The sequence below is a fragment of the Microbacterium algihabitans genome (assembly GCF_032464975.1).
In the GTDB taxonomy this organism is placed as follows: Bacteria; Actinomycetota; Actinomycetes; order Actinomycetales; family Microbacteriaceae; genus Microbacterium; species Microbacterium algihabitans.
In genome coordinates this window covers 228311-285404 of sequence record NZ_JAWDIU010000005.1, presented here as the reverse complement: position 1 = coordinate 285404, position 57094 = coordinate 228311, and the positions used below count along the sequence as shown (strand labels likewise).

Annotated in this window: 49 protein-coding genes and 4 tRNA genes (1 of these 53 only partly in view); 32 read left to right on the top strand and 21 right to left on the bottom strand. The window is 69.8% G+C overall.

The genetic code is table 11. From position 1 onward, the window contains the following. Nucleotides 1-1099, bottom strand: the 5' portion of a protein-coding gene (locus RWH43_RS14510; protein WP_316001806.1) for a long-chain-fatty-acid--CoA ligase. 596 nt of this gene lie to the left of the window's left edge; only the first 1099 of its 1695 coding nucleotides appear in the window; its start codon is at nt 1097-1099; its stop codon lies beyond the left edge, outside the window. Nucleotides 1100-1228: 129 nt separating this feature from the next. Here RWH43_RS14510 and RWH43_RS14505 point away from each other — a divergent pair, with 129 nt between their 5' ends. Continuing rightward, nucleotides 1229-1540 carry a DUF2277 domain-containing protein gene (locus RWH43_RS14505; RefSeq protein ID WP_316001805.1) on the top strand — a complete coding sequence of 104 codons (312 nt, stop codon included), beginning with the start codon at nt 1229-1231 and terminating at the stop codon, nt 1538-1540. A gap of 68 nt (nt 1541-1608) precedes the next feature. Here RWH43_RS14505 and phoA read toward each other — a convergent pair whose 3' ends face one another. Continuing rightward, nucleotides 1609-3534, bottom strand: a complete 1926-nt coding sequence (phoA, locus tag RWH43_RS14500; RefSeq protein WP_316001804.1) for an alkaline phosphatase — start codon at nt 3532-3534, stop codon at nt 1609-1611. 161 nt (nt 3535-3695) lie between these two features. Between phoA and RWH43_RS14495 the strand changes: the two genes are divergently transcribed. Together RWH43_RS14495 and RWH43_RS14490 are read left to right on the top strand one after the other, a co-directional pair. After that, nucleotides 3696-4091 carry a hypothetical protein gene (locus tag RWH43_RS14495; protein ID WP_154096619.1) on the top strand — a complete coding sequence of 132 codons (396 nt, stop codon included), beginning with the start codon at nt 3696-3698 and terminating at the stop codon, nt 4089-4091. An 82-nt stretch (nt 4092-4173) separates the two neighbouring features. Beyond that, nucleotides 4174-5139: a hypothetical protein gene (locus RWH43_RS14490; RefSeq protein ID WP_316001803.1), complete on the top strand. Its 966-nt coding sequence runs from the start codon at nt 4174-4176 to the stop codon at nt 5137-5139. Nucleotides 5140-5323: 184 nt separating this feature from the next. Here RWH43_RS14490 and glnA read toward each other — a convergent pair whose 3' ends face one another. Further along, the gene (gene glnA / locus RWH43_RS14485; RefSeq protein WP_144833586.1) at nt 5324-6748 is read right to left on the bottom strand and encodes a type I glutamate--ammonia ligase; all 1425 of its coding nucleotides are present in this window, start codon (nt 6746-6748) and stop codon (nt 5324-5326) included. A gap of 133 nt (nt 6749-6881) precedes the next feature. On the opposite strand from glnA, the gene RWH43_RS14480 reads away from it, so the two are divergent. Continuing rightward, a complete protein-coding gene (locus tag RWH43_RS14480) occupies nt 6882-7310 on the top strand; it encodes an RDD family protein (RefSeq protein WP_260979750.1) in 429 nt (142 codons plus the stop codon). Nucleotides 7311-7355: 45 nt separating this feature from the next. Here the strand turns inward: RWH43_RS14480 and RWH43_RS14475 are convergent, their stop codons facing one another. Further along, nucleotides 7356-8066, bottom strand: a complete 711-nt coding sequence (locus RWH43_RS14475; protein WP_144833585.1) for a DUF4191 domain-containing protein — start codon at nt 8064-8066, stop codon at nt 7356-7358. A gap of 118 nt (nt 8067-8184) precedes the next feature. Between RWH43_RS14475 and RWH43_RS14470 the strand changes: the two genes are divergently transcribed. Beyond that, nucleotides 8185-9204 carry a hypothetical protein gene (locus tag RWH43_RS14470; protein WP_144833583.1) on the top strand — a complete coding sequence of 340 codons (1020 nt, stop codon included), beginning with the start codon at nt 8185-8187 and terminating at the stop codon, nt 9202-9204. A gap of 17 nt (nt 9205-9221) precedes the next feature. Here the strand turns inward: RWH43_RS14470 and sucB are convergent, their stop codons facing one another. From sucB to RWH43_RS14455, 3 genes are read right to left on the bottom strand one after another with little or no spacing between them, the layout of a single operon-like run. Beyond that, nucleotides 9222-10970, bottom strand: coding sequence for a 2-oxoglutarate dehydrogenase, E2 component, dihydrolipoamide succinyltransferase (gene sucB / locus RWH43_RS14465; protein WP_144833580.1), 1749 nt, complete (start codon nt 10968-10970; stop codon nt 9222-9224). A gap of 54 nt (nt 10971-11024) precedes the next feature. Continuing rightward, entirely contained in the window at nt 11025-12398 is a 1374-nt protein-coding gene (gene lpdA, locus RWH43_RS14460) for a dihydrolipoyl dehydrogenase (protein WP_144833578.1), read from the bottom strand. Next, complete coding sequence (locus tag RWH43_RS14455; RefSeq protein WP_144833576.1) at nt 12395-13861, bottom strand: leucyl aminopeptidase; 1467 nt, start codon at nt 13859-13861, stop codon at nt 12395-12397. The genes lpdA and RWH43_RS14455 overlap by 4 nt, the downstream gene beginning before the upstream one ends. Before the next feature lie 85 nt (nt 13862-13946). Here RWH43_RS14455 and RWH43_RS14450 point away from each other — a divergent pair, with 85 nt between their 5' ends. The 3 genes from RWH43_RS14450 to RWH43_RS14440 all read left to right on the top strand — a co-directional run bounded on the left by RWH43_RS14450 (nt 13947) and on the right by RWH43_RS14440 (nt 17210). Continuing rightward, on the top strand, nt 13947-14873 hold the full coding sequence (locus RWH43_RS14450) for a proteasome assembly chaperone family protein (RefSeq protein WP_144833574.1): 927 nt from the start codon (nt 13947-13949) through the stop codon (nt 14871-14873). Nucleotides 14874-15180: 307 nt separating this feature from the next. Then, nucleotides 15181-16515, top strand: coding sequence for an RNA polymerase sigma factor (locus RWH43_RS14445; RefSeq protein ID WP_316001802.1), 1335 nt, complete (start codon nt 15181-15183; stop codon nt 16513-16515). After that, nucleotides 16512-17210: a coenzyme F420-0:L-glutamate ligase gene (locus RWH43_RS14440; RefSeq protein ID WP_144833570.1), complete on the top strand. Its 699-nt coding sequence runs from the start codon at nt 16512-16514 to the stop codon at nt 17208-17210. The genes RWH43_RS14445 and RWH43_RS14440 overlap by 4 nt, the downstream gene beginning before the upstream one ends. A gap of 820 nt (nt 17211-18030) precedes the next feature. Here RWH43_RS14440 and RWH43_RS14435 read toward each other — a convergent pair. Continuing rightward, entirely contained in the window at nt 18031-19053 is a 1023-nt protein-coding gene (locus RWH43_RS14435; RefSeq protein ID WP_316001801.1) for a sugar-transfer associated ATP-grasp domain-containing protein, read from the bottom strand. A gap of 44 nt (nt 19054-19097) precedes the next feature. Between RWH43_RS14435 and RWH43_RS14430 the strand changes: the two genes are divergently transcribed. Both RWH43_RS14430 and RWH43_RS14425 read left to right on the top strand, forming a co-directional pair. After that, a complete protein-coding gene (locus tag RWH43_RS14430) occupies nt 19098-19748 on the top strand; it encodes an alanine racemase C-terminal domain-containing protein (protein WP_316001800.1) in 651 nt (216 codons plus the stop codon). Further along, nucleotides 19745-20788, top strand: coding sequence for an alanine racemase (locus tag RWH43_RS14425; RefSeq protein WP_316001799.1), 1044 nt, complete (start codon nt 19745-19747; stop codon nt 20786-20788). The genes RWH43_RS14430 and RWH43_RS14425 overlap by 4 nt, the downstream gene beginning before the upstream one ends. Before the next feature lie 62 nt (nt 20789-20850). Here the strand turns inward: RWH43_RS14425 and RWH43_RS14420 are convergent, their stop codons facing one another. Beyond that, nucleotides 20851-21072: a DUF7455 domain-containing protein gene (locus RWH43_RS14420; protein ID WP_144833563.1), complete on the bottom strand. Its 222-nt coding sequence runs from the start codon at nt 21070-21072 to the stop codon at nt 20851-20853. A 162-nt stretch (nt 21073-21234) separates the two neighbouring features. Between RWH43_RS14420 and RWH43_RS14415 the strand changes: the two genes are divergently transcribed. After that, nucleotides 21235-23307, top strand: coding sequence for a DNA gyrase/topoisomerase IV subunit B (locus RWH43_RS14415; protein WP_316001814.1), 2073 nt, complete (start codon nt 21235-21237; stop codon nt 23305-23307). 368 nt (nt 23308-23675) lie between these two features. Here RWH43_RS14415 and RWH43_RS14410 read toward each other — a convergent pair whose 3' ends face one another. After that, complete coding sequence (locus RWH43_RS14410) at nt 23676-26144, bottom strand: DNA gyrase/topoisomerase IV subunit A (RefSeq protein WP_144833562.1); 2469 nt, start codon at nt 26142-26144, stop codon at nt 23676-23678. Nucleotides 26145-26215: 71 nt separating this feature from the next. Here RWH43_RS14410 and RWH43_RS14405 point away from each other — a divergent pair, with 71 nt between their 5' ends. Continuing rightward, nucleotides 26216-27343: an alkaline phosphatase family protein gene (locus RWH43_RS14405; RefSeq protein ID WP_316001798.1), complete on the top strand. Its 1128-nt coding sequence runs from the start codon at nt 26216-26218 to the stop codon at nt 27341-27343. Between the two features lie 116 nt (nt 27344-27459). Here the strand turns inward: RWH43_RS14405 and sepH are convergent, their stop codons facing one another. Continuing rightward, nucleotides 27460-28485, bottom strand: coding sequence for a septation protein SepH (gene sepH / locus RWH43_RS14400; protein ID WP_316001797.1), 1026 nt, complete (start codon nt 28483-28485; stop codon nt 27460-27462). A 222-nt stretch (nt 28486-28707) separates the two neighbouring features. Here sepH and RWH43_RS14395 point away from each other — a divergent pair, with 222 nt between their 5' ends. Further along, complete coding sequence (locus RWH43_RS14395; RefSeq protein ID WP_056231545.1) at nt 28708-29001, top strand: DUF4193 domain-containing protein; 294 nt, start codon at nt 28708-28710, stop codon at nt 28999-29001. Here the strand turns inward: RWH43_RS14395 and RWH43_RS14390 are convergent. Continuing rightward, nucleotides 28976-29467 carry a DUF3093 domain-containing protein gene (locus RWH43_RS14390; RefSeq protein WP_144833557.1) on the bottom strand — a complete coding sequence of 164 codons (492 nt, stop codon included), beginning with the start codon at nt 29465-29467 and terminating at the stop codon, nt 28976-28978. The genes RWH43_RS14395 and RWH43_RS14390 overlap by 26 nt on opposite strands. A 12-nt stretch (nt 29468-29479) precedes the next feature. Between RWH43_RS14390 and dut the strand changes: the two genes are divergently transcribed. The 5 genes from dut to dxs all read left to right on the top strand — a co-directional run bounded on the left by dut (nt 29480) and on the right by dxs (nt 36424). Continuing rightward, the gene (dut, locus tag RWH43_RS14385; protein WP_186325527.1) at nt 29480-29935 is read left to right on the top strand and encodes a dUTP diphosphatase; all 456 of its coding nucleotides are present in this window, start codon (nt 29480-29482) and stop codon (nt 29933-29935) included. Continuing rightward, nucleotides 29932-30564: a DUF3710 domain-containing protein gene (locus tag RWH43_RS14380; RefSeq protein ID WP_144833555.1), complete on the top strand. Its 633-nt coding sequence runs from the start codon at nt 29932-29934 to the stop codon at nt 30562-30564. Before dut ends, RWH43_RS14380 begins: the two co-directional genes overlap by 4 nt. Next, nucleotides 30561-31316 carry a DUF3159 domain-containing protein gene (locus RWH43_RS14375; protein ID WP_230704647.1) on the top strand — a complete coding sequence of 252 codons (756 nt, stop codon included), beginning with the start codon at nt 30561-30563 and terminating at the stop codon, nt 31314-31316. The genes RWH43_RS14380 and RWH43_RS14375 overlap by 4 nt, the downstream gene beginning before the upstream one ends. A gap of 134 nt (nt 31317-31450) precedes the next feature. Continuing rightward, nucleotides 31451-34309 carry an aconitate hydratase AcnA gene (acnA, locus tag RWH43_RS14370; protein WP_316001796.1) on the top strand — a complete coding sequence of 953 codons (2859 nt, stop codon included), beginning with the start codon at nt 31451-31453 and terminating at the stop codon, nt 34307-34309. Nucleotides 34310-34474: 165 nt separating this feature from the next. Further along, entirely contained in the window at nt 34475-36424 is a 1950-nt protein-coding gene (gene dxs / locus RWH43_RS14365; RefSeq protein ID WP_154096631.1) for a 1-deoxy-D-xylulose-5-phosphate synthase, read from the top strand. 333 nt (nt 36425-36757) lie between these two features. Here the strand turns inward: dxs and RWH43_RS14360 are convergent, their stop codons facing one another. The 4 genes from RWH43_RS14360 to RWH43_RS14345 all read right to left on the bottom strand — a co-directional run bounded on the left by RWH43_RS14360 (nt 36758) and on the right by RWH43_RS14345 (nt 41952). Further along, a complete protein-coding gene (locus tag RWH43_RS14360) occupies nt 36758-38896 on the bottom strand; it encodes a 3-hydroxyacyl-CoA dehydrogenase NAD-binding domain-containing protein (protein WP_316001795.1) in 2139 nt (712 codons plus the stop codon). Further along, nucleotides 38893-40101, bottom strand: a complete 1209-nt coding sequence (locus RWH43_RS14355; RefSeq protein ID WP_144785045.1) for a thiolase family protein — start codon at nt 40099-40101, stop codon at nt 38893-38895. The genes RWH43_RS14360 and RWH43_RS14355 overlap by 4 nt, the downstream gene beginning before the upstream one ends. Nucleotides 40102-40172: 71 nt before the next feature. Next, nucleotides 40173-41369 carry a ribonuclease D gene (locus RWH43_RS14350; RefSeq protein ID WP_316001794.1) on the bottom strand — a complete coding sequence of 399 codons (1197 nt, stop codon included), beginning with the start codon at nt 41367-41369 and terminating at the stop codon, nt 40173-40175. Continuing rightward, nucleotides 41362-41952 carry a DUF3000 domain-containing protein gene (locus RWH43_RS14345; RefSeq protein WP_316001793.1) on the bottom strand — a complete coding sequence of 197 codons (591 nt, stop codon included), beginning with the start codon at nt 41950-41952 and terminating at the stop codon, nt 41362-41364. The genes RWH43_RS14350 and RWH43_RS14345 overlap by 8 nt, the downstream gene beginning before the upstream one ends. A gap of 25 nt (nt 41953-41977) precedes the next feature. Here RWH43_RS14345 and RWH43_RS14340 point away from each other — a divergent pair, with 25 nt between their 5' ends. Beyond that, nucleotides 41978-43183, top strand: coding sequence for an alpha/beta hydrolase family protein (locus RWH43_RS14340; RefSeq protein WP_316001792.1), 1206 nt, complete (start codon nt 41978-41980; stop codon nt 43181-43183). A gap of 24 nt (nt 43184-43207) precedes the next feature. Here the strand turns inward: RWH43_RS14340 and RWH43_RS14335 are convergent, their stop codons facing one another. Together RWH43_RS14335 and RWH43_RS14330 are read right to left on the bottom strand one after the other, a co-directional pair. Then, complete coding sequence (locus RWH43_RS14335) at nt 43208-43648, bottom strand: SufE family protein (protein WP_251507176.1); 441 nt, start codon at nt 43646-43648, stop codon at nt 43208-43210. Nucleotides 43649-43682: 34 nt separating this feature from the next. Beyond that, nucleotides 43683-44585, bottom strand: a complete 903-nt coding sequence (locus tag RWH43_RS14330) for a sulfurtransferase (protein ID WP_144833540.1) — start codon at nt 44583-44585, stop codon at nt 43683-43685. Between the two features lie 119 nt (nt 44586-44704). On the opposite strand from RWH43_RS14330, the gene zapE reads away from it, so the two are divergent. The 4 genes from zapE (at nt 44705) to RWH43_RS14310 (ending at nt 48822) form a co-directional block, all read left to right on the top strand. Continuing rightward, the gene (gene zapE / locus RWH43_RS14325; RefSeq protein WP_316001791.1) at nt 44705-45742 is read left to right on the top strand and encodes a cell division protein ZapE; all 1038 of its coding nucleotides are present in this window, start codon (nt 44705-44707) and stop codon (nt 45740-45742) included. A 166-nt stretch (nt 45743-45908) separates the two neighbouring features. Continuing rightward, entirely contained in the window at nt 45909-47183 is a 1275-nt protein-coding gene (locus tag RWH43_RS14320) for an ammonium transporter (RefSeq protein ID WP_144833536.1), read from the top strand. 74 nt (nt 47184-47257) lie between these two features. Further along, nucleotides 47258-47794: a type II toxin-antitoxin system PemK/MazF family toxin gene (locus RWH43_RS14315; RefSeq protein ID WP_144833534.1), complete on the top strand. Its 537-nt coding sequence runs from the start codon at nt 47258-47260 to the stop codon at nt 47792-47794. Between the two features lie 59 nt (nt 47795-47853). Then, nucleotides 47854-48822 (top strand): hypothetical protein, encoded by a 969-nt coding sequence (locus RWH43_RS14310; protein ID WP_316001790.1) that lies wholly within the window; start codon nt 47854-47856, stop codon nt 48820-48822. Nucleotides 48823-48877: 55 nt separating this feature from the next. Here RWH43_RS14310 and RWH43_RS14305 read toward each other — a convergent pair. Beyond that, nucleotides 48878-48950 (bottom strand) — tRNA-Val (locus RWH43_RS14305). 163 nt (nt 48951-49113) lie between these two features. On the opposite strand from RWH43_RS14305, the gene RWH43_RS14300 reads away from it, so the two are divergent. The 3 genes from RWH43_RS14300 (at nt 49114) to RWH43_RS14290 (ending at nt 49425) form a co-directional block, all read left to right on the top strand. Then, nucleotides 49114-49186, top strand: a tRNA-Gly gene (locus RWH43_RS14300). Nucleotides 49187-49252: 66 nt separating this feature from the next. Continuing rightward, a tRNA-Cys gene (locus tag RWH43_RS14295) sits at nt 49253-49323 on the top strand. 27 nt (nt 49324-49350) lie between these two features. Continuing rightward, a tRNA-Val gene (locus tag RWH43_RS14290) sits at nt 49351-49425 on the top strand. Nucleotides 49426-50019: 594 nt separating this feature from the next. On the opposite strand, the gene RWH43_RS14285 is transcribed toward RWH43_RS14290, so the two are convergent. Beyond that, nucleotides 50020-50202, bottom strand: coding sequence for a hypothetical protein (locus RWH43_RS14285; RefSeq protein ID WP_154096638.1), 183 nt, complete (start codon nt 50200-50202; stop codon nt 50020-50022). Nucleotides 50203-50341: 139 nt separating this feature from the next. Here RWH43_RS14285 and RWH43_RS14280 point away from each other — a divergent pair, with 139 nt between their 5' ends. From RWH43_RS14280 to RWH43_RS14270, 3 genes are all read left to right on the top strand, one after another. After that, nucleotides 50342-50755, top strand: coding sequence for a PPOX class F420-dependent oxidoreductase (locus RWH43_RS14280; protein ID WP_144833528.1), 414 nt, complete (start codon nt 50342-50344; stop codon nt 50753-50755). A 158-nt stretch (nt 50756-50913) separates the two neighbouring features. Then, nucleotides 50914-51297 (top strand): DUF7882 family protein, encoded by a 384-nt coding sequence (locus RWH43_RS14275; RefSeq protein ID WP_316001789.1) that lies wholly within the window; start codon nt 50914-50916, stop codon nt 51295-51297. Nucleotides 51298-51335: 38 nt separating this feature from the next. Continuing rightward, a complete protein-coding gene (locus RWH43_RS14270; protein WP_154096640.1) occupies nt 51336-51728 on the top strand; it encodes a TIGR03618 family F420-dependent PPOX class oxidoreductase in 393 nt (130 codons plus the stop codon). 3 nt (nt 51729-51731) lie between these two features. Here RWH43_RS14270 and RWH43_RS14265 read toward each other — a convergent pair whose 3' ends face one another. Then, nucleotides 51732-52883, bottom strand: a complete 1152-nt coding sequence (locus RWH43_RS14265) for an SLC13 family permease (protein WP_144833522.1) — start codon at nt 52881-52883, stop codon at nt 51732-51734. Nucleotides 52884-52965: 82 nt separating this feature from the next. On the opposite strand from RWH43_RS14265, the gene thrS reads away from it, so the two are divergent. The 3 genes from thrS to RWH43_RS14250 are packed head-to-tail and all read left to right on the top strand — an operon-like array spanning nt 52966 to nt 56225. Beyond that, the gene (gene thrS, locus RWH43_RS14260) at nt 52966-54951 is read left to right on the top strand and encodes a threonine--tRNA ligase (RefSeq protein ID WP_144833520.1); all 1986 of its coding nucleotides are present in this window, start codon (nt 52966-52968) and stop codon (nt 54949-54951) included. Nucleotides 54952-55001: 50 nt separating this feature from the next. Then, nucleotides 55002-55571 (top strand): HIT family protein, encoded by a 570-nt coding sequence (locus tag RWH43_RS14255; protein WP_144833785.1) that lies wholly within the window; start codon nt 55002-55004, stop codon nt 55569-55571. A 57-nt stretch (nt 55572-55628) separates the two neighbouring features. After that, nucleotides 55629-56225, top strand: a complete 597-nt coding sequence (locus tag RWH43_RS14250) for a hypothetical protein (RefSeq protein ID WP_316001788.1) — start codon at nt 55629-55631, stop codon at nt 56223-56225. Nucleotides 56226-57094 lie beyond the last annotated feature (869 nt).

Genomic DNA, 57094 nt, shown 5'->3' with positions numbered 1-57094 from the left:
ACTCGGTCATGCCGTATCCCTCGACGAGCAGGCCACCGGTCGCGGCCTCCCACCGGTCGACGGTCGCGACCGGAAGACTCATGGCCCCCGAGATGGCGAAGCGCACGCTGGTGAGGTCGATCGTGCCGCGGGCGGCGGCGCGGGCGAGCTGGTCGTAGATCGGCGGAACGGCCGGCAGGAACGTCGGCGGGCTCTTCTTCGCCGCGGCGGCCACCAGCTCGAGGTCGTACTTCGGGAACAGCACGAGCTTCGCGCCGATGCTCATCGCGAAGGTCAGGCACAGGGTGAGCCCGTAGGCGTGGAACAGCGGCAGCACGCCGTAGAACGTCTCTTCGCCGTCATGCAGCCCCGGAACCCAGGCGCGCCCCTGCATCGCGTTCGCGCGCAGGTTGGCGTGGGTGAGCACGGCACCCTTCGGCGTGCCCGTCGTGCCGCTGGTGTACTGCAGCAGGGCGATGTCGTCGAGCTGCGGACCCCGATGCTTGCGCGAGAGCGTGCCCCGCGTGAGCAGCTTCGCCCACGCTGTCGGGCGCTTCGAGGTGGGCGCGGCCGTGAGCTGCGCACGCGCAGCGCGCGCCTTGGCGACCGGCAGGCGCAGGGCGAGGCGTTTTCCGAGCGGAAGGGAGGCGGTGATGTCGACGCTGACGATGTGCTCGAGCGCGAGGTCGCAGGGGAACTCCGCGACGGTGTCGGCGATCTTGTCCCACACTATCGCGAACCGCGCGCCGTGGTCTTCGAACTGGTGACGCAGCTCGCGCGGCGTGTAGAGCGGGTTGTGCTCGATCACGATCGCGCCGAGCCGCAGCGCCGCGTAGAACGCCACGACGTGCTGCGGGCTGTTCGGCAGGATGAGCGCGACGCGATCACCCGCGCGCACGCCGAGCCGGCGCAGCCCCTCGGCCGCACGCGACACCTGGTCACCCAGTTCGCGGTAGGTCGTCGTCGCGCCGAAGAACTCGAGCGCGGTCTTCTTGCCGTACGCGGCAACGCTCGCGGCAAGCATCTCGGGCAGCGTCTGCGACGGCGCGTCGATGTCGAGCGGCACCCCCTCGGCGTAGGAGGTCGACCACGGTCGCGAGGCGTAGGGGGAGTCCTGCATGCTCCCATCCTTGCGCGGACCTCCGACATCGCGGCGGAGGGGCGCCTGTGCGGATGCCGGGAACCCGGCCGGTCTGCATCGGGCCGGCGACACTGGCCATCAGGCGCGGACGGGCCTACCCTGGCGGGCATGTGCCGCAACATCGTCCCCCTGCACAACTTCGAGCCTCCGGCGACGGATGCCGAGTGCCACGACGCCGCGCTCCAGTTCGTGCGCAAGATCGTGGGCACGACGAAACCGTCACGGGCCAATCAAGAGGTCTTCGATCGCGCCGTCGCCGAGATCTCGGCATCCGTCCGGCTTCTGCTCGACGACCTCGTCACCGCTGCCCCTCCGAAGGCGCGTGAGGAGGAGGCCGCCAAACGGCAGGCCCGGTCGGCGGAGCGCTACGAGGCGATCCGGGTGTTCCAGGAGCAGAAGCGCGCGGCGCGCGCCGGCTGAGAGCTGACACGACGACGCGACGCCCGCCCTCACCGCGAAGGCGAGGACGGGCGTCGAGCAGGAAAAGCTCAGACGAACTCGGTGTGGCGACGACGACGCGAACGCAGGTACGCGCCGACCGCGAGCAGACCCGCCGCGAGCACCGCGGCACCGATCGGCAGGGCCGCACCCGTCGTGGCGAGGGGCGATCCGTTGCCGCCCTGACCGGCGCCCGTGCCGGCACCGGCACCGGCGCCCGCAGACTGCGAGGGCTCAGGCGTGGGGGCCGTCGTGGGAGCCGTGGTCGGGGCCGGAGCCGCGGCCTCCGACACCGTGACCGAGGTGGTCTTGGTCGTGCCGGTCTGCGTTCCGCGGACCGTGATCTCGTACGTGCCCTCGGCGTCAGGTGCCGTCGCCTCGAACCGGGCCGATCCCCGCAGCGCATCGCGCTGGCCGAGGTCCGCGGCATCCGCCACCCCACCCGTGAGCTGCCAGTCGGCCGCGAAACCGTCGGCCGCCACGATGAAGGTGTCGCCGGGGCGCACCTCCGACGGAACCGACACGGTCGCCTCGGCGCTCAGCGCGGCGAGGTTCTGCTCGAGCGCGAGACCGTTCGCGGCGGTGAAGAACAGGTCGGTCTGATCGGTCAGGCCCACCACGTTGGCCGCGCCCGGACCGTAGCCCGCGATGCGCACCTGCGCTCCGGTGTGCTGCTGCGAGCCACCCTCGGGCGAGGTGCCGTAGGCGACGATCATCGGCTGGCCGTCGGCGGTCAACAGGTGCGTGTTCAGACCGGGGATGGCCGAACCGACGATCTGGCTGGTGTGGGCGTGGTCGGCGGTCACGACGACGAGGGTGTCGCCCTGGGTGCGCGCGAAGTCCATCGCGACCTGCACGGCCTCGTCGAGGTCGACGGTCTCACCGATCTGGCCGCACGCGTTGGCGGCGTGATCCTGCTTGTCGATGCTCGCGCCCTCGACCTGCAGGAAGAAGCCCTCGTCACCGTCGAGCAGGTCGATCGCCTTCGAGGTCAGGGATGCCAGCGACAGTCCGCTCGCGAGACGCTCGGGGTTCTCGGTGCACGACACGGCCTCGGGCAGGTCGCCGCCCGCGGTGAGGTCGGTGGCCTCGGGCCCGTTCCACCGCACCGGGAAGTTGCCCTCGCTGAACAGGCCGAGCAGCGGCTGGTCGGCGTCGGCCCCGGTGACCGCGTCGAGGCCGGCGGCGTCATCGACGAGGGTGTAGCCGCGGTCCTCGGCCTGGGCGAACAGCGTCTCGCCCTTCCAGGCGCCGGCCGCGGCGGTCTGCGAGAAGCTCGCCGCGCCGCCACCCAGGGTGACGTCGGGGCGCACGTTCAGCAGCTGCTCGCTGATCGAGCCGAGGCCGCCGTTCTCGAGAGCCTCCGACGAGCACTTCTCAGTGGTCTGCTCGGGGCCGTAGCAGCCGCGCGCCGAGATGTGCGCGATCTCCGCGCCGGGGGTCGCGTCCTGGATCTCGGCGGTCGAGACGTTGCCCGTCTTCAATCCGTTCGCTTTCGCGATCTCGAGCAGGGTGGACTGCGGCTTGTTCTGGAAGTCGACGCTGAGGCGACCGTTGACGGTCTTGGTGCCGGTCGACCAGGCGCTGGCCGTCGAGGCCGACTCCGAGGCGTAGTTGGGCTGACCCTGCTCGTTCACCGAGTAGGTCGTGTACTGACCCGTCAGCGGCAGCGCGTCGATACCGGCGAAGCGCCCGCCCGCACCCTCGGCGTAGTTGCGGGCGACCGTGATCTCGGAGTCGCCCATGCCATCGCCGATGAGCAGGATGACGTTCTTGGCGGGGCCGTCGACGACCGACTCGCGCAGCGCGTCGGTCATGTCGCCGTCGTTGCGCGTGGCGCCGCCGTGCTCGGCCACGTCGCCGGGGGTCGCCGCGAGGGCGGGGGCGGCGAGCATCGCCACCGAGGTCGAGGCGGTCAGCGCCACCGCGACCGCGGCGGCGGCCGTTCTGAGGCGTCGAGAAGTGCGTGAGTCCATGGGGGAGTCCTTCGTCCTGTCGAGGCGGTCGTCGACCGCTGTTCCAGACCATCGACGTGAGGGCACCTCAGCCCCGCGCACAGGTGAAGATCAGGTGTCCGATCGGTTGCCACTCGTCCACTTCGGCTCGGTGCGGGGGAGCCGTCCGTAGGCTCGCAGCGATGACCCCCGCCGCCTCGCCTCCCCCCGGCCGGCGCGCCGTCGAGCGCGCGGTGCGGCTGCTGCTCGCGCTGTTCCTGCTGTGCAGCGCGTGGGCGACCACGCACGTGGATGTCGATGCCGGCGATCACGAAGGCACGGCCCACGCGGCCGTCACCGTGGGGTCGTTGGCGCACGCCGACTCGGACGGCGCACCGGCGGTCGATCTCGTCCCTCCCGTCGAGGCGGATGCCGTGCACACCTCGACCGCTGACGGCACCACGGTCCTCGTGCTCGCTCTGGCCGCCGCGGTCGCCGTGGTGCCGTTCGTCACCCGGCGCGGACCGCGTTCGGTCGACGTCCCCGACGCGCCCCCGCCGCGGCATCCCCTCTCCCTCTCCTCCGTCTCCCGTACCTGATCCGACACGCAGCCGCCCCTCCGCGGCTCGACGGCCGTCGCCCGATGGCCGGTTCCGTGTCGATCAGCGTCGGGAGACCTCCATGTCCTCTGTTCCCGCGGTGCCCCGCACCGTTCGTTCCGCGCCGCGCGGTCGTCGGCAGGTCCGCCTGGCCGCTGACGACCTGGCCGAGATCATCGAGCTCGCTCTCGCGAGCCCCGGGCCCTCGGCGGTCGCCACTCTCGAGCAGATCGCCGGTCACGACAGCGACGGCGCGAGCGAGGTGATCGCGCGGATCCTCGCCCGCACCCGCCCCACCCCGCGTCGCGCTGCCGCCGGTCGTGGCCCGCGCCGCGGCATCCGGATCGAGGGGGTCGTTCCCGCGGGCCTAAGACCCCTCGGCGGAGCCGACGCGCCCGCGCGAGCCGACGGGACCATCAGCGTGGTCGGCGACCCCGGAACCGGCAAGTCCACCCTGATCCGCTGGACGGCGCACCGTCGCGCCCGCCCGCTCGCGACGGTCGACCTCGACGGCGACGAGGCGGTCGATCAGCTCGTCGACGGGGTACGGCACGAGGTGGGCCCCGGCATGACCGTCGCACTGCTGAACGCCCACGGGCGCGAGCCGTCCGCCGTGGCGAGTCTTCTGGCCGCCATCCCGCGGGGATGCCTGACCCTGGTCGAGACAACGGTTCCGGATGCCGTGCCCCCGACCGACCACATCATCACCGTCGAACTTCCCTCGGTCGACGCGATCGCCGAACTCCTGCACACCGAGGTCGACGGACTCGACCCGCGCGAAGCCAGGATTCTCGCCGCGCTCAGCCTCGGTGAAACGCCCCGCGCGCTCGTGCGCGGGATCGAACGCGCGCGCCGCTTCGCCGCGACGACCACCGTGCCCGGGGCCCGGGCGCTGCGCACGGTCACGCAGGAGAGGTTCGCGGCCCTGCCGCCCGCACGACGTCGCGCGGCCGCCGAGGCGCTGCTGCGCGACGGTCAGCTGAGCCAGCGGGCCGTCAGCGAGCTGACCGGTGTCAGTCGCGACACCCTGCGACGCTGCGCGGTCTGAACCGGGCGGCGTGCGGCGTCACCGTCGAGTGCGCGCGGAACGGCATCCGGAATCGAGTGCCGAGCAACCGGCGCGTGCGAGGGGAGCGTCCGGTGACGCGCGTGTGAAGACACCCCCGCCGAACGCGGCGACGCCCGCCCCCGCGAAACGGCGGGGACGGGCGTCGACGTGGATGATCGGGCGATCAGACCCCGAAGTACAGCTCGTACTCGAAGGGGTGCGGGCGCTGGGCGATCGGCTGGATCTCGTTCTCGATCTTGTACTCGATCCAGGTGTCGATGAGCTCCTGCGTGAAGACGCCACCGGCGAGCAGGAACTCGTGGTCGGCGCGCAGAGCCTCGAGCGAGTCGAGCAGCGAGTTCGGAACCTGCGGGATGTTCCTGGCCTCTTCGGCGGGGAGCTCGTAGAGGTCCTTGTCGACGGGCTCGTGCGGCTCGATGCGGTTCTTGATGCCGTCGATGCCGGCCATGAGCTGCGCCGCGAACGCGAGGTACGGGTTGCCCGAGGCGTCGGGAGCGCGGAACTCGATGCGCTTGGCCTTGGGGTTGGTACCCGTGATCGGGATGCGGATGGCCGCGGAGCGGTTACCGGCCGAGTACACCAGGTTGACCGGCGCCTCGAAGCCCTTCACCAGACGGTGGTAGCTGTTGAGGGTCGGGTTGGTGAAGGCGAGGACGGCGGGCGCGTGCGCCAGCAGACCACCGATGTACCAGCGGGCGACGTCGGAGAGTCCGCCGTAGCCGGTCTCGTCGTAGAACAGCGGCTTGCCGTCGTTCCACAGCGACTGGTGCGTGTGCATGCCGGAGCCGTTGTCGCCGAAGAGCGGCTTGGGCATGAAGGTCGCGACCTTGCCCCACTGCTCGCAGGTGTTCTTGACGATGTACTTGAACTTCAGGATGTCGTCGGCCGCGTGCAGCATCGTGTCGAAGCGGTAGTTGATCTCCTGCTGACCACCGGTACCGACCTCGTGGTGCGAACGCTCGAGCGCGAAGCCCGCCTCGATCAGCTTGAGGGTGATGTCGTCGCGCAGGTCGGCGGTCTTGTCGACCGGCGAGACGGGGAAGTAGCCGCCCTTGTAGGGGGTCTTGTTGGCGAGGTTTCCGCCTTCTTCTTCGCGACCGGTGTTCCAGGCGCCTTCTTCGGAGTCGACCGAGTAGAAGCTCGAGTTCTGCTTCACCTCGTAGCGGACGTCGTCGAAGATGTAGAACTCGGCCTCGGGGGCGAAGAACGCGGTGTCGGCGATGCCGGTGGAGGCGAGGTACTTCTCGGCCTTCTTGGCGACCTGACGCGGGTCCTTGCCGTAGATCTCACCGTTGCGGGGGTTGTAGATGTCGAAGATCATGACGAGGGTCTTGGCCTCGCGGAACTGATCGACGTACGCGGTCGTCACGTCGGGGATCAGCTGCATGTCCGACTCGTGGATGTTCGCGAACCCGCGGATCGACGAGCCATCGAACAGCTGTCCGACGGTGAAGAACTCCTCGTCGACGGTCGAGGCGGGGATGTTGAAGTGCTGCTGCACACCAGGAAGATCCGTGAAACGGATGTCGAGGAACTTGACGTCCTCGTCCTGGATGAACTTGAGCACCTCGGACGAATCTTTGAACATGAAGACTCCAGAGGTAGAACATTCGGGATCATGCCGGCCTCGGCCAGCCTCCTCGACCCTACCCAGAACCGGTGTCCCGGTCATATCTCGCGTGTTTCCGGGATGTTACGTCGGCCCGATTACGCTGGATGCCGTGACCCTCCCCGCAGAGAACGACTATCCGGGCCAACGGCTCGGCCTTCCCCGCGAAGGACGCGGCTCGATCGCGCGCCCGGGCCGGAGGATCGCCGCCCTCCTGATCGACGTGGCGAGCGCGGGACTCATCGGGTTCGCCTTCTTCTCCACCCCCGACCCAATCACGGGAGTGCCGTTCGCGAACCCCGTCGCGACCAACCTGATCTTCTTCGCCGTGCAGATCCTGTTCATCCCGCTCATCGGCGGAAGCCCCGGGCACCGGATCATGGGGATGCGCCTCGAGCTGGCATCCGGAGGCTGGGTCGGCCTGTGGCGCCCGATCGTCCGCACGATCCTTCTGGCCCTGATCATCCCCGCGGTCGTCTTCGACTCCGACCAGCGCGGCCTCCACGACAAGGCGGTCGGAACGATCCTCGTCCGCAGCTGACACGAAACGGCCCCCGCCTGAGCGGGGGCCGTCATCGTATGGGGGTCAGCGCGGGCGCGGAGCGCGCATCTTGGTGGGGTCGACGCCCTTGGGGATCGGCAGCGACGACAGGCCCTGCGACACCGACGACACGCGCTTGATGACGGCGGCCATCGTGGAGCGGTCGACCTTCTTGGGCAGCGCCTTGATGGTCGAGGCGAGCTTGGCGATCGGCACCTCGTCGTCGCCGTGACCGACGTAGAGCACCGTGACCGGCACACCGGCGGCCACGCGCAGCACGCGCGAGCGCTCTTCGCCGACCAGGCGGGTCAGGCGGCTGCGGTTGCCCTCGCCGATCAGCACGACGCCCCCGCGGCCGATGGCGCGGTACAGCGCCTCCTGCGTGCGCGGGTTGACGCCGACGGGCGCCTCGGAGGCCTGCCAGTTGCGGCCGAGCGACGACGACAGCACGTGACCGGTCGCGCCGGGCATGCCGTCGATCTTCTTGTACATGGCCGTCGTCGACAGGCGGGTCATCGTGATCATGCCGGCCAGGATGCCGGCGAGCAGACCGGTGACGGCCCACAGGATGACGCTCCACACCGCCAGCGGCGGGATCAGGAAGCCGACGAGAACGCCGAGGGCGATGCCCACCAGCACGATGCCGGCGAGCAAAAAGGGCAGCCACTTGTACTCCTTCTGCGTGAAGGTGTACAGGGTTTTCAGCTGCGAGAAGAAGCCCGGACGCTTCTCGGGCGTGGTGGTGCGAGCGGCCATGGTGACGATTCTATCTTCGACGCGGACTCTTCCTCCCCAGTGCGCGAATCGGCCCGATCGTCCACGGATCGAGGGGGCGGCTCCGCGCGGCCGAGGGGAGGTCGGCGACCATCGGCGCATGAGCACCGCCACGGCATCCGTCCTCGTCGAATCCTTCGACGCCTACCTTCGGCGGCGCGCCCTCAGCGCCGTCGCACTCGTCCCCGGCGAGGCCGTGACCGCCGCCGTCGGGCTGCTGCGCGGCTGCCGCGCCGTCGTCGGGAGGATCGCGGGCACCACGTGGTGGCTCACGGCGGAGGGGCGCCCCGTGGCCATCCCCGACGAAGCCGGAGGCGATCCCATCGAAGAGACGGCGTCGTGTCTGGAGCGATTGACGGATGCCGCCGGAGACGACGACACGCGAGGCCTCTTGGTCCGCGCGCACGAGACGGTGCTCACGAGACCTCCGCGGGAGTGGGACGCCCTCGAACGGCGGCTGTTCGCGCACGCGACGCCCGAGCCGCTCGTGCTGGGGCCGCTGACCCCCGCGCACGTCGCTCCGCCGTCTCCAGGCGTTCGCTTGGACGAGGGCGAATCGCCGCTGACGCTGCGGCTCGTCGACGCTGATCTGGCCGAAGCCGTCCGTGAAAGTCTCGCCGAGCTGCGCACGCGGTGGCGGTCTTCGCCACGGATGCGTATGGCGCTGATCGGTACGGCGACGGCGGCCGTCCTCACCGTCACCCTGGCAGTTCTGCTCCCGACGGGCGAGCAGCAGCCCGCGTCGGCGACCGCCACGTCGGTCGTGGCGGATTCGCCGACGCCCACCCCGACCGTCGTGCTGTCGACGGCCGAGCCCACCGACGAACGCCTTCCTCTCATCGACGACGTGATCGAGGGCGCTCGCGCGCTGTTCGGCGAGATCGACGCCTGCCAGGACGAACCGGCCTGCGTAGCGGCTCACGAGGAAAACTCGTCGTTCCCGCGCGAACCCCTGCTGCCGATGGCCGCGGCGGGGCAGATCTCATTGATCGACGACTTCGGGGGAGTGGCCGTCGTCTCGATCGAGAGCGCCGACGGCACGCAATACGTCACGCTCGTGCGCCAGAAAGACCGATGGCTGGTCCGCGCCGTCAGAACGGTCGCGGACCAGCCATCATGAGCTGGTGCTCGGTGGGATCAGATCCCGAGGTCGCCCTCGAACTGCGCCGCCTCGAGACGGGCCTTGACCGTGCCCAGGAAGCGGGCGGCGTCGGCACCGTCGATGATGCGGTGGTCGTACGACAGGGCCAGGTAGACGTACGAACGGACCGAGATCGCGTCCTTGCCGTCGACCGAGACCACACCGGGCTTCTTCACGACGGCACCGAGGCCGAGGATCGCCGACTGCGGCAGGAACACGATGGGCGTGTCGAACAGCGCGCCGCGCGAACCGGTGTTGGTCAGCGTGAAGGTGCCGCCGGCGAGCTCGTCGGGCTTCAGCTTGTTGTCGCGCGTGCGGGCGGCGAGATCGGCGATCTCGCGAGCCAGTTGAGCGATGTTCTTGTCGCCGGCGTCCTTGACGACCGGGGTCAGCAGGCCGCGCTCGGTGTCGACGGCGATCGACACGTTCTCGTGGGCCGGGTAGACGATCTCGTCGCCCTCGACCGTCGAGTTGATGATCGGGTAGGCCTTGAGGCCCTCGATCGCGGCGATGGCGAAGAACGGCAGGAACGAGAGCTTGTCGCCCGTCTTCTGCTGGAACTCGCCCTTCATGCGGTCGCGCAGCGCCGACAGCTTGGTCACGTCGACCTCGACGACGGTCGTCAGCTGGGCCGTGGCCTGCATCGACGCGACGGCGCGCTCGGCGATGACCTTGCGCAGACGCGACATCTTCTGCGTCGTGCCGCGCAGGGGCGAGACCTCCACGGGAGCGGGGGCGGCCGGGGCCGACGCGGCGGGAGCCGCAGCGGCGGGAGCCGACTTGGCGGCCTCGGCGGCCTTGAGCACGTCTTCCTTGCGGATGCGTCCACCGACGCCGCTGCCCTTGACCGAAGCCAGGTCGACGCCCTGCTGCTGAGCGAGCCGACGCACGAGCGGGGTGACGTAGGTCACGTCGTCGTTGGACGACGCGGCCGGAGCGGCGGCAGCCGGAGCCGCGGCGGGCGCGGGCTGTTCGGCGGGCTTCTGCTCGGCGGGCTTCGCCTCGGCGGCGGGGGCGGGCTGCTCGGCCGGCTTCTCCTCCGCGGCGGGCGCGGGCTGCTCGGCCGGCTTCTCCTCGGCGGCCGGGGCGGCGGGCGCCTCGGGCTGCGCGGCCGGAGCGGCACCGCTGCCGATGCGGGCCAGAGCGGCGCCGACGTTCACGGTCTCGTCTTCCTGGACGAGGATCTCCTGCAGCGTGCCGGCGACCGGCGACGGGATCTCGGTGTCGACCTTGTCGGTCGAGATCTCGAGCAGCGGCTCATCGACGGCGACGTCGTCGCCGACGGCCTTCAGCCAGCGGGTGACGGTGCCCTCGGTCACGCTCTCGCCGAGCTCGGGGAGCTTGACCTCGGTCGAGTCGCCGCTCGCGGCGGGCGCCGACTCGGCCGCGGGCTGCTCGGCGGCGGGCTGCTCGGGAGCGGCCTCTGCGGGGGCCGCCTCTGCGGCGGGAGCAGACTGCTCCTCGGCCGGGGCCTCCTGCGGGGCGTCGTCGGACGAGGCGGCGCCGGAGCCGTCACCGATCTTCGCCAGGACGGCGCCGACCTCGACGGTCTCGTCTTCCTGCACGAGGATCTCTTCGATCACGCCCGAGACGGGCGAGGGGATCTCGGTGTCGACCTTGTCGGTCGAGATCTCCAGCAGACCCTCGTCCTCCTGGACGGTGTCACCGACCTGCTTGAGCCAGCGGGTGACCGTTCCCTCGGTGACGCTCTCCCCGAGAGCGGGGAGGACGACGGAAGTGCTCATGAATATGTCTCCTTCGTACCGGATGCGGTATCTAGCTTAGTGACCGGTTTGTGGTCAGAGTGCGTGCAGCGGCTTGCCCGCGAGTGCCAGGAAGGCCTCGCCGAGCGCCTCGCTCTGCGTGGGGTGTGCGTGGATGAACGGGGCGATGTCTTCCGGATGCGCTTCCCAGCCCACGGCGAGCTGGGCCTCCGAGATGAGCTCGCCTACGCGGTCGCCCACGAGATGGGCGCCCACGACGGGGCCATCGACGCGGCGGACGATCTTGACGATGCCCGAGGTGCCGATGATCTCGCTGCGGCCGTTGCCCGCGAGGTTGTACTCGTACGCCTTCACGGCCTCGGATCCGTAACGATCCTGAGCCTGCGCCTCGGTGAGGCCGACGGAGGCCACCTCGGGGTGCGAATAGGCGACGCGCGGAACGTCGACGTCGGAGACCAGCACGGGGGAGAGCCCCGCGATCTCTTCCGCGACGAAGATGCCCTGCTGGAACCCGCGGTGGGCCAGCTGGAGTCCGGGGACGATGTCGCCGACGGCCCAGACGTGCGGGGCGGCGGTGCGCAGGCGCTCGTCGGTCTGCACGAAGCCGCGGTCGAGCACGAGGCCGGCCTCCTCGTAACCGAGACCGGCGGTGACCGGACCGCGACCGACCGCGACGAGCACATAGTCGGCGACGAGTTCGCTGCCGTCGTCGAGCGTCACCGTCACGGCGTCGGCCGTCTGGGTGAGCGTGTCGTAACGGCGACCGAGCTGGAACGCGATGCCGCGCTTGCGGAACGCGCGCTCGAGGGCCTTGCTCGACGAGACGTCCTCGGCCGGCAGCAGGTGCGGCAGGGCTTCGACGATCGTGACGTCGACGCCGAACGAACGCCAGACGCTCGCGAACTCCACGCCGATCACGCCGCCGCCGAGCACCACGACGCGGTCGGGGATGACGTCGAGGTCGAGGGCCTGCTCGCTGGTGAGCACGCGTCCGCCGATCTCGAGGCCGGGAAGGCTGCGGCTGTACGAGCCCGTCGCGAGGATCACGTCGGTGCCGCGGTACACGTCGTCGCCGACACGGACGGCGGGTCCGGCCTCGAGCGAGCCCTCTCCCGACACGACACGGATGCCGCGGGCCGAGATCAGTCCCTCGAGGCCCTTGAACTTCTTCGCGACGATTCCTTCGCGGTACGACCGCACGCGCGCGGGGTCGATACCGCCGAAGGTGACGTCGACGCCGATGTCCGCCGCGCCGCGTGCGGCGTCGGCCACCTCACCGGCGTGCAGAAGCGCCTTGGTCGGGATGCATCCCCGGTGCAGGCATGTGCCGCCGAGCTTGTCCTTCTCGACCAGCACGACGTCTTTGCCGAGTTCGGCGAGACGCAGGGCCGCCGCGTAGCCGCCGCTGCCGCCGCCCAGGATGACGACGTCGGCGGTGTGGTCGGTCATCGCGCGCCGCCCGCGGAGATCATCTCCACCAGCGAACGCACGGTGGCGCCCGTCACGCCCTTGTCGGTGTACCCGAAGGGCGCCGCCTTGTTCATGCCGACGCCGGCGATGTCGAGGTGCACCCAGGGGATGCGAGGCGCGTCGGCCGCATCGGACACGCGACCGACGAAGTGGCGGAGGAAGAGCCCCGCGAACAGCGATCCACCGGCGGGGTCGCCGATCTTCGCGTTCTGCAGGTCGGCGATGGGGGAGTCGAGGTCGTCGACCATGTGGTCGGGCAGGGGCAACTGCCACGCGAGCTCGGCGGTGCGCGCCGACGCCGCGAGGTACTCGGCCACGGCCGCTTCCTCGCCCATGACGCCGGTGTGGCGGTTGCCGAGGGCGACGGTGATGGCGCCCGTGAGGGTCGCCACGTCGACGATGAGGTCGGGGTTCTCGCGGCTGGCCGCGGCGAGACCGTCGGCGAGCACGAGGCGCCCCTCGGCGTCGGTGTTGAGCACCTCGACGGTGGTGCCGTCGAGGGTGCGCAAAACGTCACCCGGGCGCGTCGCGCGACCCGATGGCATGTTGTCGGCGATGCACAGCCAGGCGCTGACCTTGACCGGCAGCTCCATCTCGGCGGCGGCCTTCAGCACGGCGAGGACCGTGGCGGCTCCGCACATGTCGTACTTCATCCCGACCATGGACGCCGGCGGCTTCAGCGACAGCCCACCGGTGTCGAACGTGATGCCCTTGCCGACGAGGGCGACGTGACGCTCGGCGCCGGCCGGCGCGTAGTCGAGGCGCACCATGCGCGGCGGGCGGTCGGATCCCTGCCCGACGCCGAGGATGCCGCCGTAGCCGCCCTCGCGGAGAGCGTTCTCGTCGAGCACCTCGACCTCGACCGGCAGGCCCTTCACGGCCTCGACGGCCGCGTGGGCGAAGTCGGCGGGTCCGAGCCACTCGGCGGGGGTCGTCACGAGGTCCTTCACCAGGGCCACGGCGCCCGAGACGGCGGCAACGGCCGCGATGTCGGCGTCGGACGGGGCGTCGGTGCCCGTGACCGTCACCTGGGTGGCGCGGGGCTTGGCGGACTTCTTCTTGTAGTCGGCGAACCGGTAGCCGCCCAGAGCGGCTCCTTCGGCGAGCGGCTTCCAGGCCGAGGCGACCAGCGACTGCACGGCGACGTGCGCGAAACCGGTGAGCTGTCGCAGCCCCGTGCCCGCGGCATCGCGCAGGGCGGCCTCGCTCGGGTCGGTGCCGGCGCCCGCGACGGCGACCGGGGTCGACACACCCGGAACGTGCACGCGCTGGAACGAGCCGGCCGCCCCCGTGAACCCCACCGCCGACAGTGCGGCGAACAGTCCGGACCAGCCGTCCGGATCGGGCGCTCCTTCCGAAACAGTCGGGACGATCAGGAGGATCGCGTCGGCATCGGATTCGAGGGAGGGGGCGGAGGTGTACGCCACGGAGGGGAACGGCATGGGATCCATCCTAGGTTCGCCCGTGTTCGCTAGCAGCGGGACGCACCGCCGCCGACGCATTCGCGACCGCTCGTAGAGTGGAAGCATGCCCTCATCCGTCCCGCTGTACGACCGCGCCCCCGCGGCGCCGCCCGTGCCGTCGGGCCTGCCGCTCGTGATCGCTCTCACCGGGTTCACCGACGCAGGCGGGGCCGTGTCTCGTCTGGTGGAGTACTTCCGAGACGACCTTCAGCCGAACCCCGTGTTCGTCTTCGACAACGACGCCCTCCTCGACTACCGGGCGCGTCGGCCGGTCATCACCTTCGTCGAAGACCACCTGACCGACTACCGCCCCGCGCGCCTCGAGCTGTCACTCGCGCACGACTCGCTGGGGCACCCGTTCCTCCTGCTCGCCGGCTACGAGCCGGACTTCCTCTGGGAGGCCTTCGCCGAGACGGTCCTCGAACTGTCGGCGGGTCTGCAGGTGTCGTCGGTCAGCTGGGTGCACGCGATCCCCATGCCCGTCCCGCACACGCGCCCCATCGGCACCACCGTCAGCGGCACGCGCCCCGACCTCGCCGAGGCCCACTCCGTCTGGCGTCCGCACACGCAGGTGCCCTCCACCGCCGGACACCTGCTCGAATACCGCTTCGCCGAGGCGGGCGCCAAGGTCGCCGGCTTCGCTCTGCTCGTTCCGCACTACCTCGGTGACACCGAGTACCCCGCCGCCGCCTTGGCCGGGCTCGACAGCCTCACTGTGGCGACCGGCCTCGTCTTCTCCGGCGAGGTGCTGCGCGAAGAGAACCGCGAGTTCATCGCCAAGGTGACCGAGCAGGTCGAGGGCAGCGACGAGCTGACCCGCATGCTCGAGGGACTCGAGGAGCGCTACGACGCCTACATGGCCGGCTCCACCTCGGCCACCCCGATCATCCACACGGGCGACCTGCCCAGCGCGGACGAACTCGCCGCGGAGCTCGAGCGCTTCCTCGCCTCGCGCCCCGGCGACGACGACCGCCGCGGCAAGCTCGGCTGAACCCGGCGGCGAACATCCCGGATGCCGGGGGACTCGGCATCCGTCACGCTCTTCTCCCGCAGCGGCAGGCGGTGCTCTCGACCTAACCTGACCGACGGGAATGCGCGGGGGCGCGCAGACGTTGTCTACGCATAGATCCCCGGTCCACGTCAAGTCCCGGTCTGGGGATGTGAGACAATGAAGAACCTGACCCGTTGTCACCCGGTCCAGGAGCCCCGCTCCTCGGCTCGGGACTTGACAAGGGTCTTACTAGTGTCCGAGAACGACCGGCGGCCGTGCAACGTACGTTCCCGGTGAAAGGCGAAACGTGGCAGGCACGACAACCAAGACCCGCTCCCGGAGTGCGAAGGACACCGAGCTCGAGAACTCCGAGGAGACCGTGACGGCGTCGACGACGACGACCGCGAAGAAGGCTCCCGCGAAGAAGGCCCCCGCCAAGGCCAAGGCTGCGCCCGCGAAGGCGAAGGCGAAGACGAAGGCCAAGAAGGACGACGACCTCGAAGACGAAGAGGACGCCGAAGTCGAAGCCGACGTCGACCTCGAAGTCGACGACACCACCGACGCCGACGATTCCGACGACGCGGCCAAGCCCGACGCGAAGAAGACCGACGACGACGATGACGACGAGACCCCGGCGGCGCCCGCCGAGGCTCTTCCCACCGGCGCGATCGTCATCTCGTCGAGCGACGAAGACGACGTCCCCGTTTACTCCGCGCAGATCACCGGCGCCACCGCCGACCCGGTCAAGGACTACCTGAAGCAGATCGGCAAGGTCCCGCTCCTGAACGCGGCCGAAGAGGTCGAGCTCGCGATGCGCATCGAGGCCGGTCTGTTCGCCGAAGAGAAGCTGTCGAACATGTCGGCGGCCGAGAAGACGGGCCAGCTCGGGCTCGACCTGCAGTGGGTCGCCCGTGACGGTCAGCGCGCCAAGAGCCACCTGCTCGGCGCCAACCTCCGCCTCGTGGTCTCGCTCGCCAAGCGCTACACCGGTCGCGGCATGCAGTTCCTCGACCTCATCCAGGAGGGCAACCTGGGCTTGATCCGTGCGGTCGAGAAGTTCGACTACACCAAGGGCTTCAAGTTCTCGACCTACGCCACCTGGTGGATCCGTCAGGCGATCACCCGCGCCATGGCCGACCAGGCCCGCACCATCCGCATCCCGGTGCACATGGTCGAGGTCATCAACAAGCTCGCGCGCGTCCAGCGTCAGATGCTGCAGGACCTCGGTCGCGAACCCACGCCCGAAGAACTCAGCCGTGAGCTCGACATGACCCCCGAGAAGGTCATCGAGGTGCAGAAGTACGGCCGCGAGCCCATCTCGCTGCACACGCCCCTCGGTGAAGACGGAGACAGCGAGTTCGGTGACCTCATCGAGGACACCGAGGCCGTCGTCCCCGCCGACGCGGTGGGCTTCACCATGCTGCAGCGCCAGCTCGAGTCGCTCCTCGACTCGCTCAGCGAGCGCGAAGCGGGCGTGATCCGCATGCGCTTCGGCCTAGGCGACGGTCAGCCCAAGACCCTCGACCAGATCGGCGACACGTTCGGCGTCACGCGCGAGCGCATCCGCCAGATCGAGTCGAAGACCATGGCGAAGCTGCGTCACCCCAGCCGCTCGCAGTCGCTGCGGGACTACCTCGAATGAGCGCGGAGGCCAACGCCGGCAAGGCGCTCACCGTCACCGTCGAGGGCACCTCGTACGCCCGCATCCCGATCCGCACGCGGGTCGTCATGCCGGGCGACGACCTCGACGCGTTCATCCTCGAGTACGCGAAGGATGCCGTGCAGCCGGGCGACCTGCTGTTCGTCACCGAGAAGATCGTCGCGATCACGCAGGGCCGATCGTTCAAGCTCGACACGATCAAGCCCCGCAAGCTCGCGCTCTTCCTGTCAAAGTACGTCACCCGCACGCCCTACGGCATCGGCCTGGGCATGCCCGAGACGATGGAGATGGCGCTGCGCGAGTGCGGAACGCCCCGCATCCTGTTCGCCGCGGCCGTCTCGGCCGTGACCAAGGCGTTCGGGCGCAAGGGTGACTTCTACCGCATCGCGGGCGACAAGGCGCGCGCGATCGACGGTCCGACCAAGGGCACGATCCCGCCGTACAACCAGGCCGTCGTGCTCGGACCCGAGCGCCCCCGCGAGGTGGCCGCCCGCCTCAAGTCGCTGCTCGGCGGCGACCTGCAGGTGGCCGTGGTCGACATCAACGACCTGGGTGGCAACATCCTCGGCTCCACGATGGACAAGGCCGGCGAGAAGCGCCTCGTCGCGATCCTCAAGGACAACCCGCTCGGTCAGGGCCACGAGTCGACCCCGCTCGGCATCGTGCGCCACACCTGAGACACCTCGTCGGAAGGCCCGTCCCGTTCGCGGGGCGGGCCTTTCGCGTTCCCGGATGCCGTCACCTCGACAACCGAGGTGGCTGGGCCTGTCGAAGCCAGGGACCTCCCAACCGAGGTGCCTGAGCCTGTCGCAGCCCCCGGACCCTTCGACAAGCTCAGGGACCTCCCAACCGAGGTGGCTGAGCCTGTCGAAGCCACCGGGTTCCACGCCCTCCCCGAACCCAGGTGGCTGAGCCTGTCGCAGCACCCGGACCCACGCCGGCCCCGGACCCAGGTGGCTGAGCCTGTCGAAGCCACCGGACCCCACGCCCTCCCCGAACCCAGGTGGCTGAGCCTGTCGAAGCCACCGGACCCACGCCGGCCCCGGGCCCTTCGACAAGCTCAGGGACCTCCCCAACCCAGGTGGCTGAGCCTGTCGAAGCCAGGGACCTCCCAACCGAGGTGGCTGAGCCTGTCGCAGCCCCCGGACCCTTCGACAAGCTCAGGGACCTCCCAACCGAGGTGGCTGAGCCTGTCGCGGCCCCCGGACCCTTCGACAAGCTCAGGGACCTCCCAACCCAGGTGGCTGAGCCTGTCGAAGCCACCGGACCCGACGCCAGCCCCGGACCCTTCGACAAACTCAGGGACCTCCCAACCGAGGTGGCTGAGCCTGTCGAAGCCACCGGACCCCACGCCCTCCCCGAACCCAGGTGGCTGAGCCTGTCGAAGCCACCGGAGCCCAACGCCGGCCCCGGACCCTTCGACAAGCTCAGGGACCTCCCGCACCGAGCAGAAGAGGCCCGGCCCCACGCGGGGGACGGGCCTCTCGGCATCCGGGATCAGAACCCGATGGCGGCCTGGTAGCGCGGCTTGTGTCCGGTGCGGATGCCGGTCACGCTCGGCTTGTTCTCGTACACGCCGGCGCCCCAGTTGCCCTCGACGAGCACAGGGCCGTCGGGGCCGACGACGATGTCCCAGCCGACGTACTGCACCTGCGGAACGACGCGCGCGACCTCGTCGACGAACGCCTTGACCTCGTCGATCATCGGCAGCTGGAAGTCGGCGATGCGCGCGCCCGAGTCGGGATGCAGCTCGTGCACGTGACCGTGGGAGTCGTAGCCGGCGCCGAGGGCGTGGCCGTTCTCGTCGAGCATCGTGTAGAAGCCGCCGAAGGTCATCTGGTCGCTGACCGCGCCGCGGCCGAACTTCTGCGCCATGGCGAGGATGTGGGTCTTCTGTCCGTCGAAGAACGCGGTGACGCGAGTGGTGTTGACGGTGCCGGGGCAGACGGCCGCGAGGTCGTCGTGCTGGCGGATGACCTCTTCGACGAGGATCTCGCCGCGCTCGAGCAGTCCGCGGTGGAAAGCGCTCCAGTCGTCGACCTCGGCCGCGTGGTAGCGGTGCACGCCGGTGCCCGCCTGACCGACCGGCTCCTTGGTGACGATGGTGCCGAGGCGCTCGGTGAAGGCGCGCAGGTCGTCGGCGTTGCCGGCATCCAGCACCATCCACTCGCGGCGCAGGAATTCGCTGAACTTCCGGTCGAACTCGACCTTGTCCTGGAACAGGCCGCGGTAGTCGGGGTGGTCGTACTTCTGCGAGATCTGGTTCGACACCGGGTGCGTCATGTATGTGGAGCGCTCGGCGGGGGTGAGGATCGCGAAGTCGTAGTCGATGTAGTCCTGGAAGCCGACGTTCTTCACACCGGCCTGGTAAAGCATGTCGGCGACGACGAGCGGCAGGGCCTTGCCGTGCTGGCTCGAGGCCTCTTTGGCTCGTTCGACGACCGAGCCGACATCGATGCGGCGGGCGCGTCCGGCGAGGTAGCGGAGGCGCGTGACGGGGGAGAAACCCTTGTGAGGCATGAGGCTCCGGGGTCGGGGATCACGGACCTCGTTAGTCTAGAGGGGTGACCTCCACGCTCCCTGCCCGCTTGCCCGAGGCCGGGGGAGTGGCACCCGTGGCCCTCGTCTCCGAGTCCGCCCTGCGCCGCAACGCGCCCCTCGCCCTCGCCGCCGGCATCGCGACCGGCGGCGACGACGTGCTCGCCGCCGACGCGTGGGGGCACGGTGCCGAGTGGGTGCGTTCGGTGCTGGAGGATCTCGGAATGGATGCCGCCCCTCTCGATGCCGCGGTCCTGTTCGGCATGCCCGGCTCGCACGCGCAGCCCGTTCTGTCGCTGCGCGGGCGCGCGCTGGGCACCAAGCCGCTGCTGCGCGGGGAGGGCGTCTCGTACGGTTACACGCATCGCGCGCCCCACGACACCACCGTGGCCCTCGTCACCGGTGGCTACGCCCAGGGCGTGGTGCGCTCTCTCGGCAATGCCGCCACCGTCGCGATCGGCGGACGTCGGCATCGCATCGTCGGGCGCGTCGCGATGGACGTCTGCGTGGTCGACGTCGAGGACGCGACCGTCGAGCGCGGGGCCGAGGTCGTCTTCTTCGGCGACCCGGCCGAGGGGCATCCCTCGCTGGAGGAGTGGACGGATGCCACGGACCTCGGCGCCGCGGAGATCGTCGCCCTCGTCGGCGTCCGTGCCGATCGGCGGGTGAGCGCATGAGCGCCGTCTACCGCGTCGACCTCGACGCCTTCGCGCGCAACCTTCGTCGCGTGAGCGAGGCCGTGGCTCCCGCGGCGCACATGCTCGTCGTCAAGGACGACGCCTACGCGCACGGGCTGGAGCCGATCGTGACGCGCGCCGTCGCCGAGGGCGTCCGCTGGATCGGCGCCTTCGACGTGGTCACGGGGGCCGCTGTCCGGCGCATCGCCGGGCCCGACGTGCGGATCTTCGTGTGGCTCATCGGCGGAGCCGACGATCTGGCAGCGGGCATCGCGGCCGACCTCGATCTCGGCATCGGCGACGAAGCGCTCCTCGACGACCTTTCCCGGCTCGAGGCCGATCGGCCCGCCCGCGTGCACCTCAAGGTCGACACGGGCCTGCACCGCAACGGCATCCGTCCGGAACGGTGGGAGGCCGCTCTCGCGCAGACCGCAACGCTGGTCGCGGCGGGGCGCGTGGCGTTCGAAGGAATCTGGTCGCACATCTCCGAGGCCTCGGATGCCGATGACGACGACGCCCGAGCGCTGTTCCTCGCCGCGCGCGAGACGGCCCGCGCAGCGGGACTCGACCCGCGTTTCTCGCACCTGGCCGCCAGCGCGGCCGGTTTCGCGAGGGGCGAGTTCCGCGAAGACCTCGTGCGGGTCGGCGCGTTCTCGTACGGCATCCGTCCCTCCGGAGGCCCGGGGGAGCAGGAGCTCGGCATCGAACCGATCGCGACGCTGTGGGCCACCGTGACGACCGTGGACGCCGCGGGCGTGCACCTCGACGTGGGGAGCCTGCACGGGCTGCCCAGCGCTCTGGGCGCACGCTTCGACGTGCTCGCCCCCGAGGGACCGCGACGGGTCGAGGCGATCGCGCCGACCGAGACGGTGCTCGCGCCGTGGGCCGGCGCCGCGCCGGGGGATGAGATCGCCCTCTTCGGTCCCGGCGCCCTCTCCAGCGCGACCGATCTCGCCGAACTCATCGACACCATCGGTGAGGAGATCGCGCTCCGCGTCTCACCGACCGTCGCACGCACCTACGTCTCGACCGCCCCCTGAAACGCGGAACGGGCCCCGTCGCACTCGAAGGAGTGCGCGGGGCCCGTTCCGACGTGATGGTCTCAGTCGGCGGCGTTGAGTCGCGCCGTCTCGTCGTGCCACGAGGTGGCGATGCTACGGAGCTTCTCTTCGTACTTGCGGCCATGGTGTGCGCAGAACAGCAACTCGCTGCCGTTCACCTCGGCGGCGATGTAGGCCTGCGCGCCGCAGGAGTCGCAGCGATCCGCCGCCGTCAGGCGGTGATCGAGGACGGCTGACGCTTCGGGTGCAGTCGTGGTGGTCATGTCGGGTGCCCTCCTCAGGTGGTCGTGGGCGAGTCTCCATATACAACCACGCGGATGTTTCCCTTATGCCGCGGCTTGATCACATTTCGCTGTGCGCGTACGGTGACCCGACCTCGCTGTGTGTCTGGCAGGCGATGTCGGTACCCCCGATTACGCTGGGAAATCGTGACGTCCGAGTACTCCGCCCATCATCTGCAGGTCCTTGAGGGCCTCGAAGCCGTGCGCAAGCGCCCGGGCATGTACATCGGGTCCACCGACTCGCGTGGTCTCATGCACTGCCTCTGGGAGATCATCGACAACTCCGTCGACGAAGCCCTCGGCGGCCACGGGTCGCGCATCGACATCGTGTTGCACGCCGACGGCAGTGTCGAGGTGCGCGACCGCGCCCGCGGCATCCCGGTCGACGTCGAGCCCCGCACCGGCCTCACGGGTGTCGAGGTCGTCTTCACCAAGCTGCACGCCGGCGGCAAGTTCGGCGGCGGCTCGTACGCGGCATCCGGGGGTCTGCACGGCGTCGGCGCCTCGGTCGTCAACGCGCTCTCGGAGCGCCTCGACGTCGAGGTCGACCGTGGCGGCAAGACCTACGCGATGTCGTTCCACCGCGGCGAGCCCGGGCAGTTCGCGGGCGACACCCCCGACTCGACCTTCACGCCCTTCGAGCGCAGCAGCGAACTGCGCGTGGTGGGCAAGGCGCCGCGCGGAGTCACCGGCACGCGCATCCGCTACTGGGCCGACCGGCAGATCTTCACGAAAGACGCCGCGTTCGGTCTCGACGAGCTCGTGCAGCGCGTGCGCCAGACGGCGTTCCTCGTGCCGGGCCTCGAGATCGTCGTGCAAGACGAACGGGGCGAGGAGCGCGTCGAGACGAGCTACCGCTTCGACGGCGGCATCTCGGAGTTCGCCGAGTTCCTTGCGCCCGACGCCGCGGTCACCGACACCTGGCGGCTCACCGGTACCGGCACGTTCGCCGAGACCGTGCCGGTGCTGCAGCCCGGCGGTTCGATGATCCCCACCGAGGTCGAGCGCGAGTGCGAGGTCGACATCGCGGTGCGATGGGGCACCGGCTACGACACCACGACCCGCTCGTTCGTGAACATCATCGCCACCCCCAAGGGCGGCACGCACCAGCAGGGCTTCGAGCAGGGGCTCATGAAGGTGCTGCGCGCGCAGGTCGAGCAGAACGCCCGCAAGCTCAAGGTCGGCAATGACAAGATCGAGAAAGACGACCTGATGGCCGGCCTCACGGCCGTCATGACCGTACGCCTGCCCGAGCCGCAGTTCGAGGGCCAGACCAAAGAGATCCTCGGCACGCCCGCAGTGCGTCAGATCGTGGCATCCGTCGTGCAGAAGGAGCTCGCGGCGCGCTTCGCCTCGCCCAAGCGCGACGACAAGGCGCAGACCGCACAGCTGCTCGAGAAGATCGTCTCCGAGATGAAGGCGCGCATCTCGGCGCGCACCCACAAAGAGACGCAGCGGCGCAAGAACGCCCTCGAGTCGTCGTCGCTGCCGGCGAAGCTCGTCGACTGCCGCTCCAACGACGTGAACGACTCCGAGCTGTTCATCGTCGAGGGCGACTCCGCCCTCGGAACGGCCAAGCTCGCGCGCAACAGCGAGTACCAGGCGCTGCTGCCCATCCGCGGCAAGATCCTCAACACACAGAAGGCCTCGATCAGCGACATGCTGTCGAACGCCGAGTGCGCCTCGATCATCCAGGTGATCGGCGCCGGCTCCGGCCGCTCGTTCGATCTCGACGCCGCGCGCTACGGCAAGATCATCCTGATGAGCGACGCCGACGTCGACGGCGCGCACATCCGCACGCTGCTGCTGACGCTGTTCTTCCGGTACATGCGACCCCTGGTCGAAGAAGGCCGCGTGTTCGCCGCCGTGCCGCCCCTGCACCGCGTGATCGTCATGAATCCGGGCTCCAAGCCCAACGAGACGATCTACACCTACAGCGAGCAGGAGCTGCACGCCCTGCTCGCCAAGCTCAAGCGCGGCAACAAGCGCTGGCAGGAGCCGATCCAGCGGTACAAGGGTCTGGGCGAGATGGATGCCGACCAGCTCGCGACCACGACCATGGACCGCGCCGGCCGTATGCTGCGCCGCGTGCGCGTGCAGGACATGGAGGCCGCGGCATCCGTCTTCGACCTGCTCATGGGCAGCGACGTCGCCCCGCGCCGCGAGTTCATCATCGACTCCAGCGACCGCCTGGCGCGCGAGCGCATCGACGTCTGAGCCTGCCGGGGTCCGTCGTCGAGCGGGCTCGCCGTCCTGCGGACGAGAACTCCGACACGCCGTCCCGCCGACGGCCGAACCGGCGTGTCGGCACCCGCGTCCGCACGACGGTCGAGCACACGGCCTCCGCCGCCGTCCTGCGGATTCCGCCCCCGACATGCCGCCGCTTCGGCCGGTCGGACCGGCATGTCGCCGACGGCGTCCGCACGAGGGTCTCACACGGCCCGCGACCGCTCTGCCGCCGCCCCGCCGCCGTCCTGCGGACGAGAACCCCGACACGCCGTCCCGCCGACGGCCGGACCGGCGTGTCGGCACCCGCGTCCGCACGACGGCAGCCGCGACCGACCCGGCCCCGCCGGGCCGCGGGCTCAGCGGACGACGGTGCCGATCGCGCCGACGACGGCGTCGAGGGGCTGACCTGAGGCGTCGCGCTTGGCGCCGGCATCCGGCAGCGCACGCACCGAGCCGTCGGGGCCCACCGCGCGGGGATCGGTGCCGACCCACGCGAGCACGAGGGCGTCTTCGCCGCGCAGGAGGCGCTGCGCGCGCACTCCGCCGGTGGCGCGCCCCTTGGCGGGGAACTCCGTGAAGGCCGAGACCTTGGCGCTCCCGGCATCGGTGCCCGGCAGCGCGGCCGACGAGCCGGCGACGGTCACCACCACCGCGTCGAAGGCCGAGGCCCCGACGACGGCGAAGTCGATCACCCGTGCGCCGTCGGAGAGGCGGATGCCGGCCATGCCGCCCGCCGAACGTCCTTGGGGTCGCACGGAGGAGGCCTCGAAGCGCAGCAGCTGCGCATCGCTCGCGATGAACACGAGCTCGGCGTTGTCGCCGGCGGGAGCGGCGCCCACGACCCGGTCGCCGTCGCGCAGCGAGATGATCTCGATCTCGTCCTTCGTGCCGAGCTCGGTCGCGGCGACCCGCTTGACGACGCCCTGCTCGGTGCCGAGCGCGATGGTGGGGGAGTCGACGAGAGGCACCAGGGCCACGACCTTCTCGCCCTTCGCGAGCGCCAGGTACTGCTCGACCTTCGTGCCCGCGGCGACCTGCACCGAGTTGGCGGGGACGGACGGCAGGTCCACCGGCGAGAAGCGCACGAGACGCCCGGCGGAGGTCACCGCGCCGATGTCGCCGCGCGTGGTCGTGTCGACCGACGAACGGATCGCGTCGTGCTTCGACCGGCGCGCAGGCGGCACCACACCGCCGGCGGGGGCGTCGGCGACGAGCTCGGCGCGCACCATGCGTCCGGTGGCCGACAGGTACACGCGGCACGGGGCGTCGGCGATCTGCAGATCGACGGCGGCGGCCGCGGCCCTCGCCGAACGGGGCTGTACAGGTCCGCCGTTGAGCAGCATCGTGCGGCGCGGGGTGCCGTAAGCGTCGGCCGCGGCATCCAGTTCTCTCGCCACCTGCTGGCGCAGCAGCGTCTCGCTGCCCAGCAACTCGACCAGCTGCGCGATCTCGGCGTTCAACTGGTCGCGCTCGGCCTCGAGCTCGATGCGCGAGAACTTCGTGAGGCGACGCAGCCGCAGCTCGAGGATGTACTCGGCCTGCGGGTGCGAGAGGTCGAAGACCTCCTGCAGGCGCGTGCGCGCTTCTTCGCTGTCATCGGACGAGCGGATGACCTGGATGACCTCGTCGATGTCGAGGATCGCGATGAGAAGACCCTCGACCAGGTGCAGGCGCTCGCGCTTGCGCGCCAGGCGGAACTCGCTGCGCCGCGTGACGACGCGGATGCGGTGATCGATGTACACCCGCAGCATCTCGCGCAGGCCCAGGGTCTGCGGCTGGCCGTCGACGAGGGCGACGTTGTTGATGCCGAAGGAGTCCTCGAGGGGCGTGAGGCGGTAGAGCTGCTCGAGCACGGCCTTGGGGTCGAAGCCGGTCTTGATGCCGATCACCAGGCGCAGGCCGTTGTTGCGGTCGGTGAGGTCGGTGACGTCGGCGATGCCCGTCAGCTTCTTCGCCTGCACGGCGTCTTTGATCTTCTCGATCACGCGCTCGGGGCCGACGAGGTAGGGAAGTTCGGTGATGACGATGCCGGTGCGGCGCGGACCGAGTGACTCGATCGAGGCCTTCGCGCGAGTGCGGAACGTGCCGCGACCGTTCGTGTACGCGTCTTTGATGCCGTCGAGACCCACGATGATGCCGCCCGAAGGCAGGTCGGGGCCGGGCACGAACTCCATGAGCTCTTCGACGGTGGCATCCGGATGCTGCAGCAGGTGGATCGCGGCGGCGACGACCTCGATGAGGTTGTGCGGCGCCATGTTCGTCGCCATGCCGACCGCGATGCCCGTCGCGCCGTTGACCAGCAGGTTGGGGAAGGCGGCCGGGAGCACCTCGGGCTGCTGGAACTGACCGTCGTAGTTCGGGATGAAGTCGACGACGTCCTCGTCGAGGTTCTCGGTCAGCGCCATCGCCGGGGGAGCGAGGCGCGCCTCGGTGTACCGGGGCGCGGCGGGACCGTCGTCGAGCGAGCCGAAGTTGCCGTGGCCGTCCACCAGAGGCACCCGCAGCGAGAAGTACTGGGCCAGGCGCACGAGGGCGTCGTAGATGGGGGCGTCGCCGTGGGGGTGGAGCTTTCCCATCACCTCGCCGACGACGCGGGCGCTCTTGACGTGCCCGCGGTCGGGCCGCAGCCCCATCTCGGCCATCTGGTACAGGATGCGGCGCTGCACCGGCTTGAGTCCGTCGCGGGCGTCGGGGAGGGCCCGCGAGTAGATGACCGAGTAGGCGTACTCGAGGAACGACCCCTGCATCTCGGTCGAGACATCGACGTCTTCGATGCGCTCGACGACGGGTGACGTCGCGGATGAGGAGGAACGGGAATCGGGCATAGGTGCGGCCTCGGGTCGGGCGGGCGTCGCGTCAGGACGGGGATCGGGAGTCGTGTGGAAGACTTGCCGAGATGTCACTCAGCCTACCGGCGGACCCGCCGCGCTCCCGGAGCCTCACCGGTGTGGTGGAGCAGTCGATCGCCGCCCTGGCCGGCGAATCGGAGTGGTTCAGCCCCGCGCGCAGTGCCATCGTGTTCCTCATCGACGGCCTCGGCTCGCACAACCTCGCCGCCCGTCGCGGTCACGCGCGCTTCCTCGGCTCGGTCGGGGGCCGGCGCGACGTGGCGCGCACCGTCTTCCCCTCGACCACCGCGGCGGCTCTGTCGAGCCTGCTGACGGGCACCGATCCGGGCGTGCACGGCATCGTCGGCTACCGCGCCCGCATCCCCGGCACCGATCTGGCGCCCAACCAGCTGCACGGGTGGGAGACCGACGGCCTCGACCCGCACACCTGGCAGCGCAGCGAGCCACTGTTCGCCCGCCACGCCGCCGCGGGACGACCGAGCTTCGTCGTGTCCCGCCCCTCGTACACCGGCACCGGCTTCACCGAGGCGACGCTGCGCGGGGCGGAGTTCTTCCCCTCCGACGATCTCGACGAGCGCGTACTTCTCGCGGCCGACCTGGCGGCGCGGCATCCGGGATCGATCACGTATCTGTACGCCCCCGAACTCGACACCGCCGGTCATCGCGACGGGTGGGAGTCCGACCGCTGGACCGACACTCTCGAGCGGGTGGATGCCGCGGCTCGACGCCTCGCCGAGGGTATCGACGCGCACACGGGCGTGCTGGTCACGGCCGATCACGGCATGGTCGACGTGCCGGCGCACAAGCACGTGCTGCTGCGCGAGGGCGACGCACTGCTCGACGGCGTCGAGATCGTGGGCGGCGAGCCGCGCATGCTCCACCTGTACACGGCCGAGGGGCGGGCGGATGCCGTGGCCGCGGTCTGGCGCGAGAGCGAGGCCGCGCGAGCCTGGGTCATGACCCGCGACGAGGCGATCGACGCGGGGCTCTTCGGCCGGGTCGACGACGAGGTGCGCCCCCGCATCGGAGACGTGCTCGTGGCCGCGCGCGGCCGATTCGCCTACTACGACGACCGCGAGGCCGACAAACGACCACAGCGCATGGTCGGCCAGCACGGATCGCTCACCGACGAGGAGCGCACGGTGCCGCTCCTGCGCCTCGGCGCCTTCGCCTGACGCGAGGCCGAGACGCGGCATCCGGATGCCGTCGTGCGGATCTCACGCGCGACGCGCCGTCGACAGGCACGACTCGTCCCGCGGGTCGGATGTCCGATCCGCAGGACGGCGGGGTGTCAGCTCTCGTCGGAGCGGGCGCCGAACACGATCTCGTCCCACGACGGCATCGACGGACGACCCTTCGTGCGTCGCGCGCCATCCGCCTGCGGGCGCTCGGGCTCCGACGTCTTCTCGTCGGCGTCGTCGACGTAGCCCGACTCCGCGGCGTCGAACAGCGCCACCGGCGGGGCCGAAGGACGCGGCTCGGGCTCGACCTCGGTCACGCCCGGAAGCGGCTCGCGCTGTCCGCGGCGCCGACGCAGGGCCTCGAGCAGATCGGCCGTCTCGGATGAGGCGACCGGGGCGTCGGGGGAGCGCTTGATGGCCGCGGCCTGCACGGCCGGGGCGACGGGACCGGTGGCCTCGACGCCCGGCTCGTCGTCGATGTCGAGACGACGCGGGCCGAAGGCTCCGCTGTCGAAGCGCGAGTCGTCTTTGGTCATGCTGTCGAGCGCACGCAGTCGAGGGATGAGTCCCTCGGGCAGCGAGCCCTGGCGGGACAACTGGATCGCATCGGCGTTCTGCGGCGACAGGCTGCTGCGGCGCGGGTCGAAGCTCCAGCGGGCGTCGTGATCGATGCCGTTCGCGGTGAACTCGAGCTTGACCATCCAGCCCGTGCTCTCCTTCCAGCTCGTCCAGCGCTCGGCCGACGCTCCGGCCTCGGCGAGCTTCGCGCGCACGGCGGCGCCGAACGTGACGGGGGCGTCGTGCTCGAGCGTGCCGCCCAGCAGCACGGGCACGGCGAGGGCCTGAGCGACGACGTGCTCGCGCTCGGCCAGCACCGGGCCCTCGAAACGCTCGACGTCTTCGACGCGGGCGTTCAGCAGAGTCGCGACCTCGCGCGCCGACATCCCGGAGCGGATGTGCGCCTGGATCTCGCGGGGGCTCGGCCGGGGGGCACGATCGTCGTCGGCGCGGTCGCGGCGTGCGCGGCGCGCCTCGGCGCGCAGCACATCGTCGATGGCGAGGGCGAATCGCTCGCCCGCCTGCGTCGCCACGACGAGGACGTCATCTTCGGTTCCGATGACTTTGAGCTGCTCCATACGAAACACCCCTCCGATCTGCGGTCAGGGCCCATGCTGACATGCGCGCCCCGTGCTTTCGGGAATATCGCGGGCGCGCCGCGAGTTTCCCGTCTCGCCAGGACACGCACGCCCACCGGCGAGCATTTGCTTATCGGGATCGGGTCATGCAAACTATGGCCGCCCGATCGGGCACCCGATAGGGCACAGCACCACGAAATCCGGAAGTAGAGACCTGCACGCATGGCAACCGATTACGACGCACCGCGCAAGACCGAGGACGACAGCGAGTCGATCGAGGCCCTCAAGGAGCGCGTGCCCGACAAGGCGTCGGGGTCGATCGACAACGAGGATGCCGACAACCCCTCGGGCTTCGAACTGCCCGGCGCCGACCTTTCCGACATCGAGCTCGATGTCGTCGTGCTTCCCCCTCAGGAAGACGAGTTCACCTGCATGAACTGCTTCCTCGTGAAGCACCGTTCGCAGATCGCCGAAGAGAGCGGCCCCGGCTTCATCTGCCTGGAGTGCGCAGCCTGACCTGAGCGCGCTGGATCGCCGCCACCAGGCGGTCCGGCGTGCGGGTGGACACCACCCACATCGGGGTCGGATCGTCGGGGTCGGTCACGGGTACCGTGACGATGCCGTCGATCCCGCCCCGGATCACATGCCACGCCCGGTGGTCGAGACCACTCCCACGGGCGGTGCGGGCCTCTTCCGCGACGACGCCGGCGGGAACTCCCAGCAGATCGACGGGAATGTGCGCGCGACCGGCTCGCAACTCCCCGTCGCGCACCTCCACCACGGGCGAGAACGCCAGCAGGGCGACGACGATCGCGACCGACACCACCAGCCCGATGAACAGGGCGAGGGTCGTGTCGAGCGGCGAGAAGACGACGGCGGCCATCGGGCCGCAGACGGCGGCTGCCACCAGCGCCCACAACGACGGACTCAGGCGCTCGCGGTACTCGGCTGCGGTGCGGATGCCGCACCTCCTCTTCTGCATTACCCTCGGGGGGTGACCGAAACGGTGGACGTCCCAATTGTCGCATCCGAGCCCCCGGTCTTCGCCCACCCCGGCGACGCCGGAGCCGACCTGACGGCCGCCGAGGCCGTCCGCCTCGAGCCCGGCCGGCGCGCGCTCGTGTCGACCGGCGTGCGCATCGCGCTGCCCGAGGGATACGCCGCGTTCGTGGTTCCGCGCAGCGGCCTGGCCGCCAAGCACGGCATCACCATCGTGAACTCGCCCGGCACCATCGACGCGGGATACCGCGGCGAGATCAAGGTCGCCCTGCTGAACACCGACCTCGACGAGGCCTATGACATCGCGGTCGGAGACCGCATCGCCCAGCTCATCGTGATGCCCGTCCCGCCCGTGCGCTTCGTCCCCGTCGACGAACTTCCCGACAGCGTGCGCGGCGACGGCGGTTTCGGATCGAGCGGATACCAGAGCTTGCAAGGGAGCACCCGATGACCGACGACGAGTCGCAGACCACCACCACCGCCGCAGACGAGGCGGGCACCGATCTGGCCCCCGCGACCAAGAGCGCGCCCCTCGACCGCGAGAACGCGGGCCCGTTCGACGAGTCCGAGGCCAACCCCGTGCGCCCCTACATCGACCTGGGCGGCATCAAGATCCTGCCGCGAGAGGGCCTCAACCTGCGTCTCGAGGTCGAGGAGCAGACCAAGCGCATCGTCGCCGTCGGTCTCGACTACGCCGAGTCCACCCTGCAGGTGCAACCGTTCGCCGCGCCGCGCACGAGCGGCCTCTGGGAGGAGACGCGCGAGCAGATCCGCCAGCAGGTGAAGCAGCAGGGCGGCCGTGTCGAAGAGCGTGAGGGCCCGCTCGGGCCGGAGCTACTCGCCGAGGTCCCCGTGGCCGGAGCCGACGGCGCGGGCAAGCGCCTCGCGCGCTTCGTCGGTGTGGACGGACCGCGCTGGTTCCTCCGCGGCGTCATCGGGGGAGCGGCGACCAGCGACGTCGAGGCCGCGGCCGCCGTCGAAGACCTCTTCCGCTCGATCGTGGTGGTGCGCGGCTCGTCGCCCATGCCCCCGCGCGATCTCATTCCTCTCCGGATGCCGTCGACCCCCGGCACGGCATGAGCGACGACTCCGTCCGTCCCGGGCGCGAGGACGACCGCGTCCCCCTCGACCCGCCGTCGGCGGCCGACAGCGTGAGCGCCGCACTCGGCAACGCCGCGCGCCGTGCGGGCCTCGACCCCGCCAAGCACTCCAGCACCGGCGCGGCCGTCTGGGCGGCGATGGGCGGGGTGCGCGGCATCCTGGAATCCGTCCTGCCGTCGCTGGCGTTCGTCGTGCTCTTCACGGTCACCATCGACCCCGAGACGCGCCAGGGCAACCTGTGGCTCAGTCTGGGCGTGTCTGTGGGTCTCGCGGTGGTCTTCACCCTCGCGCGTCTCATCGCGAAGTCGCCGCCGAGTGCCGCGATCGGCGGTCTGCTGGCCACGGTCGGCGCCGCCGTGCTCTCGCTGGTGACCGGCCGCGGGCAGGACAACTTCGTGCTCGGCTTCTTCACCAACGGCGCGTACGGCACGGCCTTCCTCGTGTCGGCGCTGGTGGGCTGGCCGCTGATCGGTCTCGCCGCAGGGTACCTGCTGGGCGAGGGCACGCGGTGGCGCGCCGACAAGCGCAAGCGCCGCGCCTACACGTGGCTGTCGATCGCCTGGGCCGCGCTCTTCGCGGCGCGCCTGGCCGTTCAGCTTCCGCTGTATTTCGCGGGAGACGTGACCGCGCTGGGGACCCTCAAGATCGTGATGGGCCTGCCGTTGTTCGCGCCGATGCTCGCCGTGACGTGGCTCGTGGCGCGTGCTCTGCACCCCAGGCGCGAGTCCTGATAATATCTTGACATCAAGATAAATCCGACGCCCTGCGCGGTTAGGTCGACCTTCCTGGTTTCGACCGAGCGGCACGGGGAAGATGGAGAAATGCGGGCCTGAAGCCTGCGCATTCGCCGACGAAGGAGACGATCGTGTCCACGGTTGACAGCTTCGGTGCAAAGAGCACCCTGACGGTCGGCAGCACCGACTACGAGATCTTCCGGGTCGACACGGTCGCCGGTTACGAGAAGCTCCCCTTCAGCCTGAAGGTGCTGCTCGAGAACCTGCTCCGCACCGAAGACGGTGCCAACGTCACCAAGGAGCAGATCCAGGCGCTCGGCTCGTGGGACCCCACGGCCGAGCCCGACACCGAGATCCAGTTCACGCCCGCCCGCGTGGTCATGCAGGACTTCACCGGTGTGCCCTGCATCGTCGACCTCGCCACCATGCGCGAGGCCGTCACCGCCCTCGGCGGCGACCCGAACAAGATCAACCCGCTCTCGCCCGCCGAGATGGTCATCGACCACTCGGTCATCGCCGACCTGTTCGGCAGCGAGAACGCCCTCGAGCGCAACGTCGAGATCGAGTACGAGCGCAACGGCGAGCGGTACCAGTTCCTGCGCTGGGGCCAGACGGCGTTCGACGACTTCAAGGTCGTTCCCCCGGGAACCGGCATCGTGCACCAGGTCAACATCGAGCACCTGGCCAAGGTCGTCTACGACCGTGCTTCGACAAGCTCAGTAACCGGTGAAGAGGTCCTCCGCGCGTACCCCGACACCTGCGTCGGCACCGACTCGCACACCACGATGGTCAACGGCCTGGGCGTGCTCGGCTGGGGCGTCGGCGGCATCGAGGCCGAGGCGGCCATGCTCGGCCAGCCCGTGTCGATGCTCATCCCGCGCGTCGTCGGCTTCAAGCTCAGCGGCGAGATCCCCGCCGGTGTGACCGCGACCGACGTCGTGCTCACCATCACCGACATGCTCCGCAAGCACGGCGTGGTCGGCAAGTTCGTCGAGTTCTACGGCGAGGGCGTCGCCTCGGTGCCGCTGGCCAACCGCGCCACCATCGGCAACATGAGCCCCGAGTTCGGTTCGACCGCCGCGATGTTCCCCATCGACGACGTCACGATCGACTACCTGCGCCTGACCGGCCGCGACGAGCAGACCATCGCGCTCGTCGAGGCGTACGCCAAGGAGCAGAAGCTCTGGCACGACCCCGACCGCGAGCTGGCCTTCAGCGAATTCATGGAGCTCGACCTGTCGACGGTCGTCCCCTCGATCGCCGGCCCGAAGCGCCCCCAGGACCGCATCCTGCTGTCCGAGGCCAAGTCGCAGTTCGAGAAGGACATCCTCAACTACGCCGACACCTCGATCTCCGACTCGATCGTCGATCTCGAGGTCGACGGCACGTTCCCGGCATCCGACCCGGGTTCGGTCCCGGGCGAAGAGCACGAAGACGTCACCGACAGCGACGTGCTCATCTCGTCGGGCCACCCCGTCAACGCCTCGAAGCCCGTCAAGGTCACCACGCCCGACGGACAGTCGTACCTGCTCGACAACGGTGCTGTCACGCTCGCGGCGATCACCTCGTGCACGAACACCTCGAACCCCTCGGTCATGATCGCGGCGGGCCTGCTCGCCAAGAACGCCGTCGACAAGGGCCTCAAGCGCAAGCCGTGGGTCAAGACGACGCTCGGACCGGGCTCGAAGGTCGTCACCGACTACTACGAGAAGTCCGGCCTCGACAAGGCGCTCGAGGGCCTCGACTTCTACACCGTCGGCTACGGCTGCACGATCTGCATCGGCAACTCGGGACCCCTCATCGAAGAGGTCTCCGAGGCCGTCAACGAGAACGACCTCGCCGTCACGGCCGTCCTCTCAGGCAACCGCAACTTCGAGGGCCGCATCAGCCCCGACGTGAAGATGAACTACCTGGCCTCGCCGCCCCTCGTGGTCGCGTACGCCCTCGCCGGCTCGATGAACTTCGACTTCGAGACCGACGCCCTGGGCAAGGACCAGAACGGCGACGACGTCTTCCTGAAGGACATCTGGCCCGCTCCCGACCAGGTGCAGACGATCATCGACGCGTCGATCTCGCGCGAGCAGTTCATCCAGCAGTACGCCACGGTCTTCGAGGGCGACGAGCGCTGGAAGAACCTGCCCACCCCGACCGGCCCGATCTTCGAGTGGGATGCCGACTCCACGTACGTCCGCAAGGCTCCGTACTTCGAGGGCATGACCATGCAGCCCGACCCGGTGCGCGACATCACCGGCGCGCGCGTCATGGCGACCCTGGGCGACTCGGTCACCACCGACCACATCAGCCCGGCCGGCAACATCAAGGCGGGCACCCCCGCCGCGCAGTACCTGATGGAGCACGGCGTCGCGCAGAAGGACTTCAACTCCTACGGCTCGCGTCGTGGAAACCACGAAGTCATGATCCGCGGCACCTTCGCCAACATCCGCCTGAAGAACGAGATGGTCGCCGCCGTCAACGACGGTCAGGTCATCGAGGGCAGCTGGACCCGCGACTTCACGCAGGAGGGCGGCCCGCAGACGTACATCTACGACGCGAGCCAGAACTACCAGGCGCAGGAGACCCCGCTGGTCATCTTCGGCGGCAAGGAGTACGGCTCCGGCTCGTCGCGCGACTGGGCGGCCAAGGGCACCAAGCTCCTCGGCGTGAAGGCGGTCATCACCGAGAGCTTCGAGCGCATCCACCGCTCGAACCTCATCGGCATGGGCGTCGTCCCGCTGCAGTTCCCCGCCGGCGAGAGCTGGAAGTCGCTGGGCCTCGACGGCACCGAGATCATCTCGATCGAGGGGCTCGAGCAGCTCAACGAGGGCGTCACCCCCAAGACCGTGAAGGTCACCGCCGAGCCGAGCGAGTTCTCGCCCGAGGGCAAGCAGACCATCACGTTCGACGCCGTGGTCCGCATCGACACCCCCGGTGAGGCCGACTACTACCGCAACGGCGGCATCCTGCAGTACGTGCTGCGTTCGCTGGTCTGATCCACGAACGACGGTGCCCCGGGAGCCTCGAGCTCCCGGGGCACCGTCGTTCGCGCAGAGAGTACACGGCGGCCGAACGCAAGCCGTTGCCGGGCCCGCAGCACCCCCGGAGACTAGAATCGACCCGTACGCGCGCCCCCGCGCGCACCGCACGAGAGGAGTCGTATGGCTCTCCTACCCGGTATCCATGGACCGCGCGACCTCGACGCGCTGAACCCCGACCAGCTGCGTCAGCTGGCCGCCGAGGTCCGGTCCTTCCTCGTCGAGAACGTCGCCCGCACCGGCGGGCACCTCGGTCCGAACCTGGGCGTCGTCGAGCTGACGATCGCCCTGCACAAGGTCTTCGACTCGCCCTCCGACCCGATCATCTTCGACACGGGACACCAGTCGTACGTGCACAAGATGCTCACCGGTCGCCAGGACTTCTCGCTGCTGCGCTCGCGCGGCGGCCTCGCCGGCTACCCGCAGCGCTCCGAGAGCGAGCACGACGTCGTGGAGTCGTCGCACGCCTCCAGCTCCCTCAGCTGGGCCGACGGCGTCTCGCGGGCCTTCAGCCGCACCGGTCGCCGCGATCGTCATGTCGTCGCCGTCGTCGGTGACGGCGCCCTCACGGGCGGCATGACCTGGGAAGCGCTGAACAACATCAGCGACGACAACGATCGCAACCTCGTCATCGTCGTCAACGACAACGGTCGCTCCTACGCCCCGACGATCGGCGGCATGGCGCGCTACCTCAACCGCGTGCGCACCAACGAGGCCTACCGCACCTTGCACCGCGGGTCGGACACCCTGTTCCGCCGCCTCGGGCCCGCCGCCCGCGCCGTGTACCGCGGTGTCCGCGGCGGCACGCACGGCTTCCTGTCGCGCTTCACGAACAACGAGGCGCTCTACAGCAACCTCGACATCAAGTACCTCGGACCCATCGACGGCCACGACTTCGAATCGCTCATCGAGACGCTGGAGCTGGCCAAGTCGTACGGCGCTCCGGTCATCGTGCACGCCATCACCGATAAGGGCAGCGGTTACGCCCCGGCGATGAGCGACGAGGCCGACCAGTTCCACGCGGTGGGCAAGATCGACCCGATCACGGGTGAGGCCCTGGGCTCGGGCGGCGGTCTGCAGTGGACCGACGTCTTCGCCGAAGAGCTGGTGAAGGTCGGCTCCGAGCGCAAAGAGATCATCGCGATGACCGCGGCGATGCTCCGCCCCACCGGTCTGCAGCAGTTCGCCGAGCGCTTCCCCGAGCGCGTGTACGACGTGGGCATCGCCGAGCAGCACGCCGTGGCATCCGCCGCCGGTCTCGCCTTCGGCGGCCTGCACCCCGTCGTGGCGATCTACGCGACCTTCATGAACCGCGCGTTCGACCAGGTCATGATGGACGTCGCCCTGCACAAGGCCGGCGTCACGTTCGTGCTCGACCGCGCCGGGGTCACCGGCCCCGACGGTCCGAGCCACCACGGCATCTGGGATCTCGCGATGCTGCAGCTGGTCCCCGGCATCCGCATCGCCGCCCCGCGCGACGCCGCGCGCCTGCGCGAGGTGTTCCGTGAAGCGACCTCGGTCGAAGACGCTCCCACCGTGGTGCGCTACCCCAAGGGCAAGGTCAACGACGACGTCGAGGCCGTCGAACGCCTCCACGACGGCGTCGACGTGCTGAGCCGCGGCTCGAGCGAAGACGTGCTGCTGGTCGGCATCGGCCCGATGGTGCACCTCGCCCTCGAGGTCGCCGAACGGCTGAAGGCGCAGGGCATCGGAGCCACGGTCATCGACCCGCGCTGGGCGATCCCGGTGCAGCCCTCGATCGTCGAGCTGGCGCGCGAACACCGACTGGTGATCACGATCGAAGACGGCATCCGCGTCGGCGGCGTCGGCACGCGTGTGCGGCAGGTGCTACGCGAGGCGGGCGTCGACACGGCCGTCGACGAGCTCGGCATCCCCGACGAATTCATCGACCACGCGACGCGCGAGCAGATCCTCGACGACGCCGGCCTGACGGCCGCGAAGATCGCGCACGACGTGGTCGCCCAGGTGCTCGGCACGCGCATCCCCATGGCGCGGCAGACGCCGACCGGCTCGATCCCCACGATCGAGCAGTGGGAGAAGTCGCGCCCGTAGGCCCTCGATCGACGCGGAACAGGCCGGGATGCCATCATCCCGGCCTGTTTCACGTCTCGGCCCCACATCACGGCGTCACGAGAACGGGGCGATGCACCGAGAACAGGACGAAACGGCCGCAAACGCCCTGTTCTCGTCGCGCCGCCTGTTCTGGTGACCAGCCGGCGGGCGAGCCCCCGGCGTCACGACAACAGGGCGATGCACCGAGAACAGGACGAAACGGCCGCAAACGCCCTGTTCTCGTCGCGCCGCCTGTTCTGGTGACGGCGCACCGCCCGCACGACCGACAGCGGCGCCGCCCCATCGGGGACGGCGCCGCTGTCGTCTCCGGGGTCAGGCCCCGATGCCGCGGATGGGCGGGTGGTGGAACGTGTCGCCGAAGGCGCGCTCCGACGCCCCCTCGCGGTCGAGGTAGGGCGAGGCCCCACCGTCGATGAAGGGCCAGCCGGCGCCGAGGATGAGGCACAGGTCGATGTCCTGCACCTCGGGGACAACGCCCTCGTCCAGCATGATCTTGATCTCCTGGGCGAGGCCGTCCTGCACGCGGGCGAGGATCGTCTCGGGCGCGACGGGCGTCTTGCCGGTCACGAGCACCTTCTGCGCGGCCTTGGTCCAGCCGGTCACCCGACCACCTTTGTCCTTCTCGACGACCTCGGGCAGGGCCGCGAGCTCGTGGAAGTTCTCCGACGAGAAGAACCGGTCGGGGAACGCGTGCGCCATCGTGTCCTGCACGTGGGCCGCGACCTTCCAGCCGACCAGGTCGATGAGCTGGAACGGCCCCATCGGCAGACCGAGCGGCGCGAACGCCTTCTCCACCACCGCGATCGGTGTTCCCTCGTAGACCGCGCGAGCGGCCTCTCCCATGACCTTGGCGAGCAGGCGGTTCACGACGAACCCGGGCGCGTCCGCCGTGAGCACGGCGTTCTTCCCGAGTCCCTTCGCCACGACGAACGCAGTCGAGAGAGCGGCGTCGGATGTGGCATCCGTCTTCACGACCTCGATGAGCGGCATGACCGCGACCGGGTTGAAGAAGTGGAAGCCGACCAGGCGCTCCGGGTTCTGCAGCACCGAGCCGATCTCGGCGACCGAGAGCGAGGAGGTGTTAGTAGCGAGGATCGCGTCGTCGGCGACGATCTTCTCGATGGCCGAGAAGACCTCCTGCTTGACACCCACCTCTTCGAAGACGGCCTCGATGACGAAGTCGCAGTCGGCGAACTCCGACCGGTCGGTCGTGCCGTGCACGAGGGCGCGCAGCTGGTTGGCCGTGTCGCCGTCCAGGCGGCCCTTGGCCTCGAGCTTGCCGATCTCGTCTCGAATGGATGCCACGCCCTTGTCGACCCGCCCCTGATCGAGGTCGGTGATGATCACGGGCACCCGCAGCTTGCGCACGAACAGCAGCGCGAACTGCGAGGCCATGAGGCCGGCGCCGATGACGCCGACCTTGGTGACCTTCTTGGCGAGCGCCTTGTCGGGGGCTCCGACGGGACGCTTGGCGCGCTTCTGGACGAGATCGAAGGCGTACATGGATGCCGCGAACTGGTCGCCCGTGATGAGCTCGGCCAGCGCCTCGTCTTCGCGCGCGAAACCCTCGGCCTTGGTGCCGCTCTTCGCCTTGTCGAGCAGGTCGAGCGCGATGTAGGGGGAGCGGGGCACGGTGCCGATCTTCGACTCGAGCATGCCGCGGGCCATCTTGATCGCGATGGGCCACTTCGTCAGGCGCTCGAGCTTGCCGGGCTCGTTCTTGCGCTCCACCCGGACTCGCCCGGTGAGCACGCCGTCGGCCCACCGCAGCGAGTCCTCGAGGTAGGAGGCCGCCGGGAAGATGGCATCCATGATCCCGAGATCGAACGCCTGCTGGGGCTTGAGCATGCGGTTCTGCTTGAGCGGGTTCGAGATGACGACCTCGAGCGCGTTCTCGACGCCGATGAGGTTCGGCAGCAGGTAGGCGCCGCCCCAGCCGGGGATGATGCCGAGGAACACCTCGGGCAGCGCGACCGCCGCGGCCGACGAGTCGACCGTGCGGTAGGTCGAGTTCAATGCGATCTCGAGACCGCCGCCGAGGGCGAGGCCGTTGACGAACGCGAACGAGGGCACGCCGAGCTCCGACAGCGAGCCGATCACCTGGTGACCGCGCTGCGCGATGAGACGGGCAACGTCTTTCGAGGGCAGCTTCGCCACGTCGGACAGGTCAGCGCCCGCCGCGAGGATGTACTGCTTGCCCGTGATCGCGACCGCGTGGATCTCGCCCTTCGCGGCACGCTCCTTCAGCGTCTCGAGCGTCTGACCGAGCTCGGCGAGGGTCGCGGGTCCCAGCGTGTTGGGCCGGGTGTGGTCGCGACCGTTGTCGAGCGTGATCAGCGCCAGCACGTTGCCCGAGGGGAGCCGCACGTCGCGGACGGGGGAGTGGGTCACCACCTCGTCGCCGGTGAGGGCGTCGAGGGGCGTGAAGTCGATCGAGGTGTAGTCGGTCACTTGCGCTTCTTCTTTCCGTCGAAGAACGGGTTCTCCCAGATGACCGAGCCGCCCTGTCCCAGGCCCACGCACATGGCGGTGAGGCCGTAGCGCACGTCGGGACGCTCGGCGAACTGCGCGGCCAGCTGAATCATGAGACGCACTCCGGATGCCGCGAGCGGGTGGCCCAGGGCGATGGCACCGCCCCACGGGTTCACGCGCGGGTCGTCGTCGGCGATGCCGAAGTGATCGAGCAGCGAGATCACCTGGATGGCGAAGGCCTCGTTGAGCTCGAACAGGCCGATGTCGTCGATCGTGAGCCCGGCCTTCTTGAGGGCCTTCTCGGTCGAGGGGATCGGTCCGATGCCCATGATCTCGGGCTCGACGCCCGCGAACGCGAACGAGACCATGCGCATCTTGGGCGCGAGGCCGAACTCCTTCACGGCGCCGGCGCCCGCAAGCAGGCTGATGGTCGCGCCGTCGGTGAGCGGCGACGACGTACCTGCTGTGACCCGCCCGTGCGGGCGGAACGGCGTCTTGAGCGTCGCGAGGCCCTCGACGGTGGTCTCGGGTCGACGACCCTCGTCCTCCGTGGCGAGGCCCCAGGCGCCCTCGGCGTCCTTGACGGCGACCGAGACCAGGTCGGGCTGGATCTTGCCCGCCTCGTAGGCGGCCTGCACCTTGTGCTGGCTGGCGGCGCCGAAGCGATCGGCGCGCTCCTTCGTGAGGTGCGGGAAGCGGTCGTGGATGCGCTCGGCGGTGACGCCCATGTTCAGCGCACCCGGGTCGACGAGCTTCTCGGCCACGAAGCGCGGGTTCGGGTCGACGTTGCCGCCGATGGGGTGGCGGCCCATGTGCTCGACGCCGCCGGCGAGGGCGAGGTCGTACATGCCGACCCCGATCGAGGCGCCCATCGTGGTGACGCTCGTCATGGCGCCGGCGCACATGCGCTCGATCGCCAGGCCCGGCACGGTCATCGGCAGACCCGCGAGGATCGCCGCCGTGCGTCCGAGGGTCAGTCCCTGGTCACCGGTCTGCGAGGTCGCGGCGATCGCCACGTCGTCGATCCGGTCCTTGGGAACGTCGCCGTTGCGCTCCATCAACCCGATGATCGCCTTGACCACGAGGTCGTCGGCGCGGGTGTTCCAGTACATGCCTTTTTCGCCGGCGCGCCCGAAGGGGGTGCGCATTCCGTCGACGAAGAAGACGTCCGTCATCTCGGCCACTCTGCCTCCATAGTTTGGGATGACCCCAGCCTAGGAAGACCGATCAGGGGAGAGGAATCGGTTGTCCGAACCTACGAATCCGTGCCGGACGGCTCGTCGACCTCGTTGACGGAATCTACAAAGCTATCGACGATCACCTGTGCGGTCTGCTCAATCTGCCACGGGCGGGCACCGAGCTCGGCGAGGGCCGCGCCGACGGCCTCGACCGTCATCTCCGCGGGCGGCGCCCACGCCACGCGGCGCAGCGTCTCGGGGGTGAGCAGGTTCTCAGTCGGCATCTGGAGCTCTTCCGCCCGCGCCTCCACCGCCGGTCGCGCCGCCTTCAACCGCTGATCGGCGTCGGGGTTGCGATCGACCCACGCGCGGGGCGGGGGGAGCGTGTCGCTGGGCACGCGGTCGGGCGGCAGATCGGTGGCCTCGCGACCGGCGACGATGGCGTTCCACCACCGGTCCAGCTGCGTGCGGCTCGCACGGCCGTTGAATTCCTTGACGCCGGCGAGGGCCTGCTTGGTGGCGGGGTCGGCCATCACGGCGGCGACCAGAGCGCGGTCGGGCACGAGGCGTCCGGGGGCGACGTCCTGCTCGCGGGCATAGTCCTCGCGCGCCTGCCAGAGCGAACGGGCGACGGCGAGCGACCGGCGACCGCGCACGCTGTGCAGACCGCTGAGGCGGCGCCACGGGTCGTCGCGCGGCGGCTTGGGCTCGCGATCGAGCACGGCCTGGAACTCCTGGCGGGCGATCTCGGTCTTGCCCTGCTCGACGAGTTCGGCGTCCAGCACGTCGCGCACGTCGATCAGGTGCTCGACGTCGAGGGCGGCGTATTCGAGCCACGATGCCGGCAGGGGGCGGGTCGACCAGTCCGCGGCCGAGTGGGCCTTGGCCAGGGTGATGCCCAGCGTCTGCTCGACGACGGCCCCGAGGCCCACGCGCTCGTGACCGAGCAGGCGCGCGCCGAGCTCGGTGTCGAAGATGCGCGGCGGCTCGAGACCCCGCTCGCGCAGCGACGGGAGGTCTTGGCTCGCCGCGTGGAACACCCACTCGACGTCGCCGATGGCCTTCTGCAGGGGCGAGAAGTCCTCGATCGTCGACGGGTCGAAGAGGAAGACCCCCGCCTCACGGCGGAAGACCTGAATGAGGTAGGCGCGCTGCGAATAGCGGAACCCCGAGGCGCGCTCGACGTCGACGGCGACCGGGCCGGTGCCACCCGCCAGGGTCTCGCAGGCGGCGAGGAAGCGCTCGGCGTCCTCGATGACGTTGTACTCAACCACGCGTGGGCCTCCGGGCTCCGAACACGGCAACGCCCTCCGACCCCGGGGGGAGGCCGGCGAGCATGCACACGAGCTCCGCCCACGCCTCGAGGTGCGGGCGGAAGGGACCGCGCGGCGACCATGACGCGCGAAGTTCGATCTGCGATCCCTCACCCTGGGCGGCCAGCGCCCCGAAGCCGGTGGAGAGCGTCTTGGTGGCGGTGCCCGACTCGGAGTGCCGGTCGGCGCCGCGGGAGTCGAGGGCGTCGATCAGCCACGACCAGGCGACCTCGGCCAGCAGCGGGTCGATCCCGATCTCGGGCTCGAGAGGAGCCTGAGCGAAGCAGACGATGCGCCACGCCCCACCCCACGGCTCGGGCTCGTCGGGGTCGTGCAGCAGGATGAACCGGCCCGTGCCGAACGGCGAGTCGGTGGCGTGCTCCTCGGGCCGAACGTCGCCGGCGAGGGCGAGCGAGAACGGGGCCAGACCCGTCGGGGAGGGGATCTCTCGGACCACGAGATCGTCGCGGAACGAGATGTCGCGTACCTCCGCTGCAGCTCGCGCGAAGGGGCTGTCGGCCTCCGCCGGGCGCTGGTCACTCACGGCAGCAGACTAGAGTGAGGCCACGATGAACGCTCCCAGGCGCGCCGCGGGTTCCCGCGCATCGCGGCGCACGACCACCGGCCTCGGCATCGCCCTCTCGGCTCTGAGCGTCACTCTGGCGGCCTCGGCCGCCGCTCTCGGCGCCATGTCCCTCCGCGTCGCGCGCACGGTTGTGCGCCCCGCCGGACGCCGCCCCGACACCCGCATCGTGCGCCTCGACGCCGCCGCCCAGACGATCACGCTCGCGCGCACCCCCGACACCTCTCTGCCCGGCCGCTACGGCCTGTTCACCGTGGGCTCGGCCGACTACCTGCGCCTGGGCTCGATCGTCGGCAGCGACGAATCCACCGTCACGCGCAAGCTCCTCACCCACGTGCCCGCCGACGGCGACCTCGCGGCCGAGGCGGCGTTCAGCGGCTGGTACTTCGACAAGCCCGAGCAGCTGCACCTCCCCGTCGAAGAGGTCGACATCGACACCCCGGTCGGCGCGTGCCCCGCGTGGCTGTTCCCCGCGGCATCCGCCACCGACGTCTGGGTCGTGCAGGTGCACGGTCGCGGCACCACCCGCGCCGAGGCCCTGCGGGCGGTGCCGGTGTTCCACGACCTCGGGATCACCTCGCTCGTGGTGTCGTATCGCAACGACGGCGACGCCCCGCACAGCGCGTCGGGCACCTACGCGCTCGGGGCGACCGAATGGCGCGACCTCGACGCGGCGATCGGCTACGCCCGCCGCCACGGCGCGAAGCGCGTCATCCTCATGGGGTGGTCGATGGGTGGCGCGCTCTCGCTCCAGGCGGCGCTGGAATCCCCGCACACCGAGGTGATCGCGGGTCTCGTGCTGGAGTCGCCCGTCGTCGACTGGCGCACGGTGCTCAGCTTCCAGGGCCGTATGATGCGCCTGCCGCTGCCCGTGATCACGCTGGCGCAGTCGACGATCGCCTCGAACTGGGGTGCCGCGGTGCTGCGCAGCGGCGAACCGATCCCGCTCGATCGCCTCGACGGCGTCGCACGGGCCGCGGAGCTGCGGCATCCGACGCTCATCCTGCACAGCGACGACGACGGCTTCGTGCCCTCCGACGCCTCGCACGCCCTCGCGGCGGCTCGCCCCGACCTCGTGACGATGGAGACGTTCACCGTCGCCCGGCACACGAAGCTGTGGAACTACGACGAGATGCGCTGGACCACGGCGATCCGCGACTGGGTGCGCGCGCAGGATCTCGCCCGCGACTGAGCGCGGAACGACGGATGCCGGGTCTCAGGCCTCGCGCTTGGCGCGCACCTGGCGCTTGACGCGCATGAGCATGCCGGTCATCCCGGCGATGCGGAGGGGGCTCACCGCGCGGGTGAGTCCGATGCTCTGCGGGAAGTCGTCGGGCACCGCGAGCACCTCGTCGGCCGACAGTCCCGTGAGCCCCTGCGACAAAATGCTCGCGAACCCGCGGGTCGTGGGCGCCTCGGCCGGAGCCGTGGCGTGCATCGCCACCCGCTCGTCGTCGTCGACGGTCACGATGATGTAGACCGGCGACTGGCACTCGACGACGCGCTCGCGCATCTCGGGGTGGTCGGCGTACTCGGCCGGCACCTCGGGGAGCTCGTGCGAGAACTCCAACAGCAGCTCGAGGCGGTCGGGCTCCTCGAGTTCGAGGAATTCGTCGCGGATCTCGGCCAGGCGGGCGGGGAGGGCGGTATCGGACATCTCCGTCATCCTCCCACGCCCGCGGCATCCCGGATCAGCGGGAGGGGACCTCGCCGGGCTCGGACCCGGCGACGATCGGCACGCGCACCGCGCTGCCCCACTCGGTCCACGACCCGTCATAGTTGCGCACGTCGTCGAAGCCGAGCAGGTGCTTCAGCACGAACCACGTGTGGCTCGACCGCTCGCCGATGCGGCAGTAGGCCACGACCTTGTCTCCGTCGGCCAGCCCCGCGCCGTCGCGGTAGATGGCGTCGAGCTCGGCACGCGACTTGAACGTGCCGTCCTCGGCGACGGCCTTGCCCCACGGCACGCTCTGCGCGCTCGGGATGTGACCCGCACGCAGAGCGCCTTCTTCGGGGTAGGCGGGGGCGGTGGTGCGCTCACCGGAGTACTCCTCGGGCGAGCGCACGTCGATGAGCGGGTTGCCGAGGTGGGCGAGCACGTCGTCCTTGTAGGCGCGCAGCGCCGAGTCGTCGCGCTCGACGACGGGGTAGTCGGTGGGCTCGACGACCGTCTTGTCGGTCGTGATCGGGCGACCTTCGGCGATCCAACGGTCGCGGCCGCCGTCGAGCAGGCGCACGTCTTCGTGGCCGAACAGCGAGAACACCCACAGGGCGTAGGCGGCCCACCAGTTGTTCTTGTCGCCGTAGATCACCACGGTGTCGTCGCGCGAGATGCCCTTGCGACTGAGCAGCTTCGCGAAGCCCTCGCCGTCGACGTAGTCGCGCACGACGGGGTCGTTCAGCTCGGTGTGCCAGTCGACCTTGACCGAGCCGGGGATGTGACCCGTCTCGTACAGCAGCACGTCTTCGTCGGACTCGACGACGACCAGGCCGGGCTGACCGAGGCGCTCCTGCAGCCAGTCGCCCGTCACGAGCCGGCCGGGCTCGGAGTAGTCGGCGAATTTGGGGGACGTGGTGTCGAACTCGACGGTCACGGAGAACTCCTCGGTCAAGGCGGCGGATGCGGCGGCATAGGGTGGACACCGCACCTTCGACCCTAGATCCGCGGCGTCGGGGCATGCACCCCCTCGTAAGACTGCGACACAGGACGGCCATGACCTCTACGCCCGCGACGACCGGCCTCATCCACCTCACCGATCGAGAGCCCGCGGTGTCGGGAGCCGAGATGGTGAACGCGCTGGTTCCGCCCCCGCAGTTCGACGGCGCGACCTTCGAGTCGTATCGGGCGGATGCCGCGTACCCGTCGCAGCAGGAGGCGAAGGAACTGCTGCAGACCTTCGCCGGCGCGCAGTCGGCTCCGGCGAGGAAGGGCGGCTTCTTCCGCCGCGCCGAGAAGACACCGCCCGTGAAGCCGGGGGTCTACCTCGACGGCGGCTTCGGTGTCGGAAAGACCCACCTGCTCGCCGCGATCTACCACGCGATGCCGGCCCGCCGGAAGTACTTCGGCTCGTTCATCGAGTACACCGCGCTCGTGGGCGTGCTCGGCTACGCCAAGGCGGTCGAGCTGTTCCGCGGTTCCGACCTGCTCTGCATCGACGAGTTCGAGCTCGACGACCCGGGCGACACGATGGTCATGACGCGCCTGCTGGGCGAGCTCGTGGCATCCGGAACCCGCCTCGCGGCGACCTCGAACACCCCACCCAACGCCTTGGGCGAGGGCCGGTTCGCCGCGCAGGACTTCCTGCGCGAGATCCAGTCGATGTCCGACAGCTTCCGCACCATCCGCATCGACGGCACCGACTTCCGCCAGCGCGCCGTCGACGGAGAGGCCAAGACGCTCTCCGACGAGGCGTACCGCGAGGCGCTCGACGCCGCGGCTGCGGGGGGAGTGGCATCCGACGACTCCTTCACCGATCTGGTGACCCACCTCGCGCGCGTGCACCCGTCGCGCTTCATCCGGCTCATCGACGGAGTGGACGTCATCGGCCTGCGCGACGTGAAGGTGCTGCACGACCAGTCGGCGGCGCTGCGTCTGGTCGCGTTCGTCGACCGCGCCTACGACGCGCAGATTCCGATCCGCGCGACCGGAGAACCCCTCAGCAGCGTCTTCAGCGAAGAGATGCTGGGCGGCGGATACCGCAAGAAATACCTGCGCGCGGTGTCGCGTCTGGTCGCGCTCACGCATTCGTAATGGGCGTTCATCAGCGGCTCGCGGCCACGCGAAACGCGATGTTTACCGGAGCGGCCGGGCTGTAACGCCCCCGAAACACGACTCGAACGCCCGCGGAAACCGGGGCTGACGAAACTGTGGGGACCCGACGCTACACCTGCGTCCCCGCAGAGAGGTTTCCTCCGAGATGGATCAAGGCAACACCGCATTCATCCTGATAGCAGCGGCACTCGTGCTGCTCATGACGCCAGGACTCGCGTTCTTCTACGGCGGCCTCGTCAAGGCCAAGAGCGTCATCAGCATGATGATGATGAGCTTCGGCGCGATGGGCCTCATGGGCGTCCTCTGGGTGCTCTACGGCTACTCGATCGCGTTCCCGACCACCGCTGAGGGCACGACCCAGTTCCCGTGGGCGATCGACCCGACCAACTTCAGCCTCGCCGGCGTGCTCGAGACGCCCGAGGGTGCGGCCTACCCGCCGCTCGCCTTCGTCGCCTTCCAGGCCACGTTCGCCATCATCACCGTCGCGCTCGTCTCGGGCGCCATCGCCGACCGCGCCAAGTTCGGTGCGTGGATGATCTTCGCCGGTATCTGGGCCACGGTCGTCTACTTCCCGGTCGCCAGCTGGGTCTTCAACTTCGGCCTCGCCGACGACGCCTCCTTCGCCTACGGCGGCTGGATCACGCACGGCATGCAAGACGTCTTCGGCGTCGGCGCGATCGACTTCGCCGGTGGTACCGCGGTGCACATCAACGCCGGTGCGGCGGCGCTCGCCCTCGCCCTGGTGCTCGGCAAGCGCGTCGGGTTCCAGAAGGGCGCTCACGTTCCCCACAACCCGCCGTTCGTGCTCCTCGGCGCGGGCCTGCTGTGGTTCGGCTGGTTCGGCTTCAACGCCGGTTCGGAGCTCGCCGCCGACGGCACCGCGGCCCTCGCGTTCGTGAACACGATCGCCGCCCCCGCCGCCGCTCTGCTCGCGTGGCTGATCGTCGAGAAGATCAAGGACGGCAAGCCCACCTCGGTCGGTGCCGCCTCGGGTGCCGTCGCCGGTCTCGTCGCGATCACCCCGGCCTGCGCCGCGCTGACTCCCTTCTGGGCGATCGTGCTCGGCCTGCTCGCCGGTGCCGTCTGCGCCCTGGCCATCGAGCTGAAGTTCAAGCTCGGCTTCGACGACTCGCTCGACGTGGTCGGCATCCACCTCGTCGGTGGTCTGCTCGGAACGCTGTACCTGGGCATCTTCGCCAACACCAGCGGCCTGATCTACAGCGGCTCGTTCAACCAGCTGATCGTCCAGGCGATCGCGGCCATCGCTGTTCTGGTCTACTCCTTCGTGCTCGCGTTCGTCATCGGTTTCGCAATCGAGAAGACGATCGGCTTCCGCGTGAAGAACGAAGACGAGATCGCCGGAATCGACACCGTCGTGCACGGCGAAGAGGGCTACGTACTCTCGGACGCTCGCGCCTGACCCGCATCACCCCCTGAACGGGGCGTCGCCGATTCGTCGGTGGCGCCCCGTTCCGCGTGTCTAGGGTGGGCGGTATGTCAACCACGTCTCGTCTGCTGTCGGCCGTTCTGGGCTTGTTCTCGTCGTCGAAGCCGACGCGTACGGCCGCTCCAGAGCGACCGTCGGCGCCGTCACGACGCCCGAGCGCCCCGGCAACGGCCCCAGAGGGGGCCCAGACGGTCGAGATCGACCCGCCGCGGCGTCTCACCCTCACCTACGCCCCCGAGCGCGACAACGCCCCCGACGGCGGCGAGATCGTCTGGACGTGGGTGCCGTACGAGGAGCGCGACGGTCGCGGCAAGGACCGCCCCGTGCTGGTCATCGGGCGGGCGGATGCCACCCGCTCGTACGCCGTGCGACTGACGAGCAAGCCGCACGACGGCGACCGGCAGTACCTCTCGCTCGGCACGGGGGAGTGGGACCCGCAGCGGCGGCCGTCGTGGGTCGACATCGAGCAGGTGTACCTCGTGCACGACTCCGGAATGCGGCGCGAGGCGGCCGCACTCGACCGCAAGCGGTTCGACATCGTCGCGGCGGCGCTGAGGGCACGCTACGGATGGACCCGCGGGTGAACGAACTGCTGCTCGAGGGACCTCGGGGGAGGCGGCTCTGCCTCGACTATGCGTGTCGCGTGCGCGACGTCAGCGAACTCGTCGGCTTCTACGCCTTCCATCACGTCGATGAGCGCTCGACGGTCATCGCCATCGGCGACGGGGAGCACGCGCCGATCCCCGACCCCAGCGTGGGCGACATCGCGCAGGCGCTCGCCTCGGCATCCGGAACCCCCGTCGACGCCGGCGCCCTCGCCGCCGCGCTGCGCGTGACGGTCGACGTCGCGCGGTACTGGCAGGAGCCCGATACGCTCGACCGGCTCGCCGCCGAACCGCGCATCATCGAGGCCCTCCGACCACTCGCGCGCGAGCTGCTCGCCCACGCCGGACCGTCGTGGCGTCTCGAGCGGTCCGACCAGCAGTGGGCGGTGCAGTGGCATCTTCGCGACGGCGCCGGCCCTGTGGCCCTCGATGCGGCCGACACCCTCGAGACCTGGGACGCCGGCCTGCGCGCGGCTGAGGAGCGCGCACGACGGGAGTGGCCGACCGATCCGACAGCGCGTTTCTCGGGCGAGTGGTGGTCGGTGCCCGTCTGGATGCTGTCGACCCGGGGGAGTATCGCCGCCGCGCTCGACCTCGTCGAAGACGCCTTCGGTGACGAGGTCGCGACGGTCATCCCGGTCGCCGGTGAAGGGCGGACGTTCGAGATCCACGGACCTGCCGACTGGGCCGACCTGTGCCGGCGGTATCCGCTCGAGGTGACGGCCTCGCACCGGCACGACTGGTATCGCACGACGAGACGAGACGGGCGCTGGCTTCAGCCCGACTGGCGGCGTATCGCCCGCGAGTGGGACGCCGTGCACCTGACCACCCTCGGCTACCTCACCGGCGCGACGGGAACGATCGAGGTCGACGACGACTACGCGAGCGTCATCGCCGGCTGGGCGCCCGATTCCACCATCTGGCTGACCGACGCAGCGACCGAGAGCGGGCCGCGCCAGGAGTGGCGACGAGAGCATCCGGATGCCGCGTGGACGAGGGTCGAGTGAGCCTCGCGCCCCAGGGAAACGACGAAGGCCCCCGGAGAACCGGGGGCCTTTTCGGTGGGCGATACCAGACTCGAACTGATGACCTCTTCCGTGTGAAGGAAGCGCGCTACCAACTGCGCCAATCGCCCGCATCCCGAACGGGACTCATCGATCGTACCGGATGCCGAGAGGTGCTTTCGACCACGATGCCGGCCGCCGCAGATGACACGCGCGGGGCGCGTCTCGTTTTGCGCAGCCGCCCAGATCGGGTAATGTCTTACGAGTGCTCGGGGCAAGCCCCGGGAACGAAATGCGGATGTAGCGCAGTTGGTAGCGCACAACCTTGCCAAGGTTGGGGTCGCGAGTTCGAGTCTCGTCATCCGCTCGAGTGGAGGGATCTCCGTCTGGGAAACTGACGGAAAATCACGACACGTGGGTCGAACCACATCACGGTGGCGTGGCCGAGCGGCTAGGCACCGGCCTGCAAAGCCGTTTACACGGGTTCGAATCCCGTCGCCACCTCAACTCACAACAGAACAGCCTGTATAGGCGCGATTGGCGCAGCGGTAGCGCGCTTCCCTGACACGGAAGAGGTCACTGGTTCGATCCCAGTATCGCGCACCACCGAAAACCCCCGGTTCGCCGGGGGTTTTTTCGTGCGTGCGCAGCAGCGTGGCGTGCGGCCCGCCGCATGAAGTAGCCCGTACCCCCACAGGCTCCCCCGGGATGCGGCCCGCCACGTGACGCAGCCCGTACCACCACAGACGCCCTGGCGACGCCGAGACTGCATCTCGCTGACAACCGCGCGTCAGGCTGCAGCTGAAGTGTCAGCGAGATGCAGTCTCGCGGGCAAGCGAGCCCTGCGAGCAACCACCGACGGGCACGACCACGTCGCGATGGGTCGCGGCACCAGAAAGCGCAAGCGGGGCGTCGCCACGCCGAGACTGCATCTCGCTGACGAACCTGCGTCAGGCTGCAGCCGGCTCGTCAGCGGGATGCAGTCTCGCGGGCGTGGGCGTCCACATCGACGGCCACTGACACGGAGCGGGAAGAGGCCGTTCCCGCCGCCAGTAAGGGGGGCTGCGGAGTGCCTGGCGGCGGGAACAACACGACGCTAAAGCATGTCCACCGAATGGGGGACACCTACTCGTGTGAATTGAGCCGACGTTGTGGGTTCCTTGCGCTTGCCTTGAGGTTCGCGCGGTCCGTGCCGTCGGCTCAGAGCACCCCGATGCTCTCCAGATACTGCGCGACCCGTTCGTGCTCGATCGGACTCACCGACCGCCCCTCGGGGGTGTGCACCGAGGTCAGGAGCATCATCGTCTCGTTCGACAGGCCGAACCGGAGCGTCTGAAACGACACCACCACTGCCCCCACCATCGGCACGTCATAGTTCCCCACGATCGCCACCGTAGGCAGAGACAACCTTGTCATGGAAGCGTTCCCACAGAGTCTGCGCGCATCGGCCAGCGGCCCGGACACTCCCACCGTCGTCGTGCAAGCCCCGCCGACGACACGACGGGATCGCTAGCGTGACACCATGACCGTCCCCGACACCCTCTGGCGCGAGATCGCGGCATCCGACTTCGTCACCTTCGGCACGTACCGCCGCAACGGCGAACTCGTCGCTGTTCCCGTGTGGATCGCTCGCGACGGCGACGAGCTCGTCGTCACCAGCGAGCGCACGACCGGCAAGGTCAAGCGCCTGCGCAACGACTCGCGCGTGGTGCTGCGTCCGTGCAGCCGCATGGGCAAGGTCGAGCCGGATGCCATCACGGTCGAGGCGCACGCGCGCATCGCGGGACCGGCGCAAGACGACCGCCGCGCCGACTCCGCCCTGAAGCGCAAGTACGGCTGGCAGTACCGCGCGATCATCGGCTTCGAGGCGATCGTGCGCAAGGTGCAGCGCAAGCCCGGCGACCGCGTCATCCTGCGCGTCAGCCGCACCGCCTGAGCGATCGCGCCGATATCCCGAGGGCGCGGCGCTCGCAAGGGGCTGGACCGCCTTCGTGGTCGCGCGAGAGGCTGAGCCCACGGGTCGTCAGCCGGCCGTCGCGTTCGAGTTCTCGCCGGAGACGCGCGCGGACCGGGCAGACCAGTCTGGGGGCCAGCATGGGCAAGTTCATCTACGACGGCAACATCAAGGTCGATTTCGAAGACCGGCTTCTCGCTCACCTGCAGGCCGTGATCATGGCGAAGGTGCGGCGCGGAGAGAGCTTTCCGTTCTCGTGGAAAGACGACATCAGCACGGGTGGCGGGCGCACGACCGTGTACATCCACCCCAACGTGTCGCTCGTCTTCAAGTACCACGGCAGCCGTTCTCCCCAGCTGAGCCCGGCGTGGCTGCACGCACTGACCTACAACGCCAACTCCGGTCGGGGTCTGTACGTCGTGCCCGAGCCCGACGAATCCGCGCCCCGCGAGAGCGTCCGGCACGAGGAGATGGTGTTCCGCGAGGTTCCGAACGAACAGATGCCGGAGCCGGCTCGCGCCTGAGCGGAATGACCGACGGCGGTCGGCACGTTGCAGAAGGAATGACCAACTGGACCACCGTCACGCCGTACTTCGAGACCGACGTCGTCGCCCACCTCGCGACACTGATGAAGGACGGATCGCCGCACTCCATCCCGCTGTGGGTCGCCGTCGAGGGGGAGCGGCTCGTCCTCTTCACCGAGGTCGACACGCTGAAGGACCGCAACCTGCGCCGTGACCCGCGCGTCGCGATCTCGGTGGTGGCCGCCGACAACCCGTACTCGATGGCGTTCGTCCGCGGCACGGCGGTGGAGCGCATTGACGGTGACGACGCCCTCGCGTACGTCGACCGCATCTCGCGGCTCTACACCGGAGAGCCGTACGGCATGCGGGAAGGGCTCGCGGTGTGGTTCATCGAGCCGACGAAGGCCTGGGCCCGCGCCTACGAAGACTGACGCTCACCGCACTAGCGGCAGCACGCCCAGCAGCAGGATGAGCGGGGCGATCACGGCGCCGAGCAGCACGAAGCGGCTCCAGCGCACCTCGACGCCCGCTGCGACGAGCCGGTCGTGCCACAACAGCGTCGCCAGCGACGCCCACGGGGTCACGATCGGTCCCGCGTTCACGCCGATCAGAAGGGCCGCGAGGCGCACGGGGGAACCCGCGACCGACTCGAGCGCGAGGTAGGCCGGCAGGTTGTTGATGCCGTTCGCCACGAGCGCCCCCACCCCGGCGAGCTGCCAGAGCGAGACGAGGTCGTCACCGGTGCCGGCCAGCACCGTGGTGACCTGGCCGATGCCGAGCGCCTCGAGCGCGCCGACCGCCAGGAACAGGCCACCGGCGAACACCAGCAGAGACCAGGGCACGAGGCGGATGCCGAGAGCCCGCGGCGCGCGCCAGGCGAAGGCCGCGATGAGCACGACCGCGGCCCCCACCGCGGGGATCCACGGTTCGAGCCCCACCACCAGCAGGGGGAGGAGAGCCAGGGTGACGACGCCGGAGACGCGCAAGAGGAGCGTGTCGGATACGCGGGGGGAGTCGGCATCCGGATACGTCTTCGGCAGACGCCGCAGGAACACCACCGTGAGCACGACGACCGACACCGCGATCGCGATGAGAGCCGACGGACCCAGCAGGGCGAGGAACGCGACAGGATCGTGGCCGCCGCCGAGCGCCTCGGACGCCAACAGGTTGGTGAGGTTCGACACCGGCAGCACGAGAGAAGCGGTGTTGGCGAGCACCACGGTGACGAACGCGAACGGCAGGGGATCGAGCTTGCGGGCGACCGCCATCGACACGACGACCGGCGTCAGCAGCACCGCCGTGGTGTCGAGCGAGAGGAACGCGGTCGCCACCGTCGCGAGGGCCACCACCAGCACCCACAGCAGCGCCGTGCGGCCGCGGGCGAGCTTCGCCAGACGCGCGGCCACCACGTCGAACAGTCCCGCCTTCGACGCCAGTTCGGCCACGATCGTCACCGCGACGACGAAGAGCAGGATCGGCCACACGCGGTCGGCGACGGCGATCGCGTCGTCGGCGGGGAGGGCGCCGGTGAGCAGCGCGATGATCCCGAGGATCCACAGCACGCCGCCGATGATGGCCAGAGTCACCGCTCCACTATGAGGCACGTCCGGTGCCGTCGAGACCACGCCCGCCCGGTAGCCTGGAAACGACCCCTTCAGGAGATGTTCTGTGACTGATTTCCCCGCCGATGGCTTCGCCCTCTTCCCCGACCGTTCGGTCGTCGCTCTGCGCGTGAACGGGGAGTTGAAAGACCTGGCCACGACCGTGACGGCCGACGACCAGGTGGAGCCGGTCACGATCGACAGCGCCGACGGCCTCTCGATCCTGCGCCACTCGACCGCGCATGTGCTCGCGCAGGCCGTGCAGCGTGTCAAGCCCCAGGCCAACCTCGGTATCGGCCCGCCCGTCACCGACGGCTTCTACTACGACTTCCAAGTCGACGAGCCCTTCACTCCCGAAGACCTCAAGGTCATCAAGAAGGAGATGGAGCGCATCGTCCGCGAGAACCAGCGCTTCGTGCGTCGCGTCGTCACCGACGACGAGGCCCGCGCCGAGCTCGCCGACGAGCCGTTCAAGCTCGAGCTCATCGGACTCAAGGGCGGGTCGGCCGAAGCCGCCGAGGGTGCCAGCGTCGAGGTCGGGGCCGGCGAGCTGACGATCTACGACAACGTCACCCGCGACGGCGAGACCGCGTGGAAAGACCTCTGCCGCGGACCCCACGTGCCCGGCACGCGCCTCATCGGCAACGGATGGGACCTCACCCGCATCGCCGGCGCCTACTGGCGCGGTAGCGAGAAGAACCCCCAGCTGCAGCGCATCTACGGCACCGCGTGGCCCACGAAAGACGAGCTGCGCGCCTACCAGCACCGGCTCGAAGAGGCGGCGAAGCGCGACCACCGCAAGCTCGGCAAGGAACTCGACCTGTTCTCGTTCCCCGACGAGATCGGCCCGGGGCTCGCGGTGTTCCACCCCAAGGGCGGCATCGTGCGCTACGAGATCGAGCGCTACATGCGCGAGCGCCTGCTCGCCAGCGGCTACGAGGTCGTCAACACCCCGCACATCACCAAGGGCGACCTGTTCATGACGAGCGGCCACCTGCAGTGGTACGCCGACGGGATGTACCCCCCGATGGTGCTCGACGAGGTGACGGATGCCGATGGCCACGTCTCGCGCGAGGGCCAGGAGTACTACCTCAAGCCCATGAATTGCCCGTTCCACAACCTGATCTTCCGCTCGCGCGGACGCAGCTACCGCGAGCTGCCGCTGCGCCTGAGCGAGTTCGGATCGGTCTACCGCTACGAGAAGAGCGGAACCCTCTCGGGCCTCACGCGCGTGCGCGGCATGACCCAGGACGACACCCACATCTACGTCACGGCCGACCAGGTCAAGGGCGAGCTGACGCACAGCCTCGACTTCGTGCTGCAGACGCTGCGCGACTACGGCCTGAACGACTTCTACCTCGAGCTGTCGACCAAGGAGGAGGGCAACCCGAAGTTCATCGGCGACGACACCCTCTGGGCCGAGGCGACCGAGACGCTGCGCGAGGTCGCCGAGGCCTCGGGCCTCGAGCTCGTGCCCGACCCGGGTGGGGCGGCGTTCTACGGCCCGAAGATCTCGGTGCAGGCGCGCGACGCGATCGGGCGCACCTGGCAGATGTCGACCATCCAGCTCGACTTCAACCAGCCCGAGCGCTTCGAGCTCGAGTACACCGGCCCCGACGGCGAGAAGCACCGCCCGGTGATGATCCACCGCGCCCTGTTCGGCTCGGTCGAGCGCTTCTTCGCGATCCTGCTCGAGCACTACGCCGGGGCGTTCCCGGTGTGGCTCGCCCCGGTGCAGGTCGTGGCCGTGCCCGTCGCCGCCGAGTACGGCGACTACCTGCAGGGCATCGTCGCCGACCTCAAGACCAAGGGCGTCCGCGCCGAGGCCGACCACAGCGACGACCGCATGCAGAAGAAGATCCGCACGCACACCACGCAGAAGGTGCCGCTCATGCTGATCGCCGGCGAGCAGGACCGCTCCAACGGCACGGTCTCGTTCCGCTTCCGCGACGGCACGCAGCTCAACGGCATCCCGGTCGACGAGGCCGTCGCGCGCATCACCGGCGCGATCGCCCAGCGCACCCTGGTCAACACCGCCGAGGACCTGGCGTGATGAGCGATCCGGATGCCGTCGCGGCGGGCTCGTCGTCGGACTCCGGCTCGATGCCGGCCGTCGACGGCTCCGGATCGCCCACGACCGATGCGGAGCTCGTCGACGCCGCGACCCTTCCGGGCGTGCCCGACGAGTTCCAGCGCCTATGGACGCCGCACCGCATGGCGTACATCTCGGCGGGGCGCGAGCCGATGGAGAAGACCTGTCCGTTCTGCGCCGCTCCCGGCAAGAGCGATGAAGACGGGCTGATCGTGGCGCGCGGGAAGACGGCGTACGTGCTGCTCAACCTGTTCCCGTACAACTCGGGCCACCTCCTCGTGTGCCCGTACCGTCACATCGCGACCTACGACCAGGCCACCGATGAAGAGGTCGCCGAGATCGGCGCCCTCACGCAGCGCGGTATGCGGGTGCTGCGCGCAGTGTCGAACTGCGACGGCTTCAACCTCGGCATGAACCAGGGAGCGATCGCGGGGGCTGGCGTCGACGCGCACCTGCACCAGCACATCGTTCCCCGGTGGGCGTCGGATGCCAATTTCTTCCCCATCATCGCGAAGACCAAGGCCCTGCCGCAGTTGCTCGGCGATGTGCGCCGCACGGTCTCCGAAGCCTGGAACGCCTAGAACAGGGTTATCCACAAGCCCGGTTCGCGGTGGCGTCGGTCTGGCTACCGTGAAGCCATGGACGCTCGCCTCCGCCCCCTCGCCCTCGGTCTCGCCCTCGTCGCGGTGCTCGGGGTGACGACCGCGTGCATCCCGCTGCCGAGTCCGCTCCCACCCGATGCGGAGGCGTCTCCGGCGACCGAGGAGTCGGGCACGCCGGTTCCGGATTACAGCGGCACCGTCGCCCCCGACGGCGTCGAAGACGTCTTCGCGGAGCGCGAGGAGTATTTCCGCGAGCAGCAGCTGCCGATGGACGGGTCCCCGCTGGTGGCGGTGACGCCCGCGCAGCACGAGTTCATCGCCCAGCAGCGCGCCTACGTCGAGCAGCAGGGCCTGTCGTGGACCGCGGCCGACGAGAGCCTGTCGCTCGCCCTTGCCGGCGACGCCTGCGAGACGGCGATCCTCAGCCGGCACGAGGTCGACGCGTCGACCCTGCAGGCGCACGTGGCGACCTCGCCCCTGTTCGCCCAACTGGTGCCCGCCGACGCGCAGGGCGATGCGCGCCTGCAGGCGGAGGCGCCGATCGCGAGCGTCATGGTGTTCGGCACGACGTTCATGTGCCCCGACGACGGCGACATGTGGGTCGCGGCGTATCAGGACGTGTACGGCGGTTGACAACCCCCTGCGCGACGCGAGGTGGCTGAGCTTGCGCGAGCTCCCGGTCCCTTCGACAGGCTCAGGGACCTGCCTTTCGCGAGGTGGCTGAGCCTGTCGAAGCCACCGGACCCACGAGACCTGCGCAAGCTTGCGGTCCCTTCGACAGGCTCAGGGACCTGCCTTTCGCGAGGCGGCTGAGCCTGTCGAAGCCACCGGACCCACGAGACCTGCGCGAGCTCCCGGTCCCTTCGACAGGCTCAGGGACCTGGCGTTCGCGAGGCGGCTGAGCCTGTCGAAGCCACCGGGCCCACGAGACCTGCGCAAGCTTGCGGTCCCTTCGACAGGCTCAGGGACCTGGCGTTCGCGAGGCGGCTGAGCCTGTCCAAGCCACCGGACCCACGAGACCTGCGCAAGCTTGCGGTCCCTTCGACAGGCTCAGGGACCTGGCGTTCGCGAGGTGGCTGAGCCTGTCCAAGCCACCGGACACACGAGACCTACGCAAGCGACCGGGCCCTTCGACAGGCTCGGGGACCTGGCGTTCGCGAGGTGGCTGAGCTTGTCGAAGCCACCGGGCCCACGAGACCTACGCAAGTGACCGGACCCTTCGACAGGCTCAGGGACCTGGAGTTCGCGAGGTGGCTGAGCTTGTCGAAGCCACCGGGCCCACGAGACCTACGCAAGTGACCGGACCCTTCGACAGGCTCAGCGACCTGGCGTTCGCGAGGTGGCTGAGCCTGTCGAAGCCACCGGGCCCACGAGACTTACGCGAGCTCCCGGTCCCTTCAACAGGCTCAGGGACCTGGCGTTCGCGAGGTGGCTGAGCCTGTCGAAGCCACCGGACCCACGAGACCTCAGCGAGCTCCCGGTCCCTTCGACAGGCTCAGGGA

Excerpts from the sequence above, each read along its gene's own strand:
- RWH43_RS14380 (WP_144833555.1), top strand. The coding sequence starts at position 29,932 with ATGACCGACGACGAGTCGCAGACCACCACCACCGCCGCAGACGAGGCG.
- RWH43_RS14410 (WP_144833562.1), bottom strand. The coding sequence starts at position 26,144 with ATGCCCGATTCCCGTTCCTCCTCATCCGCGACGTCACCCGTCGTCGAG.
- RWH43_RS14335 (WP_251507176.1), bottom strand. The coding sequence starts at position 43,648 with ATGTCCGATACCGCCCTCCCCGCCCGCCTGGCCGAGATCCGCGACGAA.
- RWH43_RS14320 (WP_144833536.1), top strand. The coding sequence starts at position 45,909 with ATGGATCAAGGCAACACCGCATTCATCCTGATAGCAGCGGCACTCGTG.
- RWH43_RS14340 (WP_316001792.1), top strand. The coding sequence starts at position 41,978 with ATGAACGCTCCCAGGCGCGCCGCGGGTTCCCGCGCATCGCGGCGCACG.
- sucB (WP_144833580.1), bottom strand. The coding sequence starts at position 10,970 with ATGAGCACTTCCGTCGTCCTCCCCGCTCTCGGGGAGAGCGTCACCGAG.
- RWH43_RS14315 (WP_144833534.1), top strand. The coding sequence starts at position 47,258 with ATGTCAACCACGTCTCGTCTGCTGTCGGCCGTTCTGGGCTTGTTCTCG.
- RWH43_RS14395 (WP_056231545.1), top strand. The coding sequence starts at position 28,708 with ATGGCAACCGATTACGACGCACCGCGCAAGACCGAGGACGACAGCGAG.
- RWH43_RS14490 (WP_316001803.1), top strand. The coding sequence starts at position 4,174 with ATGTCCTCTGTTCCCGCGGTGCCCCGCACCGTTCGTTCCGCGCCGCGC.
- RWH43_RS14255 (WP_144833785.1), top strand. The coding sequence starts at position 55,002 with ATGCCGGCCGTCGACGGCTCCGGATCGCCCACGACCGATGCGGAGCTC.
- phoA (WP_316001804.1), bottom strand. The coding sequence starts at position 3,534 with ATGGACTCACGCACTTCTCGACGCCTCAGAACGGCCGCCGCCGCGGTC.
- sepH (WP_316001797.1), bottom strand. The coding sequence starts at position 28,485 with ATGGAGCAGCTCAAAGTCATCGGAACCGAAGATGACGTCCTCGTCGTG.
- glnA (WP_144833586.1), bottom strand. The coding sequence starts at position 6,748 with ATGTTCAAAGATTCGTCCGAGGTGCTCAAGTTCATCCAGGACGAGGAC.
- RWH43_RS14495 (WP_154096619.1), top strand. The coding sequence starts at position 3,696 with ATGACCCCCGCCGCCTCGCCTCCCCCCGGCCGGCGCGCCGTCGAGCGC.
- RWH43_RS14435 (WP_316001801.1), bottom strand. The coding sequence starts at position 19,053 with ATGCCTCACAAGGGTTTCTCCCCCGTCACGCGCCTCCGCTACCTCGCC.
- lpdA (WP_144833578.1), bottom strand. The coding sequence starts at position 12,398 with ATGACCGACCACACCGCCGACGTCGTCATCCTGGGCGGCGGCAGCGGC.
- RWH43_RS14450 (WP_144833574.1), top strand. The coding sequence starts at position 13,947 with ATGCCCTCATCCGTCCCGCTGTACGACCGCGCCCCCGCGGCGCCGCCC.
- RWH43_RS14375 (WP_230704647.1), top strand. The coding sequence starts at position 30,561 with ATGAGCGACGACTCCGTCCGTCCCGGGCGCGAGGACGACCGCGTCCCC.
- RWH43_RS14440 (WP_144833570.1), top strand. The coding sequence starts at position 16,512 with ATGAGCGCGGAGGCCAACGCCGGCAAGGCGCTCACCGTCACCGTCGAG.
- RWH43_RS14250 (WP_316001788.1), top strand. The coding sequence starts at position 55,629 with ATGGACGCTCGCCTCCGCCCCCTCGCCCTCGGTCTCGCCCTCGTCGCG.
- RWH43_RS14455 (WP_144833576.1), bottom strand. The coding sequence starts at position 13,861 with ATGCCGTTCCCCTCCGTGGCGTACACCTCCGCCCCCTCCCTCGAATCC.
- RWH43_RS14405 (WP_316001798.1), top strand. The coding sequence starts at position 26,216 with ATGTCACTCAGCCTACCGGCGGACCCGCCGCGCTCCCGGAGCCTCACC.
- RWH43_RS14425 (WP_316001799.1), top strand. The coding sequence starts at position 19,745 with ATGAGCGCCGTCTACCGCGTCGACCTCGACGCCTTCGCGCGCAACCTT.
- zapE (WP_316001791.1), top strand. The coding sequence starts at position 44,705 with ATGACCTCTACGCCCGCGACGACCGGCCTCATCCACCTCACCGATCGA.
- RWH43_RS14470 (WP_144833583.1), top strand. The coding sequence starts at position 8,185 with ATGAGCACCGCCACGGCATCCGTCCTCGTCGAATCCTTCGACGCCTAC.
- RWH43_RS14280 (WP_144833528.1), top strand. The coding sequence starts at position 50,342 with ATGACCGTCCCCGACACCCTCTGGCGCGAGATCGCGGCATCCGACTTC.
- RWH43_RS14505 (WP_316001805.1), top strand. The coding sequence starts at position 1,229 with ATGTGCCGCAACATCGTCCCCCTGCACAACTTCGAGCCTCCGGCGACG.
- RWH43_RS14275 (WP_316001789.1), top strand. The coding sequence starts at position 50,914 with ATGGGCAAGTTCATCTACGACGGCAACATCAAGGTCGATTTCGAAGAC.
- RWH43_RS14390 (WP_144833557.1), bottom strand. The coding sequence starts at position 29,467 with ATGCAGAAGAGGAGGTGCGGCATCCGCACCGCAGCCGAGTACCGCGAG.
- RWH43_RS14270 (WP_154096640.1), top strand. The coding sequence starts at position 51,336 with ATGACCAACTGGACCACCGTCACGCCGTACTTCGAGACCGACGTCGTC.
- RWH43_RS14475 (WP_144833585.1), bottom strand. The coding sequence starts at position 8,066 with ATGGCCGCTCGCACCACCACGCCCGAGAAGCGTCCGGGCTTCTTCTCG.
- dxs (WP_154096631.1), top strand. The coding sequence starts at position 34,475 with ATGGCTCTCCTACCCGGTATCCATGGACCGCGCGACCTCGACGCGCTG.
- RWH43_RS14420 (WP_144833563.1), bottom strand. The coding sequence starts at position 21,072 with ATGACCACCACGACTGCACCCGAAGCGTCAGCCGTCCTCGATCACCGC.